The 57671-nt window shown below is 38.7% G+C and carries 43 protein-coding genes and 2 pseudogenes (2 of these 45 cut by a window edge); 16 read left to right on the top strand and 29 right to left on the bottom strand.

The features are described from left to right. Positions 1-521: the final stretch of a peptide chain release factor 1 gene (gene prfA, locus V3564_RS00475; RefSeq protein WP_455480910.1), read on the top strand. Its footprint begins 559 nt before the window's first position; only the last 521 of its 1080 coding nucleotides appear in the window; its start codon lies off the left edge, out of view; it ends in the stop codon at positions 519-521. After that, entirely contained in the window at positions 518-1384 is an 867-nt protein-coding gene (prmC, locus tag V3564_RS00470; protein ID WP_455480909.1) for a peptide chain release factor N(5)-glutamine methyltransferase, read from the top strand. The genes prfA and prmC overlap by 4 nt, the downstream gene beginning before the upstream one ends. On the opposite strand, the gene nrdF is transcribed toward prmC, so the two are convergent. From nrdF to nrdH, 4 genes are read right to left on the bottom strand one after another with little or no spacing between them, the layout of a single operon-like run. After that, the gene (gene nrdF / locus V3564_RS00465; RefSeq protein ID WP_455480908.1) at positions 1381-2355 is read right to left on the bottom strand and encodes a class 1b ribonucleoside-diphosphate reductase subunit beta; all 975 of its coding nucleotides are present in this window, start codon (positions 2353-2355) and stop codon (positions 1381-1383) included. The two genes, prmC and nrdF, sit on opposite strands and share 4 nt — an antisense overlap. Positions 2356-2366: 11 nt before the next feature. Then, a complete protein-coding gene (gene nrdE / locus V3564_RS00460; protein WP_455480907.1) occupies positions 2367-4517 on the bottom strand; it encodes a class 1b ribonucleoside-diphosphate reductase subunit alpha in 2151 nt (716 codons plus the stop codon). Next, a complete protein-coding gene (gene nrdI / locus V3564_RS00455) occupies positions 4499-4897 on the bottom strand; it encodes a class Ib ribonucleoside-diphosphate reductase assembly flavoprotein NrdI (RefSeq protein ID WP_455480906.1) in 399 nt (132 codons plus the stop codon). Before nrdI ends, nrdE begins: the two co-directional genes overlap by 19 nt. Beyond that, the gene (gene nrdH / locus V3564_RS00450; protein ID WP_455481486.1) at positions 4897-5121 is read right to left on the bottom strand and encodes a glutaredoxin-like protein NrdH; all 225 of its coding nucleotides are present in this window, start codon (positions 5119-5121) and stop codon (positions 4897-4899) included. The genes nrdI and nrdH overlap by 1 nt, the downstream gene beginning before the upstream one ends. 702 nt (positions 5122-5823) lie before the next feature. On the opposite strand from nrdH, the pseudogene V3564_RS00445 reads away from it, so the two are divergent. From V3564_RS00445 to V3564_RS00415, 7 genes and pseudogenes are all read left to right on the top strand, one after another. After that, a pseudogene (locus V3564_RS00445) lies at positions 5824-6574 on the top strand (ABC transporter ATP-binding protein); the annotation flags it as partial. Between the two features lie 5 nt (positions 6575-6579). After that, entirely contained in the window at positions 6580-7461 is an 882-nt protein-coding gene (locus tag V3564_RS00440; protein WP_455480905.1) for a metal ABC transporter permease, read from the top strand. Between the two features lies 1 nt (position 7462). Next, on the top strand, positions 7463-8392 hold the full coding sequence (locus V3564_RS00435) for a metal ABC transporter solute-binding protein, Zn/Mn family (protein ID WP_455480904.1): 930 nt from the start codon (positions 7463-7465) through the stop codon (positions 8390-8392). An 889-nt stretch (positions 8393-9281) separates the two neighbouring features. Continuing rightward, positions 9282-10607, top strand: coding sequence for a sn-glycerol-3-phosphate ABC transporter substrate-binding protein UgpB (gene ugpB, locus V3564_RS00430; RefSeq protein WP_455480903.1), 1326 nt, complete (start codon positions 9282-9284; stop codon positions 10605-10607). A gap of 107 nt (positions 10608-10714) precedes the next feature. Further along, positions 10715-11599 carry a sn-glycerol-3-phosphate ABC transporter permease UgpA gene (gene ugpA / locus V3564_RS00425; RefSeq protein ID WP_455480902.1) on the top strand — a complete coding sequence of 295 codons (885 nt, stop codon included), beginning with the start codon at positions 10715-10717 and terminating at the stop codon, positions 11597-11599. 10 nt (positions 11600-11609) lie between these two features. Then, positions 11610-12461, top strand: a complete 852-nt coding sequence (gene ugpE, locus V3564_RS00420; protein ID WP_455480901.1) for a sn-glycerol-3-phosphate ABC transporter permease UgpE — start codon at positions 11610-11612, stop codon at positions 12459-12461. Positions 12462-12463: 2 nt separating this feature from the next. Next, complete coding sequence (locus tag V3564_RS00415) at positions 12464-13510, top strand: sn-glycerol-3-phosphate import ATP-binding protein UgpC (protein ID WP_455480900.1); 1047 nt, start codon at positions 12464-12466, stop codon at positions 13508-13510. A gap of 95 nt (positions 13511-13605) precedes the next feature. Here V3564_RS00415 and V3564_RS00410 read toward each other — a convergent pair whose 3' ends face one another. The 3 genes from V3564_RS00410 to V3564_RS00400 all read right to left on the bottom strand — a co-directional run bounded on the left by V3564_RS00410 (position 13606) and on the right by V3564_RS00400 (position 17480). Then, positions 13606-14328: a glycerophosphodiester phosphodiesterase gene (locus tag V3564_RS00410; RefSeq protein ID WP_455480899.1), complete on the bottom strand. Its 723-nt coding sequence runs from the start codon at positions 14326-14328 to the stop codon at positions 13606-13608. A gap of 177 nt (positions 14329-14505) precedes the next feature. Beyond that, the gene (gene guaA / locus V3564_RS00405; protein ID WP_455480898.1) at positions 14506-16062 is read right to left on the bottom strand and encodes a glutamine-hydrolyzing GMP synthase; all 1557 of its coding nucleotides are present in this window, start codon (positions 16060-16062) and stop codon (positions 14506-14508) included. A gap of 131 nt (positions 16063-16193) precedes the next feature. Further along, positions 16194-17480, bottom strand: coding sequence for an RsmB/NOP family class I SAM-dependent RNA methyltransferase (locus tag V3564_RS00400; RefSeq protein ID WP_455480897.1), 1287 nt, complete (start codon positions 17478-17480; stop codon positions 16194-16196). A 518-nt stretch (positions 17481-17998) separates the two neighbouring features. On the opposite strand from V3564_RS00400, the gene V3564_RS00395 reads away from it, so the two are divergent. Further along, positions 17999-18148, top strand: a complete 150-nt coding sequence (locus V3564_RS00395; RefSeq protein ID WP_455480896.1) for a hypothetical protein — start codon at positions 17999-18001, stop codon at positions 18146-18148. Positions 18149-18309: 161 nt separating this feature from the next. Here V3564_RS00395 and guaB read toward each other — a convergent pair whose 3' ends face one another. From guaB to V3564_RS00380, 3 genes are all read right to left on the bottom strand, one after another. Further along, the gene (gene guaB / locus V3564_RS00390) at positions 18310-19809 is read right to left on the bottom strand and encodes an IMP dehydrogenase (RefSeq protein WP_455480895.1); all 1500 of its coding nucleotides are present in this window, start codon (positions 19807-19809) and stop codon (positions 18310-18312) included. Positions 19810-19967: 158 nt separating this feature from the next. Then, on the bottom strand, positions 19968-21539 hold the full coding sequence (locus V3564_RS00385) for a phospholipase D-like domain-containing protein (protein WP_455481485.1): 1572 nt from the start codon (positions 21537-21539) through the stop codon (positions 19968-19970). Positions 21540-21971: 432 nt separating this feature from the next. Next, positions 21972-23357 (bottom strand): sigma-54-dependent transcriptional regulator, encoded by a 1386-nt coding sequence (locus tag V3564_RS00380; RefSeq protein WP_455480894.1) that lies wholly within the window; start codon positions 23355-23357, stop codon positions 21972-21974. A gap of 253 nt (positions 23358-23610) precedes the next feature. On the opposite strand from V3564_RS00380, the gene V3564_RS00375 reads away from it, so the two are divergent. Beyond that, positions 23611-23970: a hypothetical protein gene (locus V3564_RS00375; protein WP_455480893.1), complete on the top strand. Its 360-nt coding sequence runs from the start codon at positions 23611-23613 to the stop codon at positions 23968-23970. Positions 23971-24247: 277 nt separating this feature from the next. On the opposite strand, the gene V3564_RS00370 is transcribed toward V3564_RS00375, so the two are convergent. Both V3564_RS00370 and V3564_RS00365 read right to left on the bottom strand, forming a co-directional pair. Beyond that, positions 24248-25240, bottom strand: coding sequence for a KpsF/GutQ family sugar-phosphate isomerase (locus V3564_RS00370; RefSeq protein ID WP_455480892.1), 993 nt, complete (start codon positions 25238-25240; stop codon positions 24248-24250). Continuing rightward, positions 25237-26156, bottom strand: a pseudogene (locus V3564_RS00365) (sugar phosphate nucleotidyltransferase). The gene V3564_RS00370 and the pseudogene V3564_RS00365 overlap by 4 nt, the downstream one beginning before the upstream one ends. Before the next feature lie 257 nt (positions 26157-26413). On the opposite strand from V3564_RS00365, the gene V3564_RS00360 reads away from it, so the two are divergent. Continuing rightward, the gene (locus V3564_RS00360) at positions 26414-27670 is read left to right on the top strand and encodes a lytic murein transglycosylase (protein ID WP_455480891.1); all 1257 of its coding nucleotides are present in this window, start codon (positions 26414-26416) and stop codon (positions 27668-27670) included. 15 nt (positions 27671-27685) lie between these two features. After that, positions 27686-28759: an SGNH/GDSL hydrolase family protein gene (locus V3564_RS00355; RefSeq protein ID WP_455480890.1), complete on the top strand. Its 1074-nt coding sequence runs from the start codon at positions 27686-27688 to the stop codon at positions 28757-28759. 157 nt (positions 28760-28916) lie between these two features. Here V3564_RS00355 and V3564_RS00350 read toward each other — a convergent pair whose 3' ends face one another. Next, the gene (locus tag V3564_RS00350; protein WP_455480889.1) at positions 28917-30941 is read right to left on the bottom strand and encodes a M3 family metallopeptidase; all 2025 of its coding nucleotides are present in this window, start codon (positions 30939-30941) and stop codon (positions 28917-28919) included. Between the two features lie 346 nt (positions 30942-31287). Here V3564_RS00350 and mgtE point away from each other — a divergent pair, with 346 nt between their 5' ends. The 3 genes from mgtE (at position 31288) to ppa (ending at position 35773) form a co-directional block, all read left to right on the top strand. Continuing rightward, complete coding sequence (mgtE, locus tag V3564_RS00345; protein WP_455480888.1) at positions 31288-32664, top strand: magnesium transporter; 1377 nt, start codon at positions 31288-31290, stop codon at positions 32662-32664. A gap of 688 nt (positions 32665-33352) precedes the next feature. Then, positions 33353-35179 carry a translational GTPase TypA gene (typA, locus tag V3564_RS00340; RefSeq protein ID WP_455480887.1) on the top strand — a complete coding sequence of 609 codons (1827 nt, stop codon included), beginning with the start codon at positions 33353-33355 and terminating at the stop codon, positions 35177-35179. 69 nt (positions 35180-35248) lie between these two features. Then, the gene (ppa, locus tag V3564_RS00335) at positions 35249-35773 is read left to right on the top strand and encodes an inorganic diphosphatase (protein ID WP_455480886.1); all 525 of its coding nucleotides are present in this window, start codon (positions 35249-35251) and stop codon (positions 35771-35773) included. 27 nt (positions 35774-35800) lie between these two features. Here ppa and V3564_RS00330 read toward each other — a convergent pair whose 3' ends face one another. The 16 genes from V3564_RS00330 to V3564_RS00255 all read right to left on the bottom strand — a co-directional run. Continuing rightward, positions 35801-36121 carry a DUF167 domain-containing protein gene (locus V3564_RS00330; RefSeq protein ID WP_455480885.1) on the bottom strand — a complete coding sequence of 107 codons (321 nt, stop codon included), beginning with the start codon at positions 36119-36121 and terminating at the stop codon, positions 35801-35803. Positions 36122-36145: 24 nt separating this feature from the next. Next, the gene (locus V3564_RS00325) at positions 36146-36439 is read right to left on the bottom strand and encodes a YggT family protein (protein ID WP_455480884.1); all 294 of its coding nucleotides are present in this window, start codon (positions 36437-36439) and stop codon (positions 36146-36148) included. Between the two features lie 336 nt (positions 36440-36775). Beyond that, positions 36776-37336 (bottom strand): invasion associated locus B family protein, encoded by a 561-nt coding sequence (locus V3564_RS00320; protein ID WP_455480883.1) that lies wholly within the window; start codon positions 37334-37336, stop codon positions 36776-36778. A gap of 109 nt (positions 37337-37445) precedes the next feature. Then, positions 37446-37967 (bottom strand): RNA pyrophosphohydrolase, encoded by a 522-nt coding sequence (locus V3564_RS00315; protein WP_455480882.1) that lies wholly within the window; start codon positions 37965-37967, stop codon positions 37446-37448. A 39-nt stretch (positions 37968-38006) separates the two neighbouring features. Beyond that, positions 38007-39317, bottom strand: coding sequence for a S41 family peptidase (locus V3564_RS00310; RefSeq protein WP_455480881.1), 1311 nt, complete (start codon positions 39315-39317; stop codon positions 38007-38009). Continuing rightward, positions 39307-40590 (bottom strand): murein hydrolase activator EnvC family protein, encoded by a 1284-nt coding sequence (locus tag V3564_RS00305; RefSeq protein ID WP_455480880.1) that lies wholly within the window; start codon positions 40588-40590, stop codon positions 39307-39309. Before V3564_RS00305 ends, V3564_RS00310 begins: the two co-directional genes overlap by 11 nt. Positions 40591-40686: 96 nt before the next feature. Beyond that, positions 40687-41169, bottom strand: a complete 483-nt coding sequence (gene rlmH / locus V3564_RS00300; RefSeq protein ID WP_455480879.1) for a 23S rRNA (pseudouridine(1915)-N(3))-methyltransferase RlmH — start codon at positions 41167-41169, stop codon at positions 40687-40689. Between the two features lies 1 nt (position 41170). Next, the gene (rsfS, locus tag V3564_RS00295) at positions 41171-41623 is read right to left on the bottom strand and encodes a ribosome silencing factor (RefSeq protein ID WP_455481484.1); all 453 of its coding nucleotides are present in this window, start codon (positions 41621-41623) and stop codon (positions 41171-41173) included. A gap of 35 nt (positions 41624-41658) precedes the next feature. Beyond that, a complete protein-coding gene (locus V3564_RS00290; protein WP_455480878.1) occupies positions 41659-42261 on the bottom strand; it encodes a nicotinate-nucleotide adenylyltransferase in 603 nt (200 codons plus the stop codon). A gap of 29 nt (positions 42262-42290) precedes the next feature. Next, positions 42291-43547 (bottom strand): glutamate-5-semialdehyde dehydrogenase, encoded by a 1257-nt coding sequence (locus V3564_RS00285; RefSeq protein ID WP_455480877.1) that lies wholly within the window; start codon positions 43545-43547, stop codon positions 42291-42293. Between the two features lie 48 nt (positions 43548-43595). Next, positions 43596-44735 (bottom strand): glutamate 5-kinase, encoded by a 1140-nt coding sequence (gene proB, locus V3564_RS00280; RefSeq protein ID WP_455480876.1) that lies wholly within the window; start codon positions 44733-44735, stop codon positions 43596-43598. A gap of 4 nt (positions 44736-44739) precedes the next feature. Continuing rightward, complete coding sequence (gene obgE / locus V3564_RS00275; protein WP_455480875.1) at positions 44740-45762, bottom strand: GTPase ObgE; 1023 nt, start codon at positions 45760-45762, stop codon at positions 44740-44742. Positions 45763-45935: 173 nt separating this feature from the next. Beyond that, positions 45936-46664 (bottom strand): RlmE family RNA methyltransferase, encoded by a 729-nt coding sequence (locus V3564_RS00270; RefSeq protein ID WP_455480874.1) that lies wholly within the window; start codon positions 46662-46664, stop codon positions 45936-45938. Between the two features lie 538 nt (positions 46665-47202). Then, positions 47203-47409: a hypothetical protein gene (locus V3564_RS00265; protein ID WP_455480873.1), complete on the bottom strand. Its 207-nt coding sequence runs from the start codon at positions 47407-47409 to the stop codon at positions 47203-47205. A gap of 1327 nt (positions 47410-48736) precedes the next feature. Further along, positions 48737-49327 carry an invasion associated locus B family protein gene (locus tag V3564_RS00260; RefSeq protein WP_455480872.1) on the bottom strand — a complete coding sequence of 197 codons (591 nt, stop codon included), beginning with the start codon at positions 49325-49327 and terminating at the stop codon, positions 48737-48739. A 2-nt stretch (positions 49328-49329) separates the two neighbouring features. Further along, positions 49330-57671, bottom strand: partial view of a Vomp family autotransporter gene (locus V3564_RS00255; RefSeq protein ID WP_455480871.1) — the 3' portion only. Its footprint extends 571 nt past the window's final position; only the last 8342 of its 8913 coding nucleotides appear in the window; its start codon lies off the right edge, out of view; its stop codon occupies positions 49330-49332.

The raw sequence follows: 57671 nt of genomic DNA, 5'->3' as shown, positions 1-57671 counted from the left end.
GCGTCCCTGAAACAGAAACAAGCGGGCGCATCCATACATCTGCTGCAACTGTTGCAGTGCTTCCAGAGGCTGAAGAAATTGATATAGAAATTCGTCCAGAAGATATTCGCATCGATACAATGCGTGCATCTGGAGCAGGTGGACAGCACGTCAATACAACTGATTCAGCTGTTCGCATCACACATATTCCAACAGGAATTATGGTTGTACAAGCAGAAAAATCACAACACCAAAACCGAACACGTGCGCTCCAAATTTTACGTGCGCGCTTGTTCGATATCGAACGACAAAAAGTGGCAAATGAACGTTCAGCTTCCCGTAAAAGCCAAGTCGGATCCGGTGATCGGTCAGAACGTATTCGTACCTATAATTTTCCACAAGGACGTGTCACAGATCATCGTATTAATCTCACTCTGTATAAGCTTAACTACATATTGGAAGGAGATCTGGATGAGCTTATTCATGCACTCATATCCAATCATCAGACAGAACTTCTTATGGAAATGGATAATAATGGATGAACAAGAACTCTCTCAACAATATCATCCGACAAACCCAAGAAAAATTATATACTCAAGGAATTTCTGAAGCCAATCTTGATGCCAAAATACTTGTCGAATGGATAACAGATACAAATGCATCTGATAGAATTATTCAACCAGATCTCTGCCTATCTTTTGAGCAAATGAAACAATTAGAACACGCTGTACAACGACGTATTGCTGGCGAACCTGTCTACCGCATTATCGGAAAACGAGAATTTTATGGTATATCTCTCGCATTATCTCAAGATACTTTAGAACCACGTTCCGATACAGAAACGCTTGTAGATCTTGTTTTACCACTCCTTAAAAAATATGTAGAAAACTCAGAGAAAATAACATTGCTTGATATGGGAACAGGAAGTGGTGCTATTGCCATTGCAGTTCTCAAACAAATTCCTCAATCTTATGCAGTGGCTGTCGATATTTCTGAAGATGCTCTTAAAACAGCCATAAAAAATGCAAAAAATGCAGAAGTTATAAACCGCTTTACACCTCTTCTTAGCAACTGGTTTGATTCCGTTGCAGGTCGATTTGATCTCATTATTTCCAATCCACCCTATATTCCAGAAACAGATATCAAAAACCTCGCAAAGGAAGTGCGTCTGCATGACCCATTGCGTGCACTAGTCGGAGGAAAAGATGGTCTTGATTTTTATCGAAAGATCGCTCGTAAAGCAGCAAACTACTTAAAAACAAAAGGCTATGTCGCTGTTGAAATTGGCCACTCTCAAGAAAAAGAAGTCTGCGATTTGTTTGAAAAGAGCAACTTCCAGTGTCTAGAAATGCGCAAAGACCTGAGAGGTATACCACGCGCACTTCTCTTTGTATGCAATCATTAAAATTCCCAATCATCATCCGTGGTAGACACCGCTTTGCCAATAACATAAGAAGAGCCAGCCCCTGAAAAGAAGTCATGATTTTCGTCAGAGCTCGGCGACAAAGCTGCTAAAATAGCGGGGTTAACACGGCAAACTTCAGGTGGGAAAAGGCCTTCAAAACCCAGATTCATTAAAGCCTTGTTTGCATTATAATGAAGAAAAATCTTAACATCTTCTGTCAGTCTAATAGTGTCATAAAGATCTTCAGTATATTTGCATTCAATATTATAAAGGTCGAAGAGCAAGTTAAAAGCAAAATCTTTAATTTCCTTCTTTTTGGCTTCATCAAGTTTTGCAAACCCCAATTGAAATTTGTAGCCTATATAATAACCATGTACAGCTTCATCACGGATGATAAGCCGAATTAAATCAGCTGTATTAGTCAATTTAGCGCGGCTAGCCCAATACATGGGCAAATAAAAACCAGAATAAAATAAAAAACTCTCCAGCAAAGTCGAAGCAATTTTTTTCTTCAGTGGTTCATTTGCCTCATAACGCTCAAGCACTAATCTTGCTTTTTTCTGTAAATGGATATTTTCTTCTGACCACCTAAACGCATCATCGACTTCTACTGTTGAACATAAGGTTGAAAAAATAGAGGAATAAGAACGCGCATGAACGGCTTCCATGAACGCAATATTCGTCAATACTGCCTCCTCATGCTCTGTTACTGCATCAGCCATAAGTGAAATGGCTCCTACAGTATTTTGAATCGTATCCAGAAGAGTTAATCCCGTAAAAACACGAATCGTTAGCTTGCGTTCTTCCTCCGTCAAACTTGACCATGAAGGAATATCATTAGAAAGTGGGACTTTCTCAGGCAACCAAAAATTTCCAGTTAAGCGGTTCCATACTTCAAGATCCTTCTCATCATGCAATCTATTCCAATTGACAGCGCACACAACAGGATTTTTGGTTGTAATCTTTGTCATATGATTATCTCCTATAGACTGCACGAAACGCAGCCATCCACTTCTGTTCCACTCAACGCTACTTGCCGCAACCGTACATAATAAATACTCTTTATACCCTTTTTCCAAGCATAAATTTGTGCGCGGTTAATATCACGCGTAGTGGCGGTATCAGGAAAAAACAAAGTTAATGAAAGACCTTGATCAACATGCTGTGTAGCAGCAGCATAAGTATCAATAATTTTTTCAGGGCCAATCTCATAAGCATCCTGGTAGAAATTCAAATTCGTATTATCCATGTAAGGTGCAGGATAATAAACGCGCCCAATTTTTCCCTCTTTGCGAATCTCAATCTTTGAAGCAATCGGATGAATAGAAGATGTCGCGTGATTAATATAGGAAATAGAGCCCGTGGGAGGAACAGCCTGCAGATTGCGATTATAAAGCCCGTACTCAACAACTAAATTCTTAAGTTCCTGCCAATCCTTTTGATCTGGTATAAATATATTATTACGTGCAAAAATATCTTGCACAACCTTAAATTGTGGCCTCCACTCTTTCTCAATATATTTTGCAAAAAAACGGCCATCTGCATAAGCTGACTTCTCAAAGCCCGCAAACATCTCCTTACGTTCGCGTGCAATTAAATTGGAAGCACGTATTGCATGATACGTCACAATATAAAAATAGATATTGGTGAAATCAATCGCTTCAGGAGATCCATAATAAATCTGTTCACGCGCTAAAAAACCATGTAAATTCATTTGCCCCAAACCAATCGCATGACTTTCAGCATTGCCTTTCGCAATGGAAGGTACACACGCAATATCGCTCATATCGGAAACAGCAGTAAGAGCACGAACAGCAACTTCTACTGTCAGCCCGAAATCATGACTTTCCATTGCCTTTGCAATATTCATTGAACCAAGATTACAAGATATATCACTTCCAATAGTGCGATAAGTTAAATCCGTCTCTAGTTCACTTGCCTCACTCACCTGCAAAATTTCTGAACATAAATTGCTCATACTTATACGTCCGGCTATCGGATTGGCTCGATTAGCAGTATCCTCAAACAAAATATAAGGATAACCCGATTCAAATTGAATTTCTGCTAATGTCTGAAAAAAAACACGTGCACTTATTTTCTTTTTACGAATCTTTGCATTATCAACAAAAGACCGATAATGCTCCGTCAAAGAAATATCACTAAAGGGCTTCCCTGTGACGCGCTCAATATCATAAGGTGAGAACAAATACATATCTTCATTATTACGCGCAAGCTCAAAAGTAATATCAGGAATAACTACACCAAGCGAAAGAGTTTTAATTCTGACTTTTTCATCAGCGTTCTCACGCTTTGTATCCAAAAACTTCATAATATCTAAATGATGCGCATGTAAATAAACAGCACCAGCCCCTTGCCGTGCACCAAGTTGATTGGCATAAGAAAAAGAATCTTCCAAAAGTTTCATCACAGGTAATACACCTGAAGACTGGTTTTCTATTTTCTTGATTGGCGCCCCCGCTTCCCGCAAATTGGTCAAACAAAGCGCCACACCCCCACCGCGTTTTGAAAGTTGTAAAGCTGAATTGACCGAACGACCTATCGATTCCATATTATCCTCAACACGCAACAAAAAACACGACACCAATTCGCCGCGTTGCCTTTTCCCCGCATTCAGAAATGTCGGTGTTGCAGGTTGAAACCGGCCTGTAATAATTTCATCCACAAAACTCTCAGCAAGAGCTTTATTCCCTTGTGCTAAATATAAAGCGACAAGACAGACACGATCTTCATAACGCTCAAGATAGCGTTTTCCATCAAAAGTCTTCAGCGTATAGCTCGTATAGTACTTAAATGCACCCAAAAAAGTAGGAAAACGAAACTTAAATGCGTAAGCGCGTTTAAAAAGCTTTTTGATAAAAGAAAAATCATAAAGTTCAAATAAAGTTTCTTCATAATAACCTTCCTCTATCAAGTAATTTATCTTTTCCTTAAGATTATGGAAAAAAACTGTGTTTTGATTAACATGCTGGAGAAAATATTGCCGTGCAGCAAGCTGATCCATATCAAATTGAATATGACCATTTTCATCATAAAGATTAAGCATTGCGTTCAGCGCATGATAATCCATGACCTGACCAGATTTCTGCGATTGTTCTATATCGACTGTTTCCAAAATCTTTCTAATCCCTTCTTTACACAAATAACGTCCTCATCAGTTCCACGCAGTTCAAAACGATAAAGGCAAGGTACAAAACATTTTTCAGCAATGATCTTGCTCGCTAAATTATAATAGCGACCAAAATTACGATTCCCACCACCAATGACACCACGAATTAATTTGCGGTTCTCTACTTCATTGAGAAAATGAATAACTGCTTTTGGAACAGCCATTCTTCCTTCACCATCTGCATATGTAGGAACGACTAATACATAAGGTTCATCAACAAACACAGACGGTTTTTTTTTATCAATCTTGAAGAATCGTTGACCAAGCTGAGAGACAAAATGTTCAGTATTACCCGTTACACTCGAATAATAAACAACAAGTCCCATTAAGCACAAAGACCACTAATCATATCTGGTCTAAAACCAGACCAATGATTTTCACCACAAACGACTACAGGAACCTGACGATACCCCAGAGATTGAACAAAAACATATGCTTGTTCATCACGGGAAATGTCCACAACACGATAATTAATGCCTTTGGCATCAAAAGCGCGACACGTAGCATCACATTGGACGCAAGATGGTTTACTATAAATAGTGATCGGCATTTCTTCAACTTTCATAATTTCCAAAAATCAACCCTCGAACAGTTAATTCTGATAATTTTATAGATACTCAAGAATAACAAAAAACAGCAATCGTACACAAACACATATGGCTACACTCTTGCCCAAATAACACACAGCTTCCTGAACATAATAAAAATCCTCATAAAATAAATTTAAAATTATGCTCAGAATAAATGATTATTCTACAACTTAAGTGGTAAAGCCCCCTAGTTATAAAACAATCTTTTGTTTGCATTACAATTCCCTCCAGCTGTCTAAAAAGAAACTAATGTCCCCCCAAACAGCCGTTTCCCAATACCTTAGTTTTACTCTTTTACGATAAAAATCAACTTACAAAAACGAAAGGAAATTCCCCCGAGAGAAATATTCCAGCAGGAATACTGCTCTACTCTCTAGTCAATAAACTCTCTACGATCACATTATGGAAGCAACTTAGACGCCAAACGAAACACATCATACCCTCACTTGTGCCTATTTAGAATCACCAATCATTTTGGTACTATATATAGTATACACACTCTCTCTTTCGTCAAGGAAAATTCAACCATTATTTTGAATTTTCCACGATCTTCCCACTAAATTTCTCAGCTCCCACAACATATGTAATAATATAACATTTTGTTGACAAATGTTATATTATTACATATGTTTTTGAGATAAATAATCACAGTGGTATAAATTATGGGTCTGCATTTCGATAGTGCAACATTAGGTTATGTAAACAGAATAGCAATAAAAAGCTTTTCAGCAAAGTTAAAACCCGGCTCATTGGTAGCAATAACGGGTGATAATGGTGCTGGAAAATCTACACTCCTGAAGGCCAGCGCTGGGTTGATTAAACCTATCAAAGGTAAAATTACAAAACCCAAGAAAAGCCGGATTGCTTATCTTGCTCAGCAATGTGACATAGATCAAACATTTCCAATTGATGTAGAAGCGCTGATAAAAACGGGACTGTGGCCTTTTTGTGGATTGTGGAAAAACCAGCGCCCTTATTACTCTAAAATTCAGAATGCACTTGAAATGGTTGGGCTCACGACACTCGCTACCCGTTCACTTGACACGCTATCAAGCGGTCAATTACAACGCGCTCTTTTTGCACGTATTATCGTACAAGATGCTGATATTATTTTGCTCGATGAACCTTTCAATGGTGTAGATCGTAATACCCAAAAAGATCTTCTTGCGTTAATCACACACTGGCAACAACAAGGACGGACAGTTCTTATGGCACTCCATGATTCCCTTATTGTGCAAGAATATTTTCCAAAAATGATTCAAATTAATAAACAAAACGCCTTTTATGGAGAAACAACGCATTTTTTTCATGACAACATTCATCACGTTATGCCACCTCTCACATCCAACTCTTTCCGTATCAGCGCGCAAAAGACAACATCTTCTCATCAATGATTCTCGCTCTATTAGGTTATATACGTGTACGCATTTTTTCTTGCCCCCTTCGTTGATTTCCACTTTATGCAAAACGCCCTTATCGGTTCAATTCTCCTGTCCATCAGCGCCTGCCCTGTTGGTGTATTTTTGATGTTACGTGGAATGAGCTTAACAGGAGATGCTATATCCCACGCCATTCTTCCTGGTGTTGCAGTTGCTTTTCTTTTTTGTGGCTTCTCGCTCATATCTATGACACTTGGCGGCATCTTAGCTGGCATCATTGTTGCTTTAGCAACCGCCTTGATTTCACGAAATAGCTTTCAAAAAGAAGATGCATCAATGACAGTTTTTTATCTTATTGCGCTCGCAGCAGGCGTCATTATTGTTTCACTTAAAGACTCAAAGATTGAACTGCTTCATCTTTTATTTGGCTCTGTACTTGCTATTGATACACAAGCCCTTTGGTTGATTACCACTATAATGCTGGTCACGTTGTGCAGTCTCTGTATTTTCTGGCGCGCGCTCGTATTAGAAAGCTTTGATCCTCTATTTTTTAAATCGCTCTCTCCATTGAGTAAATATGTTCATATATCATTGCTCGGACTTGTCGTATTGAATCTAGTTGGCGGTTTCCAATCACTAGGAACATTACTTTCTGTCGGCATTATGATGATTCCAGCTATTACAGCCCGTTTTTGGCTTTCGCATCTGGGCCCTATCTGCGTACTTTCCACCCTTTTTGGAATCATTGCTAGCATATGTGGCTTACTGCTTTCTTTTCATCTGTCACTTCCCTCCGGCCCCGCTATTATCATTACGGCAGGACTTATTTATCTTTTTTCCTACTTCATAAGTCCACGTGGCTTTATTGTAGCATGGTTTCCCCACCTCTTTTATACGTTCCTCCCCATCTTAAGGAAGTAATGTGCCTAAACTTATTCAACAATTTGTTTTTCTTGGAACTCTCTTATTGCTTTCCCTTTTTCCATTTTCTGTTTCTGCGCATAAGCAGAATAAGATTAGAGTTATCGCGAGCTTTTCTATTCTTGCAGATTTAGTAAAAAATGTAGGAGGCGACCATATCTCTATGACCACTTTTATCGGCCCAAATGCGAATACCCATGTTTATGAGCCCACTCCCCGTGATGCCCAAGCTCTTAAAAATGCTCATATTATTTTCATCAATGGACTTCATTTAGAAAATTTCATTGACCGCCTCATTACAGCAAGCGGTACAAAAGCGCTTCTTGTCAAAGTTAGTGCTAACATTCCTCTCCTCGAAACTAAAAATCAAGGACATGGTGCCAAACAACAACACCACAGCGGTATTGATCCACATGCTTGGCAGACTATCCCCAATGTTGAAATTTATATCAAAAATATTGCCACTGCTTTCTGTAAAATCGATCAACAATCCTGCGCAAGTTACAGCAAAAATGCTGAATCCTACATCAAAAAGCTTAAAGCAGCACAAGAAACACTTAAAAAAAAGATTGCCACCATCCCAAAAGATAAGCGTATCATTATCACATCTCATGACGCCTTTGGCTATTTTGCTCAAGAATATGGTTTTACCATACTTGCACCCCAAAGTGCTTCAACAGAAACTGAAGCAACTGCAGCCGATGTGGCCAAACTTATCAAGCAAATTAAAACCAATAAAGCAGCTGCACTGTTCGTTGAAAATATCTCTAATCCCCGCCTTATAAAACAGATTTCAAGAGAAACAGGTTTAAAAATTGGTGGAATACTGTATTCTGATGCATTATCAAATGAAAATGGCCCTGCTGCAACTTATCTTGATATGATGGAACACAATGTTACAACTATTATCGATGCTATAACAAAACACTAAGACAAATCAACAAAATCCATAATCAAGCTATAAAATGCTTTTTTCTCAATTTCAAAAAACATTATTTTAAATTTATCAATAGATCTTTCATAAGCAAAAACTACACTTATGTTTGAACTTATCTTCTTGTTTTTTAGGTTTTCTAAGAGTATTCTACTATACAAAATTTTTAAATATGCAATTAACATTTTATTTTAAAATTATTTTTTTCCCATGAAACTAACATCACCTGCATGATAATTCCTCCATTTTGCGCCAATAGAAACTCCTCACACATCACAGTTTTGGAGTCATGCAGGAAGGCTAAAACAAGCCATTTTGATTATAGATCAAGGATATCGTTAGGCGCCCAGAAATGATCTTATTACCTCTAACTAGCCAAAGCTTGTTAGACAGTTCCTAAAACACAAATCCAAAGCATAATTTTGGTGCGTGAACCAAAGAATTTGAGAGGGCAATGACTTCTCAATAAATTAAATTTTAAAAAATCTGCTTTAGCAAACGTTATTATTTAAGTGGAATCTACAATTTACCTCAAGGTCATCGTCCAAAAGTTATAAGACAAATAATACTCTCTGTTTAAAATAGTACATTCGAATACTGCACCGCTCCAGCTGAGTAATATTTACTGTTCACATCCTTGAACCTCCCTTATGCTTTATTCATTTGAGTCAATTCAATTTTTATCAGATGTTTATAGTGACCGCATCAACACACAAAAGCTATCATAAAGGAAAAACTGATAAGTCTAAACAAATTCGTTTGACCTTTTGGTGGTTCCTGTTTAAATGAACAAACATATTTCTGAAAAAACTGTCATGACATGTTCATTTGTAATGCTATAAATCTAGGGGAAATCTATATTCCATTACTTCAGAAAGGGTAAAGCATGAGTCGTTTTTATCTTTCTATAGCAGCGTTTACAGTTGCTATAAGCGTGGCAACAGCGAGTTTTGCGCAAACAAAAATCAGCTTTTGGCATTCTATGAGCGGAGAACTAGGGAAACAAACTGAAAGTCTCATTAACGACTTTAATGCCAGTCAATCCAAATACAAAGTTGTTCCTTCATTTCGTGGTGAATATGAAGAAAGTATGGTTTCACTCATTTCTGCGTTTCGTGGGAAAAAACAACCTGTTCTCGCTCAAATCTATGAAATTGGAACTGGAACCATGATGGCTGCAAAAGGTGCAGTTTATCCCATTTATCAACTTATGGCTGACACAAAACAAGAATTCGATCCTGCAGATTATTTGCCTGCTATCAGTAGCTATTACTCCGATGTTCAAGGACGAATGCTGTCTATGCCATTCAACGCTTCAACACCAATCCTTTATTATAATAAAGATATTTTTAAAAAAGCAGGGCTTGATCCAGAACAAGCACCTAGAACATGGAAAGATGTAGAAAATTTCTCCAAAAAAATTCTTGGAACTAAAGCAGCAAGCTGTGGTTTTACAATGGCTTATGCATCTCAATGGATTGGCATAGAAAATTTTTCAGCATTGCATAATGTTCCTTTTGGAACGAAAGAAAATGGTTTTAGTGGACTTGATTCAGAGCTTACCTTCAATGGCCCCTTACAAGTGCGTATGTGGACAGACCTTAAAAAATGGTCTGACCAAGGCATTTTTCGCTATGGAGGCCCAGCTGGAGCATTAGATGCAACACCAATGTTTATGACGCAAAATTGCGCAATTTTTATACAATCTTCAGGATTTCGTGCAGGAGTTCTTTCCGAAGCGCAATTCAATGTTGGCTTTGGTATGCTACCCTACTATGATGATGTAGAAGGCGCACCACAGAATTCAATTATTGGTGGTGCCTCTATTTGGGCTTTAAGAGGTCATACTCCTGAAGAATATGCAGGTGCAGCCGCTTTCCTTAAATATCTTTCGAGAGCAGATAATCAAGCTAAGTGGCATCAAATAACAGGTTATCTTCCAACGACAATGGCTGCTTACGAATTGAGCAAAAAACAACATTACTACGATAAAAGCGCCGGCGCAGATATTGCTATTAAACAAATCACTCTCAACCCACCAACAGTTAACTCAAAAGGCATAAGATTTGGTAATTTACCACAAATTCGTTCTATTCTTGATCAAGAACTAGAAGCTGTTCTTAGTGGCTCAAAAACACCAAAAGATGGGTTAGATGAAACTGTTAAACGTGGCAATAAACTCTTACGTGAATTTGAAAAAGCCAATCACTAAGGTTTCATTATTATCGTTAAATATTAAGAAGTTAACAAAATAATTGAATCCTCTTAGTTCTTTTTGTTCGCTTTTCTAAAGTCTCTGTATTTCAAAGAGCCCTACGAATGCAAGAAAAATACGCGTATTTCAGAAATAGTCTACTCCCTTACTGGCTGCTTTTTCCTCAGCTTATTGTGACTTTTTTATTTTTCTTTTGGCCTGCTGCCCAAGCAATAAAATCGTCTTTTGAGCGTCAGGATCCTTTTGGCTTTACGACAACCTTTATTGGTTTTGAAAACTATGTGACAATTCTCTCTGATCCTGCTTATCTGAAATCACTTCTCACAACCGCAGTATTTTCCATTTCGGTTACTGCTGTTTCAATGACGATATCACTTCTTTTAGCTGTCTGTGTTGATCGTGTTATCCGTGCAAAAAAGGTCTATACAACGCTTTTAATCTGGCCTTATGCCGTTGCTCCGGTATTGGCAGGTATATTATGGTTGTTTATCTTTCATCCAACCATTGGGATTATCCCTTTTCTTCTTGAAAAAATGGGTATTATATGGAATTATCGTATTAATGGTACTCAAGCAATGATCCTTATTGTGATTGCAGCCAGTTGGAAACAGATCTCTTATAATTTTCTCTTTTTTCTTGCAGGTCTACAATCTGTTCCACGTTCCCAAATAGAGGCGGCAGCAATTGATGGTGCTGGCCCTTTTAAGCGGTTTTGGAGTGTGGTTTTTCCGCAAATTTCACCGACTACCTTTTTTCTTCTTATCGTCAATATTCATTATGTTCTGTTTGATACATTTGGTATTATTGATAACATAACCTCTGGAGGTCCTGCTCGTGCAACAAGCACTCTCATTTACAAAGTATATGATGATGGTTTTAAAAATCAATTAATCGGTGTATCCGCAGCACAATCAACAGTATTGATGTTAATGGTTATTGTCTTAACGTTTATTCAGTTTCGCTGGATTGAACGCCGCGTACAATATTAGGAAGCAAATTATGGTTGAAAACCGCCCTGTTTTGAAGTTTCTAACCCATCTTACCCTCATTGTCGGCATTATCATTATTTGCTTACCAGTTTATGTTGCTATCATTGCATCAACCCATAGTTCAGCAGCATTTAACTCAGGAACACTTCCTCTTTTACCAGGAAAGTCTACTCTAGAGAACTATAAAACAATCTTTGGTGATGGCCTTGTACAACTCGGTCTTCCCAAGCTATGGCCACTCTTAATGAATTCGCTCATTATGGCACTTGGTATTAGTATTGGAAAAATTATTATTTCACTCTTTTCTGCTTACGCAATCGTCTATATGCGCTTCCCTTTCCGAAAAACTGTCTTTGCTCTCATCTTTATCACATTGATGCTCCCCGTTGAAGTTCGTATTATTCCAACATATGCAGTAGTTGCACAGTTAGGCATGATAAATACCTATGGCGGAATGATTATCCCACTCATTGCATCCGCAACTGCCACATTTTTATTTCGTCAGTTTTTTTTGACTGTTCCCGATGAACTCTTAGAAGCAGCACGTGTTGATGGTGCAGGGCCATTTAAATTTTTTAAAGATATTCTTCTCCCCCTTAGTAAAAGCAATATCGCCGCTTTATTCATAATCATGTTCATTTATGGATGGGTGCAATATCTCTGGCCTCTTATAATTGCAACTGATCAAAACCATCAAACTATTCTTATTATTCTAAAACAGCTTATCGTAGAATCACTTCAGCATGATCCTCAATGGAATATACTCATGGCAGTATCGGTCGTTGCCATGGTGCCGCCTGTTCTTGTCATTATATGCATGCAGCGGCTTTTTATCAAAGGCCTTATTGAAACGGAGAAATAACTGTGGCTATAATCCAGTTATCAAATGTAAAAAAACAGTATGACAACGGTATTCTAGTCATTGATGACTTAAATTTAACTGTTGCTGATAAAGAACTTCTTGTCCTTGTCGGTCCTTCAGGATGTGGAAAATCAACATTATTACGCATTATTGCAGGACTTGAACAAGTCACCTCGGGTGAACTCTATATTGATAATGAGCGTATCGATAAGCGTGAACCAGCTGATCGCGACATTGCCATGGTTTTTCAAAATTACGCACTCTATCCCCATATGACAGTTCGTGGAAACTTAGAATATGGTCTTAAAAATCGTAAAACACCTAAAGACGAAATAAATAAACGTATCACACACGCTGCAAAACTTTTGCAAATAGAGCCATTTCTGGACCGTAAACCACGACAATTATCAGGAGGACAACGACAGCGTGTTGCAATGGGGCGTGTGATTGTACGTCAGCCACGTGTTTTTCTCTTTGATGAGCCACTTTCAAACCTTGATGCAAAATTGCGTGCTCAAATGTGTATTGAGATTAAAACACTCCAGCGCTCATTGGGAACAACTAGCCTCTATGTTACCCATGATCAACTAGAAGCCATGACATTAGCTGATAGAATAGTTGTTATGAATAAAGGAGCTATCGAGCAAATTGGAACGCCAATGGAAATTTACGATTATCCAGCAACAACATTCGTAGCTGATTTTATTGGTTCTCCCCCTATGAATTTTCTTGATCGCCAAATTCTAGAACAACACTTAGGTCATTCATTATCTTATAGTGAAGAAACTAATCTTTTAGCATTTAGACCAGAAGTAATTTTGTTGGGCGAACATCCAGATAAAGGACCTGTCTTTCACACGCAAATTGAACTTATCAAGCCTATCGGGACAGGATGCCACATTTTAACGCGTTGGAATGATACTGTTTTTACCATTGAAATAAAAGAACGCCTTACAAACGACTATGGTCAAAAACTAAACTTTACTGTCGCTCATCAGAGTTTTCATACTTTTAATAAAACCACTGGAAAACGCACAAATAATAAGTAAATAAATTAGGAGTTCAGTAAATACTTTTTACGTTTTTCTATTGACCCTATTTTTGTTAGAAAATACAGCTTTTTCTATTATAGATGTATGGCTTTTTAACTTTGTGTACGCAACTGTAAAGCTAAATCAGGTTGATCTGTTGTGATATAATCTACAGGCGTATTAAGCCAATGCAATAACCGGGCTTTCCCGTTAATTGTCCATACTCCTACAGTAAAGCCAGCTTCAAGTGCAGATTCAATAAAATCCTGTGAGACAATGGATCCATCTAAACTCAGATCAGAAAACCCCAATTGTTTCCACTCAGAAAAATGACGAGACATATCATCTTTAAAGCTATCAATACATGGACCAGATGATATTCCTGCTTCAATAAAGGGACGAAGGCTCGCAGGATCAAAGCTGATTGCAGAAACTCTTTCTGCTAAATTTCGGCTTTTTATTAACGCAAGCGCTTTTTGGGATAAAATCGTTTCACGCTCAACTTCACCACATGTTTTAATTTCAAGATGCAGTGCAACATTGTTTGATCCCAAAAGATCAAGTACTTCTTCTAGTAAAGGAGGAGCTTCAATACTTCCTTTTACGCAGAGTTGTTTGCGTGTTTCATTATCAATATCATGAATATATCCTGTTTTTCCAACCAATTGTTCGAGACGAAAATCGTGAAATACAACCACTTCACCGCTTTTAAGCAGATGAACATCGCATTCAATCTCATCAACTCCTAACGCAATTGCATGGCGAAATGCCGAAAGCGTATTTTCAGGATAAAGATTAGCTCCACCACGGTGTGCAACAATTTTTTTTTCAGACATACAAAATTTTATACTTCTCAATTTTAAACGATATTGGTTCATACAGATCAGATAATGGTCTTTTTTTAAAATCAAAAGTGCAAAACAATTTCTTTAACATTGTTTTCTCTTTCCACTTTCCCGAATATCAAAGTTTAAATAATACTCTATTTTTAAAAGGCTTGTACTTAATTTCAATCATTCCCACTCAATAGTACCAGGTGGTTTTGACGTCACATCATAAACAACACGATTAACACCCCTTACTTCATTAATAATACGCGCTGCTGTCTTGCTTAAAAACTCCATATCATAGGGATAAAAATCAGCAGTCATTCCGTCTACAGATGTTACAGCGCGAAGAGCACAAACAAATTCATAAGTGCGTCCATCACCCATAACACCAACAGTCTGAACAGGAAGAAGAACAGCAAAAGCCTGCCAAATTTCGTTATAAAGACCAGCTTTACGGATTTCATCAAGGTAAATAGCATCCGCTTCACGTAAAATTTCTAATTTTTCACGTGTAACTGCACCTGGACACCGAATTGCAAGGCCAGGACCTGGAAAAGGATGACGACCAATAAACTGCTCAGGCAATCCTAACTCTCGCCCTAAAGAACGAACCTCATCCTTAAATAGCTCACGCAATGGTTCTACAAGTTTCATATTCATCCGTTCTGGCAATCCCCCTACATTATGATGGCTTTTAATTGTTACTGTTTTACCAATAGCAGACACACTTTCAATGACATCTGGATAAAGCGTACCTTGTGCTAAAAATTCTGCACCTCCGATCTTTTTGGTTTCTTCTTCAAAAACTTCAATAAAAAGACGACCAATCGTTTTGCGCTTTTTCTCTGGATCTGTCTCACCTTCAAGAGCATTGAGAAACATGTTGGCAGCATTAACATGAATAAGCTCTATATTATAATGATCTTGGAATAATGTAAGAACTTCTTCAGCCTCATTCTTACGCATCAACCCATGGTCTACAAAAACACATGTCAGTTGATCTCCTATTGCCTTATGAAGAAGTACAGCCACAACTGATGAATCCACACCACCTGAAAGACCACAGATCACGCGACTTTTTCCAACTTTTTGTCGTATCGTAGCAATTGCCTGCTCACGATAAGAAGCCATTGACCAATTGCCTTTAAGGCCAGAGATTTTACAAACGAAATTTTGTAAAAGTTTTGCACCATCTAGTGTATGGACAACTTCAGGATGAAACTGCACTGCATAAAGGCGCCTTTTTTCGTCAGCAATAGCAGCATAGGGAGCACCTTTTGATGTGCCTATTACACGAAAACCTTCTGGTAAAACCGCCACACGATCACCGTGACTCATCCATACTTGATAACAGGAGCCTTTTTCCCACACACTATCAAAAAGTGTACTCTCTTCTTGCACCTCCAAAAAGGCGCGCCCAAATTCACGCTCATGTCCAACTTCAACCTTTCCACCAAGCTGAACACACATGACTTGTTCACCATAACAAATACCAAGAACTGGAACACCAATTTCAAAAACTTCCATCGGAACACGCGGCGAATCATCATCAATAACTGAATAAGGACTACCTGATAAAATAACAGCTTTAGGTCTTGTTCGCTTGATGCCTTCTAAAGCTAATTGAAAAGGAACAATTTCGGAATAGACACCCATTGCTCGCACCCGCCGCGCGATAAGTTGTGTAACTTGTGAACCAAAATCAATAATAAGAACAGTGTCGGGATATGATATGCTCATAGAAAACCAATCAATAATTGTAAAAGAAAACCAATTAGATTTATTATTCAATCTTTCTTTTTTACAAGCCCATTTGCCTGAGAAAAAGGTTCTCCTTGTAAAATTTACGATAAAAAATGCAAAAATATGTATCAATGTCTTTTTTGCAACACAGACAAAAAGAAACCATCTGTTTTTGTTGTTGCTGGCGATAAAGTAAGTCCATAATTTGAAAAAAGCGGTTGTACAGGAGAAAAACTAAAATGTTGCTGCCAAAGTGCACACATATTTATTGGATAAAAATTAGAATGGTGTTGAAGAAACTGGAAAATCTGTTCCTCATTTTCATCAGAAAAAAGAGAGCACGTAATATAAACTAAACGCCCATCCGGTTTAAGATAATCTATAGCCTCATTCAAAATAGCCTTCTGTTCTGTTTGGCGTTGTCTTACCCGTTCTAATGTCAAACGCCACTTCGTATCTGGATGCCGCCGCCATGTTCCTGTACCACTACATGGTGCGTCTAGCAAAACTATATCCATCTGACCTACTAACGACTTTAATTCTTCTACATGCGCACGTGACTGCACATTACGAACACCAGCTCGCCGAAGACGGTCAAAAATAGGAGCCAAGCGAACTTCATCTGAATCATAAGCATAAATTTGTCCCCGATTATTCATACTGGCAGCTAAAGCCAATGTTTTTCCACCAGCGCCAGCACAATAATCCAATACCTGCATATTTGCTTTAGCTTCTACGAGGTGAGCAACAATCTGAGACCCTAAATCCTGTATCTCAAAGTGCCCCTTTTGAAAAGCAGGTTCAACTTGAACATTGGGGTGGCGGCCAAACTTTTCTATAGGTGCAACCCTTAAAGCTTGCCGAAACCATGAAAGAGATTGAGCTTTAGTTTTTACTAATTCTTTAAGAACCTTCTCTGGCGTTGCCTTCAAGCTATTCACGCGTAAATCTAAAGAAGGACGTGTTGCTAACGCAGCAGCTTCAGTGACCCAATTATCTGCAAATAAAGGATATAGATGCGCTTGACACCATTGAGGAATATCACCACGAATATAGTCTGGTGCATCAACTAATTGCTGTTTTTGCCATGATTGACGTTGCCTAGCCCCTAATAACTTCGGAGCAAATCGATCCCCTTCTAATTCACCATCAATTTGTTCAATTGTCATTTTTCCAGTATCTAATAAAGTGCCGAAAACAATATCCCTAATATCATCACTCTCCATACGCCATTGTAAAGAATAACGCCGTCTTAAGACATCATAAACGATTGTACTAATTGCTGCACGATCGCTTGCTCCAGCAAAGCGATGAGAAAGCCCCCAAGCTCTTAAAGCTTCACCTGCACGGTAATGCCGAATTTCTATCTCTTTTAGAATATCTATTGCCGCGTGCAAACGCCCACCTAAGCGCATTCATTTCTCCCATTTGAATTTTTACAAGACTCTAAACATTTAAGCAAAAACAAAATTATCTTTCTCACTATCAATGGGATTTTATAAAAACCATGCAAAATTTATATTAGAAGCTGAATGATTTTGATCCGCTTTTTCACAGCATTTCAAACTCCTCATCTCATGTGCTATTCGTTCGCATTCTTATCACTCTAAAATACACATCCCCCACCTTAAATACTGCAAAACAAGCTGTACTCTTAAAATTCCTCTTCCAATATGCGTATGCAAAAGCCATCAAACTTTTATTGCTGTGTGAATTAAGTTTTCGTATCTCTCCATAAACAATACATAGCATTAAATATCTTACATCTTGAAAACGCTATCTTTCAGACAATGTGGAAAACACTTCTACTAAGACTAGCACACTCATCATTCTCGACAAAAGGTTAACTTTTTAGAAAATGCTTGGAACCACTATTTGGCATGACCGTTTTTACTGTACTGGCCTACGCCAGATAATTTAAAAGGAGAAAATAATGAATACTTACAATAATGAGAAAACAACTTCATCTAAAAGCCGTCACAATACAATGCCCTCAAACAATGGAAAGAAATCCACCCAAAGCGATCAGGCTAACACTCGCCAACGCGCGTCAAAAATGGAGCGGAAAACTACAAAAAGTTAACTCCCTTAATTTTATATAACTTACAGAAGGAATTGGAATATCAGCCTCCAATTCTTTCTCCTTTAGGATTATTGCACTAAACCATAAAGAGAAAAGGTAATCTCCCTATATTTTCTCAAAGGATTTTTATATCGTGTAACACAGCCCTAAGCTCTTATACATTAAACAGGGCGCCGGTAATTTGGACTCTCTCGTGTGATAGCAACATCATGTGTATGGCTTTCATGGAGTCCGGCATTGGTGATACGAACAAAGGTTGCTTTTTCACGAAACTCTGCTAAATTTCTTGCTCCAACATATCCCATCGAAGCACGCAACCCACCAGCAAGCTGGTGTAAAACCGATGCTATAGAGCCTTTGTAGGCTACTTGACCTTCCACACCTTCAGGCACCAATTTAAGCTCATCACGCACTTCATCCTGAAAATAGCGATCTGCCGATCCCCGTGCCATAGCACCAACTGACCCCATACCGCGATAAGCTTTAAAAGACCGACCTTGATAAAGATAAACCTCACCAGGGCTTTCATCTGTACCTGCTAAAAGAGAACCAATCATAGCAGCACAAGCTCCACCTGCTAAAGCTTTAGCAAAATCACCCGAAGCTTTGATCCCGCCGTCAGCAATGACAGGAATACCCGCTTTTTCAGCCACCTCTGCAGCGTTCATAATAGCTGCAAGTTGAGGAACACCGACACCTGCAACAATTCGTGTTGTGCAAATAGAACCGGGACCAATACCAACCTTTACCGCATCTGCACCACTATCAATTAACGCCTGCGTTGCTTGAGCAGTCGCTACATTACCAGCAATAACAGCTGGAGAAAACGCCATTTTTTTAATCCGCTCAACGGTTTCTAGTACACGCTGAGAATGCCCATGAGCTGTATCAATCACCAGCACATCAACACCTGCGTCAATTAGCCGTTCAGCCCGCTCAATCCCATCATTCCCCACATTACTGGCAGCTGCAACACGCAAACGACCTTGAGAATCTTTAGCGGAATTTGGATTTAATTGCGCTTTTTCAATATCCTTAACTGTTATCAAGCCGACACAGCGATTTTGCTCATCCACAACCAACAATTTTTCAATACGGTGATTATGTAAAAGATACTTCGCTTCATTGAGTTGAACATTTTCACGCACTGTGATCAAATTTTCATGCGTCATTAATTCATAAATCTTTTGTTTTGGATCCGACGCAAAACGCACATCTCTATTCGTTAAAATGCCAATAAGCCGTCCAGCAGTCTCACCTTTGGCACCACTTTCAACAACCGGAATACCCGAAATACGATGAGAGCGCATCAAAGTTTTTGCTTCTTCAAGTGTTGCACTTGGCCCAATTGTGACTGGATTAACAACCATACCGGATTCAAATTTTTTCACTTGACGGACTTCTTCCGCCTGCTCTGCAGGAGACATATTACGATGGATCACACCAAGACCACCTGCTTGAGCCATAGCAATGGCCAAACGCGATTCTGTCACAGTATCCATTGCAGCAGAAAGCAATGGTAAATTTAGCTTAATATCAGCTGCAATCCGCGTTCTAAGATCGACTTGGCTAGGCATAACAAGAGAATGACCAGGCTGTAAAAGCACATCATCAAAAGTCAATGCCAATGCACCTGTCCCCGTTTCAACAATTTTTGCCATAGCCAAATTCCCTTTATAATAAATATAACAAAACACCGCGAGTAACTTTAAAATACACTGCGGTTCTCATACGTTGTGGATTGGCACAAAATTATGCCACGCTACAAACAAAATGAAAAGAAAAATAAAAAAATCTTTTGATATGCACTCTATAAGATCTACAATTGTGATTCAATAGGTAACCAACTTATTACTTTAGCAAATGCACGACGCCAAAAATTGCTTTCTGGCTCATAATCAACGCTATACTGTTTTTTGTTTTCAATAAAATCCCAATAAATACGGTTATTATCGCCAAGACGAAGATGATAACTCATCTCACCCGTTGTTTCTTCAGAAAAAAGTAAATCTAACCTAGCTGTAATCGGTGCACATTCAAAAAGAATACCCATTTCTGTATTCAGTGCAGCTGACCTCGGATCAAAGTTTAAAGATCCAATAAAAGCAGTTTTACGATCAACTAAAAAAGCTTTAGCATGTAAACTTGCTTTACTTGATCGAAATAATCGCAACCCGTGGGTGTTTCCATCCGGTTTTAACTCATAAAGTTTAACACCACTTTTCAATAACGCTTTACGATAAGGTACATAACCACCATGTACAAGTGCCACATCAGTAGCTGCTAAGGAATTCGTAAGAATTTTAACATCAACACCTTTTGAAACCAAATTGCTAAAATTCTGCGTACCTACCTTACCAGGAACAAAATAAGGTGATGTAATCTGAACCGTTTTTTGAGCATCTCCAATAACCTGTGAGAGCGCCTTCATGAGCCAATTTCCGGCTTTTTTGCGCAATGCTTTTTCCGGAGGATCAGAAAGAACAACAACTTTATCTGCTAGAAATAATCGCTTTCCTGTCTGGATAAAACAGTCAAAATTAATATGTTCCTTTACATAATCTAAATAAACTTTTGCAACCTTGGAATCACGGAATTTTCGTAATTTATCCTTCCAATAACTAAGGTCACTTGCGCTTTTAGGAACAACCAAAGTATGAATCGGTAAAACTACAGCGCTATTCCAAAAGTCATCAAAGATGGTTTCTACCTTTTTAACCGAGGGACCGATTAACATCAAATCTAAATCTCGAAAATGCGATTCTTCACCAGCGTCAAAATAAGAATCTGCAAGATTCCGTCCTCCTACAAATGCCACCCGGCCATCCACAATAAAAGCTTTATTATGCATTCTGCGCGTTACAGTAATTGCACGCAATATAATCTCTAAACCACGGCGTAACCCCCCCTTACGTGACAGTCCCGGATTAAACATCCTCACCTCAATATGAGGATGTTTATCCAGCGCAATATAAGCTGGATCACGTGCTTGAGCGTTAATATCATCTAAAAGAAGACGCACCCGAACGCCACGATCAGCTGCCTCCACTATTTCACTTAATAATAAACGCCCCGTTAAATCATCATCCCAAATATAATACATGAGATCAAGACTACGTCCAGCTTGTGCTGCTCCTATCGCACGGACACAAAACGCATCCAAATTGCTAATGATGAGTGAAAGAGCATCTTTATCAACCCCCAACCCATCTGTTTCTTCTGCCAATTGACTTACTATACGATCAAACTTGGTTTCGTCTTTCTTAACAGCCAACGCATAGGAACATTCCCCCCTAGAACTTTTCACAAAACGTCCATACGTATAAATCGTCAACATAGACGCAACAAAAAAAAATATAATAAAACCGATAACAATCTGTAACAAAGTCAAAGAAAATAAACTTTCCATTTTTAAGCCACCGTACCACCTTCGATACGAAGTACAACACTATAAAATCAATAACCCTACCTTAATTGTGCAACAGATAAAATGCCACCTCTTGCTTAAGAGAATATAAATCCAATATCAATTGATTCTAAAACTTTACTTTAATGAATACTAAAAAGCGTAAAAGTTATCTCTCATTTTAAATGAAAGTAAGCTTAACTAAAGTCGTGAAAACTGAAATAAGAAAAAAGAGCTAAAAATGATCCCATTCAACAAAATCAATACTTATTGAGTTTGCAAAATCATCATCAATACCTAAACTTTACAATAAACAACACCCTCTTTAAAAGCAAAAACCTTCCCACTGCCTTTACCAAAACCATTACTTCTTTTCTGAAAATCATGCTTCCCATGAATGGAAGTTTATCATGAACTTTACTTCCTTTCTTGGTTTTTGATTGCTTTCAATTCCTCTATTTTTCGATAAAGCGTAGAGCGACCAATATGAAGACGGCGAGCAATCTCACTCATATGTCCCTTATAATGTTTAACTGCTCTCTCAATAACATCATGTTCTATTTCTGCAAAAGTACGCACATGCCCATCAGTATCCAAAAACTGTATCGATTCTTGTTCATGGTTTTCTTGTATATTACTTTCAATGATATTGGGAACACTCATTAATGAATTTCCCATTAATTGGGGAAAGTCCCGAACAGTTAACAATGGCCCCTCGCTGAGTAAAATCGCACGAAATAAAAAATTTTCAAGTTGGTTACGATTACCAGGCCAATCATACTGCATAAGCAATGAAAGAGCTGATCCTGCTAAACCATGTACATGCGATCGCCCTGTTTCCGTAATAATGCGGTCAATCAAACGTTGTGTAAGCTCTGGAAAATCATCCCTCAATTCTCGCAAAGCAGGAACGCTAATAGACAGTTGAGAAAACTGTTCAAACAAACTATGCAAAAAAAAGTCCTCTTTGACCAGATCCTTTAACCGTGACGTTGAAATAGCGATGATTCGAAAAGGAAAAAATTTTCCCTCTGTATTTTTTTCTCTTTCTGTAAGGTAATGGGCAAAACGTTTTTGCTGTATGGGTTCAAGTCGATCAACATCACAAAGGCAAAGTGTCCCCTTTTCAAAAGAAGAGACCAGTGGTATAAACTCTTTAAACCATTTGCGACTTTCTTCCTCTGGATCAACGACAGCTGAACACTGGAAGCGAATAAAAGCCCCATCCGATAATAAACCCTCATGATGAATAATGCGAGCTAGTGTTTCACGACCAGTTCCAACTTCACCTTCTATCAAAAGATTCTGTAAAGAAGTCGCTGCTCTCCTCGATTGTTCCAGAACTATCTGCATTGCCCTACTTTTTATGCAGAGATCGGAAAATCGTAAATGATTCTCATTTTTTCGCCGAATATAACGAACCTCACGTTCCAATGCAGAAATAAGAGCAAGAGTATCCAAAGTGACTCTCAATCGTAATGATGTAACTGGATGAATCCAATAATCAATAGCTCCAGCTTTTAAAGCTTTCTGGAGTAAATCTTGATTTTCTTGTTGTGCTATCACAACAATAGGGACAGAAACACCAGCAACTCTAATCATTTTAATCAAGTCACCCACACTCAAATCACTCATAACGACATCAAGGAGTGCAAGCACAATGTTCTTACGTCTGTGTAAAAGATCAATCGTACGGAGACCATTTTCTGCTTCAATGACACGGTAACCAAAACCTCGGAGCATAGCAGAAAGCTCTATACGCCTTCCATAATCTTCACTCGCAATAAGAATGGGACCAACCATAATCTTAATAATCTCCTTTGAGACTACCCAGCGGCTTAATGTAAAAATTGTTGTAAACCATAAGAAATATTTTGCCTCTTGTATTTCATCTACGAACTTCATTAAGCTGTTAATTAAATACAACATTAAGGCATTTTTTTCCATTTTTTTGCTTTTTCATTGATTTTCATCAAAATTTTCATATTGACTCATGGAATAATTTAACAATGTTATACAAACTAGAAAGAAAAATAACATAACTCAGAGTGAACAAATGAAACACACCTGCCGCATTTTATGTCTTACAATCGTCGCTTTAATATTAGAATCCTGCGGTTTTTCACAATATTATAGCCAAAATATGCCTACAAGAATTGATGGTAAATGGGTTGATGAAAGCGGTATCATTTCTTCTTTCCGTGATGGTGTTTTTGAAACGCGCGCAGCAGATACAGAAGAAAAACTATCAGAAGGCACCTATAATTATGTCAATGCCCAACATATAGAAATTGAAATACGCTCCTTTCTCCGTGGAACAATATCCAGAGTAAGTTGTATGATATCAGATAACGCAACAAAACTTCTCTGCGTATCACATACAGGATCACAATTTTCTCTTAAGAGAAAATCTTAAATAAAATAAAAACGCAGCTTTTATTAAAAATATGGTAAGCATACACATAATAGGAGACGGTATTCTCTGCCTTCTAATGAAAGTTCTCTATAAAAGACACAAAGAAACCAATACACACTCTTCTGCCAGCGGAATTTATAAACACTACAGAGTGCATAAAACAATCACCTTTTCTCAGAAACATCAATAAAGTTGTTACACAACACAATTTTGTCTTCGTTATTATTGAATCTATTTTACTCTAAAATAAAACTTCATCTGATATGGGCACTCCAATTTACACAGCACCAATGCGCAAAAGATCATGAAAATGAACAATTCCTACCGGCTTCTTATCCTCAACCACGAAAAAGGCTCCAATATGGTGATTATTAATAAAGGTTGTTGCAGCACCAACCAGTGTATTTGGCTCAACAACTTTAGGTTTTTTTGTCATAACCTCATCAACATTAAATTTTGATAAATTAAAGTGAATGTTGCGTGCAAGATCACCATCGGTCACAATCCCGATTAATTCACCTTTTTGATTCACAACTCCAACACAACCAAAGTGTTTTTCAACCAAAACATTCATAGCTTCAGTCATGGGTGTCCCCTGCATAACCAGCGGAATACTATCACCCCGATGCATAATATCACAAACGTATTTAAGGCTAGCACCAAGAGAACCACCAGGATGATAAATTTTGAAATCCGTCGCAGTAAAGCCACGCATTTCTAAAAGAGCAACAGCTAATGCATCTCCCATCGCCAATTGCATAACTGTTGAAGTTGTAGGAGCGAGCCCGTGAGGACAAGCCTCTTCTATCTTTGGCAACAATAGTACAATATCAGCTTGTCGCCCCAATACAGAATTCTCACCCGACGTCATGGCAATAAGCGGAGTGCGAAAACGCGCAGCATGATTGATAATGCCACTTAACTCCAAGGTTTCACCTGACCATGACAAGGCAAGAATAACATTATCAGACCCAATCATACCAAGATCACCATGATTGGCTTCTGCAGCGTGAACAAAAAAGGCCGGTGTCCCAGTCGAAGCTAAGGTTGCAGCAATTTTTGTGCCTATATGGCCACTCTTCCCAAGACCTGTAATCACTACGTGACTATTGGCATTTTTAATGGTTTGAACAGCAGCTTCAAAAGAAGAAGAAAGACTTCCAAGAAGAGCTGCTTCAAGGGCTTGAAGCCCTTGTTTTTCACTTGCAAATGTTTTAAGCGCCGATGCAACCGCACCCTGCAAAGCCATATGAGAGGACTGTATCGTCATAATCGAACTTGATAAATGAAATTAAACAAGAGATCTATCTTATTTTTAACTTTAATAGCTTCTAGTAAATTTTTCAATGAGGTAGAAATTAGCTATGCATATTAACGCGTGCTAAAAAAATGCAACGTTGGTTTCCAATAAAACCAGCTTTAGAACCACAATCAAAAGCGAAGCCCTCTAACTGGAAACTAAAATCCTGCTCATTTAAAAGCCGCACCATCGCATCTGTTAACTGAATTTTCTTTCCTGTTCCTCGTTCTTTATTGGAAAGAATATTAAAATTTCTAGTTGCAAAATATAGCGTTGATGCATAAATCCAACGGAGCCATTCCCTTTTTATCGGTTTTTCTACCATTTTTGTGATCTTAAAACCATTTGCGATTTGTTTGCCTTTTCCAACAATACCATATATGTGCTTCTCTAGGATCGCACTCCTGAATTGCGACAATAGTTTCTCCACCGGTTCTCTCATAAAGATTGATTATCTCAGAAAAGCATCCCTTTTTAGCTTGTATCAGCATATCGGTTAATAACAAAACTAAAGGTTCCTCCCCAATTAATTCATGCGCAAACCAAAGAACATGTTCTAACCATAAAAGTGTTTGTTACCACGTAAAAGAAGTTAAACCTAGTGGAGGCTGTAAACCCTACAAATACTTAAATTCTTCTTTTCTGTTACGCTCTCGGCAAGGGTTGTGTATAACTCAGCTTGTGCATAAAAATAATCCTCAGCTACCGCTATCCATTAACAAAAATAAAATGCTCAATACCAGCTTCACATACCTCATCTACAACATATTAGATAAGGAACTTATCAACAACAGTCAGCATTTCTTTAGAAATTGTTTTTTGTTGTAGGAAGAAAACATGTACCAAAATCAGCAATGAGAAATACTTCTTTCCGGATTTCACGCACGCTCACCCTCCTGATTAATCATATAACTTTTTGATTTCATTTAATATATGTTTTTACTAAATGGTAAAAAAGATATCTTATTGTTCTGATTGCTATTATAATGGACAGGAAAGATGCGCAAGACTATGATAGTTCATTGAGAATATCCCCTCAAAACAAATCATATGTTTCAACCTTTCTTATTTGCTCGACAACACCAAATACAACAATAAAGCCATTGCACATCAAAATACTTGAAATATTAATGGAAATTTAAAATGCAAATAAAAGAATCTAAAATTTTCTCTTATTCAGAAAAATCGATAAATCGGAAAACTCTTATCATAGGTTTAGCAGTTCTTCTTTCTGCTTTTTTAATGTTTTTTGCATCATTTTCATACGCTGATAGTGGTTTTAAACACTGGATTAAAGAGTTTAAAAAAACAGCTCTTGCCAATAATATTTCACCCTCTACGTTTGATATGGCTTTTAAAACCGTCAACACCATTGATCTAGAAGTTTTAAAGAGAGCCGCATACCAACCAGAGTTTGTTAATCCTTCATGGAATTATTTCGACAATCGTGTCCATGATATTGCAATTGTGGAAGGACAGCGCCAAGCCCAAAAATGGGAAAAGTGGCTTCCTCAAATTGAGAAACGTTTTAGCGTTGACCGCAATATCTTGCTCGCTATTTGGTCAATGGAGAGTAACTATGGAAAAATTTTAGCAAATAAAGGTGTGATGCGTGATACTATTCGGTCACTTGCAACCTTAGCCTATGCTGATAAAAAACGCGCAAAATATGCGCGCACGCAACTGATTGCTGCCATGAAAATTCTTCAAAGCGGTGAAATTAAGCGCTCTCAACTTACTGGATCTTGGGCTGGTGCATTAGGACATACGCAATTTATTCCAAGCAGTTATCTCGCCTATGCTGTTGACATGGATGGAGATGAACGGCGTGATATCTGGACTTCTGTTCCAGATGCTCTCGCAACTGCTGCTAATCTTCTCCACATGAATGGTTGGCAATCCAACCTCCCTTGGGGAGTAGAAGTCAAATTACCGCAAGGGAAAAATCTTCCCGAGGATTGGTATTCCTTTAAGCAATGGAAAAAATTAGGTGTAAAACACGCGAATGGATATCCTCTTCCTGAATCATCTGAACAAGCAATATTAAAATATCCAGATGGATCGAAAGGACCTATATTCTTAGTAACAAAAAATTTTTTTGTTCTTAAACGTTATAATAATGCAGATCGTTATGCTTTCGCTGTTGGCCTTCTCGCTAACCGCATTGCTGGATATCCTGGATTGGTTCAAGATTGGCAACGACCATTTCAGCCTCTTACTTTCCAAGAATACAAAGAACTACAATCTCGTTTAATTGCGCTTGGCTATTATAAAGGAGAAGTTGATGGCAAAATCGGCACAGCCTCTCGAAAAGCTATTAAAGCTTTTCAGTTGCACCATGGCTTAAAGGTAAATGGATATCCAACTCCTGCAGTTCTTTCTGTTTTGCGAAAACAATAATCTGGAGTAGAGTGCTTGTCCTATTTCCGCCCGATATACTTGATTTTTCTGCTTTTCTCTATCTTTGCTGTAAGTGTCATACAACCATCTCCAAGTAAAGCAGCAAACTTCTTCAAATGGTTGTTCCAACATACAAAACACGAGCAACCATCACCACAACAACAACCGCAAATTATAGAACAAAAAATATATCAATCTCCCAAAAAGATCGTAATACAAAAAACCGTACAAAAATTAAAAGCAGAAAATGCAAAACGCATTCTCGTCCTAGGAGACTTTGTAGCTTCTACTGTTGCCGATGCTCTCAAAAAACTTTTTATAGATAACAGCGAAGTCATCATCATAAATAATACAATGCCGGATTCTGGCTTGGTTCGAACTGATTATTACTCTTGGGAAAATAATATTTCTGAACTCATTGATAAAAATAAACCCAACGCTATCGTCATGATGATAGGTGCAAACGATAATCAACCAATCACAAACTCTAATAACATAGTTAACACAAATCAGCCAGAATGGATGCACATCTACAAGCAAAGAATTATCAACATTGCTGAAAACCTTCATGCTTCTGGAAAATCATGGATATGGGTAGGTCAACCTATCTTTAAAAACAGCGAGTTAACACAAAAAGTGAAAATCTTTAACAAGCTTTATAAAGATATAACAGAAACAGAAGGAGGATATTTTATCGATATTTGGGATGGCTTTATTGATGAACAAGGTCAATTTTCTTTTTCAGGTTATGACACAGATGGAAAAGTCGTTAGATTACGCACTCGTGATGGTATCAATTTTACCGCTGAAGGAAAGAGAAAACTCGCCTCTTATTTAGAAAAAAAACTGGAAAATATTTTAAATTTTCACACATCCTCCCATAAAAATGTACTTTTAACCAATATCAACACTCCAAACCTTACGCAAGAAACACAGAATATTGAGCGCTACCCCCCAATGAGCCTCGATGACATGACAAAACAAAATACTGGCTTACTCAACAAAATAGATCAAAGCTCCATAAAACGATCATGGTTTCCGCCAAATGGCCATCAAAAAGATCGTGCTGATAATTTTTCTTTCCCATAATGTCTTTTTAAAGCATAAAATTTAATTTTCTCTACAAACAAGCAGCCAATAAAATAAAACAAACCTGTTCACATAACCATTATGGGGTAATTGTCCGCATAAACCTCAACCGCAAAAAGAAATATAACGGTATGGGTGATCCCATACCGTTTCACTCTTATAGCCCGCGTTTTTTAATCATCGCTTCTGGTGAAGGCAATCGCCCTCGAAAAGCTTTATAAAGCTCTTCTGGATCACGGCTCCCTCCAGCAGAATAGATAAAACGCTTTAATCGATCAGCAACCTCTGAATTAAAAACATCATCTGTTTCTTCAAAAGTCTGAAAAGCATCAGCGTCAAGTACTTCTGCCCACATATAAGAATAATAACCAGCAGCATAACCATCTCCTGAAAACACATGCATAAAATGTGGAGGACGATGACGCATAATAATTGCGTCAGGCATTTGCAACTTTTCCAATTCCTGAACCTCAAACACTGTTGGATCAGTTACCGTTTTTCCTTGGTGAAAAGCCATATCCACTAAAGCTGATGAGATAAACTCAACCGCAGCAAAACCAGCATTAAATCTCTGTGCTGATAAAACTTTATCTATCAATTCTTGTGACATAGGAAGTCCCGTCTTTGTATGCGTAGCATAAGATTTTAATACCTCTGGTACAGTTAACCAGTGCTCATAAAGTTGAGAAGGAAGCTCAACAAAATCACGCGAAACTGATGTTCCTGCTACAGATGGCCATGTTACATCAGAAAGTAAACCATGCAATGCATGCCCAAATTCGTGAAAAAGTGTACGAGCATCTTCAAGTGATAAAAGAGCAACCTCCCCTTTTGGTGGTTTAGCAAAATTACAAATATTATAGATAATAGGCTTTTGCCCACCATCCAATTTATGCTGCGATTGCAGTTTGCTCATCCATGCACCAGACCGTTTTGAAGAGCGTGCAAAATAATCACCAATGAAATGTCCAAGCAAGCTTCCATCAGATTTCTTTACTTCCCACAAACGTGCATCAGGATGCCAAAGCGCAACAGCGTTTTTTTCTTCAAATGAAATTCCAAAGAGTTTTTCTGCCACCCCAAAAGCAGCCTCAATCATGCGATCAAGCTGAAAATAATACTTAACTTCGGACCCGTCGAAAGAAAATTTTTCGGCGCGAAGTTTTTCAGTATAATAACGCCAATCCCAAGCCGCTAAGAATTCATTGCTTCCGTAATTGTTTGCAAAATTTTGCAATTCAATTTGTTCGCTAGCAGCCTTAGCTCTTGCCTGTTCCCACACAGGCATAAGCAAATTCATAACCGCATCAACACTCTTCGCCATGGTGTTATCCAGTTTCAAGTCTGCAAAGGATTTATAGCCTAGTAATTTAGCCTTCTCATCTCGAAGTGCAACAATCTCTACAATAACCGCTCGATTATCATTCGAGTTGTTATTTTCACCACGTTTCGACCAAGCTTGGAATGCTATCTCACGCAAATCGCGACGATGAGAAAATTTCAAAAAAGGTTCAATAATTGATCGTGCCAATGTTAATGCATAAGCTCTCTCATTGCCCCTTTCGCGCGCAATTTCCTTCATTGAAGCAATAAGATCATCCGGCAAACCAGACAAATCTTTTTGTTGTAAAAATAAAACCCACTCAGCTTCATCTTTTAAGATGTGCTGACCAAAAGTAGTACTTAAAAAGGCAAGCTTTTCATCAATCTCAACGAGCCGTTTCTTACCTTTTTCATCGAGTTTTGCGCCATTACAAACGAACTTTTTCCACCATAATTCAAGCACACGTGTCGTTTCACTATCATACACACCCTGCTGTGATTGTTTATAGAGAACATCCATTTTTGCAAATATCCGTGAGTCCATCATAATTTTCGAAGAATAACGAGAAAGTCTTACAACAAATTCTTTTTCTAACTTCTGAATCAACGTGTTACTGTGAGCACTTGAACGCAAGAAAAATATTGAACATACACGATCAAGCGCTTTGCCAGAAAGCTCAAAAGGTTGCAAAAAATTCTTAAGCGTTGGTGGTTCTTGCATAGTTGCAATCGTCTCTGCTTCTTCTTCTGCTTTTTTAAGAGCCCATTCAAAAGCGGGTTCAAAATCTTCATCACTTATTGAAGAAAAATCAGGAAGCTCTGAAAATCCCTTCCAGTCCAACACTGCTGTTTTTGTCATAGTACTCTCTATCTCCATTAATACATTTAAGGTGTAATAATTACCCTTATGATACAAATTGATAATACCGTAAAATTTATTTAATGTGCCTAATAGCTTTTCAGATTTTTATTTTAGTAAAAAAATAAAGGATATTTTATCATGAAGAAATAAATGAAAATAACCCCCCCCACGTGCTTGTTTTATGAAGTTGTTTATAACCTGCGATCTATTCTTGACTTTATTCCAAATATTAACAATTGAGAATATCAGGGAGGGGTTTTTCTTAAATCTTCCATAGCTTTTGTTTTATCCTATCCATAGATCTGGATTCACAATTCTTCAATCCTTCGGAAGGTACTTTATCATGACTGAAATCAAAATGACCTTCGACTTCAAAAATTCTTCTCATGAAGCTCTCGCCGAAGAATTAAAAAATTATCACTTTGCTGACTCGATTGATATCATCAATGATCTCGATATCATGGAGCGCGTAGCTATTCTTAGCCTCTTACCTCTTGATTATGTCATTGAACTCTTTGACAAACCAGAACTTGAACAACCAGCAGCCATTCTTGAACTTCTCCCTGTGAATCGCTCTGTCGAAATTCTTGATGGTATGTCCGCAGACGCCGCGGCAGACGTCTTTCAAGAAATGGATAAAGAAACCCGCACTCGGCTTTATGCCTTACTCAAACCCTTAACGCGAGCTGAACTAAAAAAACTTACCAGTTACCCCGATCATACAGCTGGTGCACTAATGACAACAGAATTTATAGCGGTCCCTGCAAACTGGACTGTTAAAAAAACTCTGGATTACATTCGCGATGTCGAACGAACACGAGAAACAGTTTATACAAGCTACGTTATTGATCCCAAAACAGGCATCCTTCTCAAAGCTGTTTCACTCCGTAATCTTATTCTCGCTTCACCTGATGATCAAATTTTAAACGTCTCTACACATGACACACCCATTACAATATCCCCCTCCACACATCATGAAGATATTGCTCGCCTTTTTCAACGCCATGATCTTCTCTCTGTACCTGTTATTGATGGCAGTAATCATGTCATTGGTATTGTGACAGTCGACGACGTACTTGATGCTATGGTTGATGAAATGAGTGAAGATGCTTATAAATTTGGAGGTTTGGAAGCTCTCGATAAACCTTATATGCAGATAAATTTCTTTGGGATGATGAAAAAACGTGGCGGCTGGCTTGCATTACTATTTGTTGGTGAAATGTTGACGGCTAGCGCCATGCAATATTTTGAAACAGAACTTGAAAAAGCCATCACTCTCACACTGTTTATTCCTCTTATCATGAGTTCAGGAGGAAACTCCGGTTCGCAAGCAACCTCACTTATTATTCGCGCATTAGCTTTACGTGAGCTCACACTCAAAGACTGGTGGAAAATCATTATCCGCGAGATCCCAACAGGGATATCCCTAGGGTTGTTACTCGGAACTATTGGAATTATGCGTATTGCTATTTGGCAACAGATCGGTATCTACAACTACGGTGAACATTGGGTTTTTATTGCCATAACAGTGGGTACAGCTTTGGTTGGAATTGTTACGTTTGGTTCCTTATCTGGCTCCATGCTTCCTTTTATTCTTAAACGTTTGGGATTTGATCCAGCAAGTGCTTCAGCCCCCCTTGTCGCAACTTTAGTAGATGTTATGGGGATTGTAATCTATTTTTCTGTTGCCTCCTTCATTTTATCTGGAACTCTACTCTAACATGGTAAGCAAAAACCATTCAATGATAAGTCAAGAGAGAGATTAGCATATCTATAAAAGAAAAACAGTTTTTAAAAAAATCTAATATACGTTAAGGCGCTATTTAAATGCGAGAGCAAGTGCAACGTGAAGAAAGACAAATACAAGTTAGCGCCATCATTCTATTTGCCAGCCCTTAATGTTGCAACTTCTCTTGCATTAAGACAGTCTCTTAGAGAAACATCTAATATTTTCTCAATCGAATTTTATCCACACTTCAATCTCTCTTGTAACGTGCCAATAAGTCATTTTTTTTGATTCATAATAAAGTGATATAAATGAGAAAGTATTCTCGTATCTAGCACCCTAACTCAATATAGAAAACGATAGCTAAATAATTATAAGTCAACACCTTGCCAATACACAACTGCATCAGATTTGGATATTTATTTACAGGTAACAGCTACTAAATCTACTAATGTACAATACTTTGATTATAGGAGAGCAAATTGCATTACTGTTTTTTCTTAGCCTATACCTCATAAAAATGCTCACACAAGAAAAAACCATTGCAAACACTTTTCCATAAAAATATTTACTCCTCTTCCAAAATTATAAAAAAACATGTAAAAGGTTTTGTAATAATAAGATCAGAAGCGTAACAGCGCTTCCTCAAATGAAATTTCACTAAACGAAAAGAAGAAAGTTTATGCAATTGCGTAATATCGCTATCATTGCCCACGTTGACCATGGCAAAACAACACTCGTAGATGAGCTTCTCAAACAATCAGGAAACTTTCGCGATAATCAGCGTACCAGTGAGCGTATGATGGATTCAAACGACATTGAAAAAGAACGCGGAATTACAATTCTAGCAAAAGTGACGTCCGTTGTTTGGAAAGATACCCGAATTAACATCGTTGATACACCGGGGCATGCTGATTTTGGTGGAGAAGTTGAACGTATTTTGAATATGGTAGACGGAGCAATCGTGCTTGTTGACGCCGCTGAAGGTCCGATGCCACAAACAAAATTTGTTGTTGGAAAAGCATTGAAAGTGGGTTTACGCCCGATTGTTGCTATCAATAAAATTGACCGAGCTGATGCACGTGCTGATGAAGTTATCAACGAAGTTTTTGATCTTTTCGCCGCTCTTGACGCAACCGATGAACAACTTGATTTTCCCGTTCTTTATGGATCAGGCCGCGATGGATGGATGGCCGAATCACCGGAAGGACCGAAAGATCAAGGACTAAGTCCTTTGTTTGATCTTGTAACTCGCCATGTCCCTTCTCCTAGCGTAGCTGAAGGACCATTCCGTATGATAGGGACTATTCTGGAAGCAGATCCATTTCTAGGACGCATTATTACAGGGCGCATTCATTCAGGCTCTATAAAACCCAATCAAAATGTCAAGGTTCTTGGACAAGATGGAAAGCTTTTAGAAACTGGACGTATTTCGAAAATTTTGGCATTTCGTGGGCTGGAACGGCAACCTATTGAAGAAAGTGTTGCAGGTGATATTGTCGCAATTGCAGGTCTACAAAAAGGTACCGTTGCCGATACTTTCTGTGATCCTGCAGTCAATGAACCTCTCACCGCTCAACCAATTGATCCTCCCACTGTTACTATGAGCTTTCTAGTCAATGACAGCCCTCTCGCTGGAACAGAAGGAGATAAAGTAACAAGCCGTGTCATTCGTGACCGTTTGTTGAAAGAAGCAGAAGGTAATGTGGCCCTTAAAATTGAAGAATCAGCTGATAAAGACTCTTTCTATGTTTCAGGACGAGGAGAGCTCCAACTTGCAGTTCTCATCGAAAATATGCGTCGTGAAGGATTTGAGCTTAGTGTTTCACGTCCACGTGTCGTGATGCAAAAGGATGAAAACGGAGAAACTCTTGAACCAATCGAAGAAGTTGTTATCGATGTTGATGAGGAATACTCCGGAACTGTTGTTCAAAAAATGTCTGAGCGTAAAGGTGAAATGGTTGAATTGCGTCCCTCTGGAGGAAATCGTGTCCGTCTTGTCTTTTACGCACCAACTCGAGGGCTCATAGGTTACCAATCTGAACTTTTAACTGACACACGTGGTACAGCTATTATGAATCGTCTTTTCCATGCCTATGAACCTTATAAAGGAGACATTAGTGGCCGTGTCAATGGTGTTATGATTTCAAATGATAGCGGTGAATCTGTCGCTTATGCTCTTTTTAACCTTGAAGACCGTGGACCTATGGTGATCGATGCCGGTGTTAAAGTCTATCAAGGCATGATTATTGGCATTCACTCACGTGACAACGACTTAGAAGTAAACGTTTTAAAAGGAAAAAAGCTAACCAACATGCGCGCTTCTGGAAAAGATGAAGCCATAAAATTAACTCCTCCTATCAAAATGACACTCGAACGTGCTCTATCGTGGATACAAGATGATGAACTTGTAGAAGTAACCCCTAAAAATATTCGTCTACGCAAACTCTATCTTGACCCCAATGAACGTAAACGTTTTGAAAAAACACGCTCATCAAATTCAACCTAATTTCATGACTTTCTCGATCAAAATATTTTATTGTATCTAGCTTCATCACACTCTAGAAAGGATATTTACATGAATATTAAGGAAATACCCGTTGGTAAAAATCCACCAGAAGATATCAATGTCATTGTAGAAGTTTCTCTTGGTGGTCAGCCAATAAAATATGAGATGGACAAAAAATCGGAAGCCTTATTTGTTGATCGTTTTCTTCATACATCAATGGCTTATCCCGGAAATTATGGTTTTGTCCCACATACTCTTTCAGAAGACGGTGATCCCATTGATGTTCTTATTTGTAATACCCGTCCACTTATTCCTGGTTGTGTTATTAATGTTTGCCCCATCGGTGCTCTAATTATGGAAGATGACGGTGGCAAAGATGAAAAAATTATTGCCATCCCTACTCCAAAATTAACAAAACGCTATATCAATGTTCATAACTATACAGATCTTCCTGAAATTACACTAAAGCAAATCGAGCATTTCTTCGAACATTACAAAGATCTTGAACCTGGGAAATGGGCTAAAATTAAAGGTTGGCGTGATAAAAATTTTGCACATGAATTAATTAAACAAGCTATTGAACGCAATCAATAAAGAAACATAACTAAAAAAAATAAAAGCTTATTTTTTTGAAATGCAATCTCTTAAAGATTGCCATATCTGCTTTAGCTCTTCCAAGTGTGTTGAAAAGTGGAGCTGTTTGTAGCGAGATGTTGCGCCACTCTTAAGAGAAATACAAGAAGATGGAACTTTCCATTGCTTCGCTAAAAATTTAATGAGAGCTCTATTTGCCTTTCCATCTTCAGGAACAGCACGAAGACGTACAATCAAATATTGTTTTCCGTTATCTCTACATTCAACCCCCATTATTCTGTCAACGGAAGCTTTGGGGATGAGGTATACAAACAAAATTAAACCATTCGTATCAAATTGATGGAACATCTTCATTCATCTCATGCAGTATTTCTATAGATACATATTTGCATAAGCGCGCCACATAAAGATACGAATAAAATAAATAATTATGAACACTACAACAGGCGAAATATCAATTGTTCCAAAATTTGGTAAAACCTGCCGGATACGACTTAAAACTGGCTCAGTAAAGCGATACAGAAAGCTTCCTATCAAAACAACAAAACGATTGCGTGCATTTATGATATTAAATACATGAAGCCAAGACAAAATGACACTTGCGATTAAAATATCAATATAAATACTGAAAATAAGATCAATAGCTTGAAGCAATGTATACACCATGCTTTATTCCTCTTTCAATCAAAGAAACAAAAGATCGTATTAGAACTTTCATTAAAATCAGTCTGTTTATCAAACAATGGTTTTACACTCCAACATCCCTTTTTCCATGAAAAGGAAATCAAACATCCAAATTCTTCATCTCTATATTATAATGACGATAAAACCCAGCAAACAAATATCGAAATAAAAAATAGCTGATTAAAACGGAAGTAACGGCGAATAATCTAAAAAGAACACCCCTTATACAATAATCTCACCATTTTAACTGTAAGTATACTATAATAACGCTTAAACTAAAAACGGCCTTAAAAGGCCGTTTTCGTTGTATTTTTAAGATTATTTCTGCAAAGCAGTCAAACGATCAAGAGCCTTGCTAAAACCATTCAGCTGAACAAACAAATTATCCAAAGATGGCTCACCTGGAGCAGCAATTGTCATAGCCAACTTCAAATGCTTTCCAGCACGTAAAGTTGTCACATGATTTTTGTCAAAAACTACTGGAACAACGCAACCTGCTGGTACACAAGTCCGAATACCGGTCTTGATAACAGCCTTCCCTTCATCGACTTGTAAATGAACAGGCTTAGAGACCACAATACCAAAAGGAACCGTTAAATTACCAGATACAACACCATCAGCATTGAGAGTAACGTTCATAGCCACAACGACTCGACCCTGATCATTCACTTCCTGACGGTGCATAAAACAAACTTTTTTTCCCTCTTCTATACCACACCTAATGGTCCACAAACCGTAGGTTTCAGCCAAAGAAGAAGCACCATTTGGCAATGTTGCTGCTGCATCTTTCGTTGCAGTAGACTTCACACCTGATGCAAATGCTACAGAAGAAATACTCAAGAGAGTAAAGATTATAGGTAAATTAAATAACTTTTTCATATTATATTCCAATTCTTCATATAAAAGAGAAGTATGCTTATTATCTTTTAATAATTTTACATAATATAAAGCATCTTAATAAAAAATAGCTTTTTATATTGTATAGCTTTTATAATCGCTTAAAGCTACCTCGAAATTCATTGACCACTTTTATATAAACATGCTTTTTGAAAGAGATAACAATCGAAGGAAGGGTTTCTAGATCAACCCATTTCCACTGGTCAAATTCTGCTTTATTACCATCTGGTGGGGGATTAATCGTGATTTCAGAAAGGTCTCCCGTAAATTGAAAAGCAAACCATTTTTGTATTTGTCCACGATATTTATTACTTAATGTGCACCCAATAATTTCTTGTGGGAAATCATAATGAAACCAACCCTGTGCTTCCTTAATCAACTTTACAGACCGGATACCCGTTTCTTCATAAAGTTCACGGCATGCTGCATCTAATGGCTCTTCATTCTCATCGATCCCCCCTTGAGGGAGCTGCCAACGATTAGACATTTCGGCACTGACATGAGCGCACGTCACTAAACGGCGCCCAACCCAAACTTTACCTGCATGATTAAATACAACAATCCCAACACACTTCCGATAAGGAAGAGCTTTCAAATTAATCACTGTATCCATTCAATTATCCTCAAAAATCATAGCTGTAGACACTCTTTCTCACTTTAAAATATCCTTATTGGGATCTGATGGAAATGCTGCATTTGCCATTTCACCCCGTAACAGCTTATAAGCCTCATTCAATTGAACATCATCTTTAGGGTCTTGCGGAACAAAAGCAGCTGAACCAGACCCTTTATTGCTTTCTCTTTTCCCTTTGATATGCCCTTTTAATGCAGATTCACCAACTTTTACATCATAGCCTTTATATTTTTCAGGTAGTGGTTGCTCTACAGTAATATCAGGAGTGATCCCAGTTCCCTGAATTGAAGTGCCAGACGGTGTATAATAAAGTGCTGTTGTTAAGCGTAAAGCACCATTTTCACCCAACGGGATAATCGTTTGAACAGATCCCTTCCCGAAAGATTGTGTACCTAAAATTGTAGCACGACGATGATCTTGTAATGCACCTGCGACAATTTCAGAAGCACTTGCCGAACCACCATTAATGAGTACAATGAGAGGTTTTCCATTGATGATATCCCCCGGTTTAGCATCAAACCTTGTCACATCACTCTTTTTACGCCCGCGGGTTGATACAATCTCACCTTTATTGAGAAAGGCACCAGAAACACTAATAGCTTGGTCTAAAAGCCCACCAGGATTAAGCCGCAAATCAAGAACATATCCTTTCAATTTATCTTGAGGCACTTTAGATTGAATATCTTTAATTGCCGCCTGAAGGTTACCAAAAGTCTGCTCAGAAAACTGAATGATTCTTAAATACCCAACATCATTCTCAACGCGATATTTTACCGCCTTCACTTTGATGATATCACGAACGACTTTAATTTCAAGTGGCTTATCAACACCGGAACGAATAATTGTCAACGTAATTGGTGTTCCAGGAGCTCCCCGCATCTTATTAACAGCTTCATTTAATGTTTGACCATTCGTCTGCACCCCATCAATTTTTGAAATGAGATCCCCTGCCAAAATACCTGCTTTTGAAGCAGGTGTATCATCCATTGGAGAAACAACTTTAATTAAGTTTTTCTCCATGGTGACTTCAATGCCAAGGCCTCCGAATTCTCCCTTCGTAGAATCCCTCATTTCCTTGGCTTCTTCAGCATTCATATAAGATGAATGAGGATCAAGTGATGTAAGCATCCCATTGATAGCATTTTCAATAAGCTTTTTATCATCTGGAACCGTCACGTATTGCATACGTACTCGTTCAAAGATATCGCCAAATATGGCCAGCTGCTTATACGCATCACCTTCATTGTTAGCAGCAACAGACTGCACCATAATCATTGAACTCGCGCCGAGCAATACCCCAGCGACCAAAAGAATAACTTTACGAATCATTTTGGTTCCTTCTCGTTTTTTCAGTTCGCCACCAAGGAGTTGGATTTACAACCCTCCCCCGCTTTCTAAACTCAATGTAAAGCATTGGAGCAGTTTTTCCTATATCCAATGCAACACTGTTCGCAATAAATTTCATCCCCATCATTCCAAGAGGTTCACCTGCAAGAACAAACTGCCCCTGAGTTACGTTAATTCTCGACATCCCAATAAGAATGATATGATAACCATTTCCAACATTGAGAATGATTAACTGCCCGTAAGAACGAAATGGTCCAGCAAAAGCAACAAGAGCATCAGCAGGTGATATAACAACAGCCGCTGATTCTGTTTCAATCATTTCACCAAAGCGTGTAATATGCGAACTGTTATGAGCATGCTGAACTCTTTTTCCAAAAACAGGAAACAGTAAAGAACCTTTTCTACTTTCAAAATTGGACTTCTCTAACAATTGTAAATTTTTCCTTACCTGTATTGATACATCAGAACTAAGTTTTGATTGACGATCAAGCTCTGAAATCAACTCTTCCAAAGACCGCGCTTTTTTAGCAAGAACAATATTTTTTTGTTGCTGCTCTGTAAGCTCTTCTTCTGATTTTTTTCGCAGTTTGGCTTTTTTGTCTAATAAAAGCTCTAGACGCTTTCTCTGTTCTGCTTGATTTTGCATTTTAATCTTTAAAGCCGCATATTCCGTAGCAATTGAATTGCTCAAATTGGTCAACTCCTTGAGATTCTCTGTTAAAGCCTTTGTTTTCTCTTGCATCTTAAGAATAATAGCCCCTAATAAAACAGAACTACGTACAGAAGCTAACACATCCTCAGGCCGCACCATAAGAGCAGGAGGTGGATTCAGCCCCATACGTTCTAAAATAGCAAGAACTTCTGCAAATTCAGCGCGACGGCTTTTTAAACTTTGATGAACGTGTACTCGCTTTTCTATCATTTTTTTTAGCTTTTTTTCCCTTTCAGCAATATCATTTGCTACTACACGTTCTACTTTAGCAGCTTTTATTAATGCATCGCTCAAAGCACGCTGATCTTTCTTTAAACCCTCCACTTGGCGTGCAAGAAAAGTAACACGCTCACGGGAGATAGAAATATTTTGATGAATTTCTCTCAACGCTTTATGCGCTGCTTCTATACTATTCACACTATCTTCAGCATGCGATACAGAAAAGCAAAACGCCATACTTAAGAATAGCACGACAAATATTACGCATTCCTCATATAAACATTGTATCTTTCTATGAAGAAGCTTCTTCATTTGTCCAACCATTAAGTGTCATCTCATAAATTAGAAATGCTTTAAATGGTGTCACCTAAAACAATATTAATAAATGCACTAATAGATGCCCAAAATTGCATAAAAATGTTAAACACGATGATAAGGATGATTACTAACAATTGTTACAGCCCGATAAAGCTGTTCTATAAGTAATATACGCACAATTTGATGTGGCCACGTCATACAACCAAAAGATAAAAGAAAATCAGCGCGACTTCTTATCTGTTCATTATGCCCATCAGGCCCCCCCAAAGCAATTATTACATCACGAACACCTTCATCGCGATAAAACTCCAATTTTTCAGCAAAAGCAGACGATGAAATCGACTTTCCACGCTCATCCAACACGATTAATCGACACTTTTCAGGCAAAAACTCGATAAGCTTTCTTCCCTCTTCTTCCATGCGTTGACACGCTGTCTGAGCACGACTTTCTGATATCTCCTGTAGTTTTTTTAAATGGAACCCCACAGCTTCAGAACTTCTAGAAAAACGATCCAAATAATGATGAACCAATTCACGCCCTGCCCCCTTCTTCATGCGACCAACAGCAAAAATAGAAATTTGCATGTTAATGATCTCCAAAGTGAACCGACTTTGTATCGTTTAAATCCGGAGCAAGCCACATCTTTTCTAAATTGTAAAAGAGACGAATTTCTGGACGAAAAAGATGAACGATAATATCACCGGTATCAATCAATACCCAATCACCTCCCGCGAGCCCTTCCACACTTGCACGACCATATCCACTATCTTTCCAGGCACATAACAAATGGCCAGCAACAGCAGATACATGACGCTGTGAATGTGCTGAAGCTATAACCATGTAATCAGCTAAAGATGACTTACCATGAATATCAATGGAAACTATATCTTCTGCTTTTGTATCCTCCAAACTATTGAGAATAATTTTAAGACCATCAGCTACAGAAAAAAAAATTTTTTCTGTAGCTGATGCAATACTGTAAGAGTGTTTTTGTGAAACGTTTTCCAGATCAATATCCTTTCTTATCGTTTGGAGTATAAACAAAGAAGAACCTCTCTCAAAAAAGCAGAATCTTAAAAATATTCAAGAAAATCATTCTTCTTTAAACGAAGATTCGTTGAGGACTGAAAAGACAAAGGTCCATGTAAATAAGTCCAAGCCGGTGGTTTCATAAAAGGTAATCGTATACTTTCTCTCTCATCTAAACGAAAAGAACGATAAATGTGCGCCATAAAAGAAGAAAGTGCTGGCATATGCACAAAAGGACGATCAATAACTGCAATAGGAAGCATAGATACGATATCATGCCATCGGTGCCAATGATGAAACATTGCAAAACTATCTGCCCCCATAACCCACACAAAACGTACCCCGCGGCAATGCGTAAGAATATGAGAAATTGTATCTACTGATACTTTACTGCCTATGGCCTGCTCAAAACCCGTTACACGAATCTTTGGATGATCAATGAGCTTAGCACTTAGCCGCATTCTCTCATCTAAAGATGGTAAGTGCATACAATCTTTTAAAGGGTTTCTAGGAGTTACCATCCACCATAATTGATCAAGACATAAACGCCGAATTGCAATTTTTGCAACAAGAAGATGCCCAACATGTGGTGGATTAAAAGACCCACCAAAGAGACCTACAACATTAGATCTTTCAACATGTGGCATGCGATCTTTCCAAGGAAAAAATATATTTTTCAAGGCCTAATCTGTCCATTTCCTTTAATATGATACTGAAATGATGTCAGTTGTTCAACACCTATAGGACCACGCGCATGCATTTTTCCTGTTGCGATACCAATTTCTGCTCCAAAACCAAATTCACCTCCATCAGCAAATTGTGTAGATGCATTATGAAGCAAAATAGCCGAATCTAAACGATTAAAAAATATTTTTACCACCCTTATATCCTCAGCAATAATCGATTCCGTATGCCCCGATGAATAACGTTGAATATGCGCAATAGCTCCCTCAATACCTTCAACTGTTTTGACAGAAAGAATTGTATCAAGATACTCGCGCGACCAATCTTCTTCAGAGGCTAATTTGACGCCTTGCATAAGAAAAACAATATCTTCTGTTGCACGAATTTCACACCCCTTCTCCTGTAAAATAGTCAGAACAGGAAGAAACTTTTTTAATGCTTGACGATCAATGAGAACTGTCTCAACAGCGCCACATATACCTGTTCGCCGCAACTTTGCATTTAAAACAATATTACGCGCCATATCTAAATCTGCCGATTGATCAATATAAATATGACAGAGCCCCTCTAAATGCGCAAAAATCGGAACACGTGCATCAGACTGAACGCGTGCAACAAGGTTTTTTCCACCACGGGGTATAATAACATCAATCATACCGTCCAAGCCCCTAAGCATTTCTCCAACAGCACCACGGTCTGTCGTTCCAACCATTTGAACGGCATCTTTAGGAAAACCAGCTTCTTCCAATCCTCTCACCAACGCCGAATGAAGTGCATGAGAAGAATGAAAACTATCCGAACCTCCACGTAAAATTGCAGCATTTCCAGCCTTCAAACACAAAGCGCTTGCATCAATGGTAACATTTGGTCGACTTTCGTAAATGATACCAATCACACCAAGAGGTGTACGGACACGGCTAATATGAAGCCCATTTGGACGTATCCATTCACTCATCACTTGTCCAATAGGATCAGGCAAATAAGCAACTTGGCGAACACTGTCTATGATTGCACGCAAACGTAATTCATCTAACTTGAGCCGATCAACCATCGCTGCCTTCAAATTATTATGAGCAGCGTTCGCTAAATCCTGACGATTAGCTCGTAAGATTTCAGCTGATTGAGCCTCTAGGCTCAAAGCTATCATTTCTAATGCTTTGTTCTTTTGTTCAGAAGACATAACAGCTAGTACCGCTGCGGCATTGCAAGCTTTCCGCCCCATGTCTTTCATCTGTTCTTTTAAAGCCATATATTCACTCACTCTACCGAGATAATATACAAGGTAAAAGATAACTTTTTAAGCAGAAGTGGTCAAGCAGCGTAAAACCATATCATTACGATGCACCATAGCAGAGCGTGCTTCATATCCAAGGATAGATTCAATTTCTTCGCTTTTACACCCCATAATGCGTATAACTTCATCTTTACCATAACTCACAAGTCCACGGGCAATCTCAATTCCATTTGCATCAACAATCGCAACAGTATCTCCACGATTGAACCTGCCCTCAACCGCAACAACTCCTGCAGCTAATAATGATTTTCCAGTTTCAAGAGCCTTCACCGCTCCCTGATCAACCGTCAAAATACCAGATGGATCTAAATGACCAGAAATCCACGTTTTCCAAGCGTTTACAGGCTTTTCACTAGCAGCAAAAAAACTTCTGCGTTCCCCTCTGTCAATCGCCGCAAGAGGATTCATACGCTTGCCTGAAGTAATTATCATCGCCGTTCCAGCAGAGTTTGCTATTTTTCCAGCATCAAGCTTGGTCTTCATTCCTCCACGAGAAAACTCTGAAGCAGCAACATCTGCCATTTTTTCAATATCACTCGTGATTGATTCAATAAAAGGAATAAATTCAGCCGTTGGATCACGATGAGGAGACTTCGTATAAAGGCCATCTATATCTGATAAAAGTATTAAAAGATCCGAACCCATCATCGTTGCCACACGTGCCGCTAAACGATCATTATCACCATAGCGAATTTCACTTGTTGCTACAGTATCATTTTCATTAATAACGGGAACCGCTCCAAAACGCAAAAGTACATTAATAGTAGCACGTGCATTAAGATAACGTCGTCGTTCTTCTGTATCAAATAGAGTGAGTAAAACTTGACCCGTTTTTAATCCATATTGAGCAAGCGCATCACTATATGTTTTAGCTAATTCAATTTGTCCTAAAGCAGCACACGCCTGACTCTCTTCTAATTTTAAAGCCCCCTTAGAAAGTTGTAACAATGTCCTTCCTAAAGCGATAGCGCCTGAAGACACCAATAAAATCTCAACACCTTTTTGACGCAACTTGACAACATCACTTATCAAACTGTTAAGCCATTCAGTGCGTAAACCTAACTGAGGATCGACCAAAAGTGCAGATCCAACTTTGATCACAATGCGTTTATAGTGTGCAAGTTTTTGCAATCTAACTTCCATTTAATCAATCCTGCTGTTCCCTACTATCATCCTCTTTGCGTGCCATTTCAATAATATGTGCAACAGCACGTAGCACATTTTCTAAACCTTCACGACTGACTGCAGAACACATCATCACAGTTTTACCCGTGACTCTTTGCAAAATTTCTTGTTTGGCTTTACGCTCTTCAATAGGGAGAATATCTATCTGACTTAAAGCTATAATTTCAGTCTTATCACCCAGATTATTTCCATATGCCTTTAGTTCATTACGCACAATCTGGTATGCTTTTGCCACATCTTCTTCTTGGGCAGAAATCAAATGAAGCAAAACACGACAGCGTTCTACATGCCCTAAAAAACGGTCCCCAATCCCCACACCTTCATGTGCCCCTTCAATCAAACCAGGAATATCAGCCAAAACAAATTCACGGGTATCAACACGTGCAACACCAAGATGAGGATAGAGAGTGGTAAAAGGATAATCTGCAACTTTTGGTTTTGCAGCCGTTACTGATGCTAAAAAGGTTGACTTTCCAGCATTAGGCAAACCAATAAGCCCGCCATCAGCAATTAACTTCAAACGCAGCCACAGCGTGCGCTCTTCCCCAGCTAAACCTGGATTTGCGCGGCGAGGTGCCCGGTTAGTGGATGTCGCAAAATGGAGATTCCCAAAACCGCCATTTCCTCCTTTTGCAAGGCGGTAACGTTGTCCAACTTCCGTTAAATCGCAGATTAATGTCTCATTATCTTCTTCAAAAATTTGCGTCCCAACCGGCACTTTAAGGACGATATCATCACCCTTTTCACCCGACATGTTACGCCCCTTACCATGACCTCCTGTTTTTGCTCTAAAATGTTGCTGATAGCGATAATCTATCAGCGTGTTGAGCCCGTCAACGACAAGAGCCCAAACATCACCACCACGTCCTCCGTTCCCCCCATCAGGCCCCCCAAATTCAATGAATTTTTCACGACGAAACGATATCGCCCCTGTCCCTCCATTACCAGAACGAATATAGACTTTAGCTTGATCAAGAAATTTCATTGGAAACGCTCACTGAGGAATCAATCCCTCTACCTTTATAGGCAATGCATCAGTTTTACCAGTTTTTCATCATTTACGAAAGAAAAACTATTAACAGCATTACCGACAACTCTTTGAAAACATCCTTACATTATAAATATGTAAGTAAACTTAAGCCTTTTGAAAAGAAGAAGCTATTGTGATACTTCTGTTTTTCCCTTAAGTTCGAGTGCTAAAAGATAAAGCTCCACTGACTCTGATCGGCTTGCAGGTGGTTTAACGTGGTGAACTGTTTTAAAATTCTGTTTCAATGTAGTGAGAAGAGTGTTTTCTGCTCCGCCTTGAAAAGCCTTTGCTAAAAAATGCCCTCCAGGCTTGAGCACTGAAAGAGCAAAATTAGCAGCAACTTCACATAAATGAACCGTCCTTAAATGATCCGTCTGACGATGACCTGTTGTTGGTGCGGCCATATCAGAAAGAACCACATCTGGCTTCGTCCCTAAAGCATCAATTAACTTCTGCGGTGCATCTGCATGTAAAAAATCCATTTTCAACATCACAACTCCAGGCAACGGATCAACATGCAAATAATCAATACCAACCACACTAGGTTTTTGATCACTTTTCCCTACTGCACGTACAACGACCTGACACCACCCTCCCGGTGCCGCTCCTAAATCAATAACTTTTTGACCCTTTTTGAGAAATTTATAGCGCTCATTAATTTCGATTAACTTATAGGCCGCACGTGAACGATAACCATCCACTTTTGACTGATGAACATAAGGGTCATTCAAATGCCTCTCTAACCATCGCCGTGACGATGCTTTAATGGTTCCTGCCTTCTTCTTTACACGCTGATATAATTCATGGGATCCTGAACCACCATATCCGCCAGTCGGTGTTTTTATCGTTTTTTTCATCGTTATTCACTGTCTCCGTATTCTGCTAACTGCTAGCGCTTAAAGCTTTTCCCTGGCTAGAAGATACCATACACCATCGTGTAGCATCGATTCTATCAGAATTCCTTCTCTCAACCCATAATCAAAAAGCCTTAATCATTGGCTGGGTTAAACTTCTTGAATAACATCTAAAACTACCAGCTAAAATTAAACCCTCCCTCTCGTCCAATGCAAAAATTCGTTACTCGTTTTTATGTTCCATGACAGTAAAGGTTTCATTATAAGTGTAATGTCTGTATTATTCATCCAATACCATCAACTTGCCTCCAATCATAACATTCTAGCTTAAGTGTATTCCCATTAAAGTCGTAATAGTTCCAGAAATTTCCTAAAGATGAAATTTTGAGCCTTGAGCTAGAGTCCCCAACTTATAACGGCCTGAAAAACTCTGAACATAACTTTTCATTTTTTAAAAGTCATTTAAACTAACATCACTTTCCCCAAAGCGCCCAGAAAGCATAACAACACCAAAGTAAAGCCCACGTTATAATCTGTTCAGTTAAACGCAAAAACGCTCTTGAGAAACATCAAGAAGCACACTTGCATCAGTCTTCGGCTCCACAAGCATACCACACCCCGAAACAGCAAAACGCACTTTTTTTTCTCGAGCAACAGTTTCCAATTCAAAGCTTGTCTCATCCAAAGCGCGTTGATAAAATGTCTGCCATTTTTCGCCGAACAGTAAGTTTCTGTTGCAACCAAGCAATAACGCTTAATGCATCTTTGTTTTAGCTTTAAATAACAAAGCTTTAATCCTTCAAACGCACCACCTACCGCTTGTGTATTAAGAAAGCCGCTGTTTATTAAGCCTTCTCCAAATCGTACAATGCGTGAAAAAACATCAACAATGCGAAAATACCTTAGGTTACGATAAGAAGACGATTATTGATTTCCAAATAAAGTGCCGCATCAAGAAGCAGAAATTTTAATTACGAAAACCCTAGAAGAAAAGATTTTTAGAAACTTTTTTTAACACTCACAATTGCTCCTACTGTGAAATTAAAAAACTGTACCCAATTGAATAAATACCCGTTTCTGTTCATAATGTTCTTTTTACTGTTGTTTCTTTATATCAACAGAAATAGGAAACATCCTTGTCTCTAACAATAAAGAATGATTATTTTATTGCCATTACTGTGAATACACAATTGCTCTTCTCTGATCTCATACGCTCTTCCTCCCCTTGATTCTTTTGAACCATAATCTAATAGAGCTATTTTTCTTTATCCCTTGAGAGTTTTTCCAAAAATAAACAAATACGAAAATTCTTCTGCTTACTACTAAAGCTAAAGTAACCATGCAGCATTAAATTACAAATATCAAGAAAACATTACCTATTTTTTTATCATCAAGACTTTCTACGTTGGCATCATTAAAGTCTTTGAATAATCTTTTTGTTATTCCCTCAAAGTCGTACTTCTCTTTATGAATTTGAAATTGTAAGTTAATTATTCACGTTTACATCCAGTTTTGCAGTTTGCTAGCCTCTTTTTACATAGTTCACATGGAGTGCATCTCTATTGTAAAAAGATAATTTTATACTCCTAGAATTTTTTTGAACTATAACTCTCCCTCGTATTCACGAAATAACAATGTTGTAATTACACCCTGCAAAGTAACTGAATTCTTATGTCACATCATCATCAAAACTACTACAGTACTCCAATTGAGAATTATTGGTATCAAATAGGATCAATCTCAAATTCTTTAACAAACTTTTACAGAAATAAACCAACCCTTCTTACCCGCAAGATGGATATTTCTACTATTTTAAACTGCGTACTCTCAGTCATTTTTACTGTGAACCACTAACGTGATCACTCTATAAGCTATGTAGAAAAAACTATTCTGATTGATCTATTACATATAAATAATTTATTATAATTTTAACTTCGTAAAATACGCTCCAGTTTGAATAAAATATCTCTGGATCACATTGTATAAAACTTTTCACTAAATTACATTATTTAAAACTGAAAATAAAATGCAACGATTTATGAAAAATAATACCTGCTAAAAACACTCTATACAGTTTATCGTTGTAAAGAATAAAGTGCTGCACTTAGCCCTTTAAATGGCACAGTGAAAGAAAATATCTTTCCTTCTTTAACCTTATAGGAAATACGTACCTCTTTGTTCTGCTCTATTTGTTTAGTAAAAATTGGTCCTACCGCCGACTGCGCCAAGCAGAGCGCTTTACTACACTGCGTATAATGAATAAGGACAGGCTTTTTAACACCTTCTACATACATTTGAATAGGAATATTTGTATCAGCATTTGGCAACGTTCGCAAGAGCATTGCTGCTTTACCATTTTTCGTAGAAACAAGAGACCAACTAAAAATAGTATCACCCTCCTGATCATGAACAGTCTGTGTCACATTACATATGCCCTGCTTAAGCTTTTGTTTTTCATCGCAAATCAAAGTCCAATGATCAAACTGCATAATAATTCGACGTATTTCACCAGGCTCTCCCTTAGGAACAGATAAGTGCGGTGGATGAACCGTATAAACACTCTTGTTCTCGTTGGCGAGGCTCTCGCCCTTTCCTAATAAGGAAAGGACGAACAGAATATTTACTAAAACAATTCGCTTTTTTATAATGATACCAGTTCTGTTCATTATCATCTCAGCCTCAGAGTAATCCCAGCGCCTATTCCCCAGTGACCTCCAGCACTCGTTATAGATAGATTAGAACGAACATTTCCATTTTCAGATGTATAACCTGCTCCTATAGCAAAGGCCGATTGACTGCGCCATATACCTGCAGCCAATGAAAGACTTAAAGATCCAGGTGTATCATAGTAACGTAAATTAGATACTGCCAAACCAATAGCTGCTGCTTGTCTCGCCTCCTTCTGAACATCCTCAATACCATCATTTAACAGTTCAAACTGCATATCAGTATAGGTTTTAGCATCATCAAGAACACCATCCATGGGGACATTTGTTAAGAGGAGATTTGTTAAACGTTCATCCGTGTATTTCTTTGCATCATCAAGAATAAGATCTATCTGCTGTTTTGTACTTTCCTCGAAATCATGTAACTGACCCCCATTTACTGCTTCCTTAGATCCTTCCTCAATTTTACCATCTTTAACATTGTCTATCAAAACAGGGGCACTTTCATCTCCACCCGCTAAGGTAATACTATTCTTTTTCTTTCCATCCTCATTTCTATCATACGCAACAACAGCATCTGCTACTTCTACGATATCTTGTACTTGTTTATCAATAGTATCTACCTTGTTTTCAACCGCCGTAACCCTCTCATTCGTCTCCCAAAGCTGACCTCCATTTACAGCTTCTTTCGAATTTTGTTTTACTTCACCATCCGCTACATGCGTAACCTTGCTGTCCGCTCCCCCATGACTAACGTCATAAGCTCCCTCAGCCTCATTCCAAGTTACAACATTCGTTTCTAAAGCATGCGAGGCAACATCCTTTTCAACATCACTAATCCGGTCGTTGATACTCGATAGACTTCCACTGACAGCTTCAAAAGCACCTGAAACACTATCATAGTCTTTCATTTCAAACGCTTTACCATCAGAACCAAGCTGCACAACCTTGAAGATTGGTGCAACCCATTCTCCATTCTTATATCCAGCACCTCCACCAAAATACGATGCAAGCTGGTTACTCATAGAATAAAGCTGTGAACCATTAACAGCTTCCACTGACGATTCTGAAAGCACTCCTGCTTTTACGCCGGAAAGAGTCCGCGCCGCACCATCAATATTTGCAAAAGCAACTTCAGTACCGCTCTTATCTCCACCAATCGAGATAACACGTGTATCAGCATCTTGCTTCACAATGTTGCCATCTACTACTTTGTTAATCTCATTGGTAAGCTCTTTATTAAGATACGTGAAGGCAGCATTAACACCATCAAAAGCACTGACAAGATTCGTGTAGCTTTCCTCAGCTTCTGTGCCATCAGCATTGAAAACCTTTACCCTAAAGGTAGGAGCTTTCCAAACTCCATTCTCACCTTCTTCAACTTCACCACCCAAATACGTCGCAAGCTGCTCGTTCAGCGAATAGAGCTGACCACCCGTAATCGCATCCGTAGAGCCAGAAGCAATCTCCCCATCTAAAAGATGGCTAATCTTGCTCTTTTTCTTTGAGCTATCCTCACCATGATCGGCAACAAAGGCATTATCAGTCGCACTCCATAATAAGCTATCACCTTTAACTTTTGTAGAGATACTTTCTATGCTCTGAGCAAGCTTTTCGGACTCTTCCTTCAGATTATCACTTACACTCTTAACACTTGCATCAAGTTGACCTTTATTGACAACTTCATCAGCCTTCACTGCTGCTTTCACACCGGAAAGGGTTCGTGGATTACTTTCACTGTTGGCAATATTGATTGCAGTGCCTTCTACCTCTTTACCAATACTAATGAGATTCGTTGCTTTGTCTTTCTTAACAAGACTCTCACCTCTTACATTGCCAACCTCATCATTAATCTTCTGTGTAATCTCATCGTTAATGCTATTCTGCATATTTGTGAAAGAACTGCCAACTCCAGCCAAGGCTTCTGCAACATTATCATAAGTCTTATCTTCGGAGCTACCATCCTCTTTAACTGTATGAACTGTCAAACTAGGAGCTTTCCAAACTCCATTCTCACCACCGTCAACTTCACCACCAAAATATGTCGTAAGCTGCTCGTTCAGCGAATAGAGCTGACCACCCGTAATCGCATCCGTAGAGCCAGAAGCAATCTCCCCATCTAAAAGATGGCTAATCTTGCTCTTTTTCTTTGAGCTATCCTCACCATGATCGGCAACAAAGGCATTATCAGTCGCACTCCATAATAAGCTATCACCTTTAACTTTTGTAGAGATACTTTCTATGCTCTGAGCAAGCTTTTCGGACTCTTCCTTCAGATTATCACTTACACTCTTAACACTTGCATCAAGTTGACCTTTATTGACAACTTCATCAGCCTTCACTGCTGCTTTCACACCGGAAAGGGTTCGTGGATTACTTTCACTGTTGGCAATATTGATTGCAGTGCCTTCTACCTCTTTACCAATACTAATGAGATTCGTTGCTTTGTCTTTCTTAACAAGACTCTCACCTCTTACATTGCCAACCTCATCATTAATCTTCTGTGTAATCTCATCGTTAATGCTATTCTGCATATTTGTGAAAGAACTGCCAACTCCAGCCAAGGCTTCTGCAACATTATCATAAGTCTTATCTTCGGAGCTACCATCCTCTTTAACTGTATGAACTGTCAAACTAGGAGCTTTCCAAACTCCATTCTCACCTTCTTCAACTTCACCACCCAAATACGTCGCAAGCTGCTCGTTCAGCGAATAGAGCTGACCACCCGTAATCGCATCCGTAGAGCCAGAAGCAATCTCCCCATCTAAAAGATGGCTAATCTTGCTCTTTTTCTTTGAGCTATCCTCACCATGATCGGCAACAAAGGCATTATCAGTCGCACTCCATAATAAGCTATCACCTTTAACTTTTGTAGAGATACTTTCTATGCTCTGAGCAAGCTTTTCGGACTCTTCCTTCAGATTATCACTTACACTCTTAACACTTGCATCAAGTTGACCTTTATTGACAACTTCATCAGCCTTCACTGCTGCTTTCACACCGGAAAGGGTTCGTGGATTACTTTCACTGTTGGCAATATTGATTGCAGTGCCTTCTACCTCTTTACCAATACTAATGAGATTCGTTGCTTTGTCTTTCTTAACAAGACTCTCACCTCTTACATTGCCAACCTCATCATTAATCTTCTGTGTAATCTCATCGTTAATGCTATTCTGCATATTTGTGAAAGAACTGCCAACTCCAGCCAAGGCTTCTGCAACATTATCATAAGTCTTATCTTCGGAGCTACCATCCTCTTTAACTGTATGAACTGTCAAACTAGGAGCTTTCCAAACTCCATTCTCACCACCGTCAACTTCACCACCAAAATATGTCGTAAGCTGCTCGTTCAGCGAATAGAGCTGACCACCCGTAATCGCATCCGTAGAGCCAGAAGCAATCTCCCCATCTAAAAGATGGCTAATCTTGCTCTTTTTCTTTGAGCTATCCTCACCATGATCGGCAACAAAGGCATTATCAGTCGCACTCCATAATAAGCTATCACCTTTAACTTTTGTAGAGATACTTTCTATGCTCTGAGCAAGCTTTTCGGACTCTTCCTTCAGATTATCACTTACACTCTTAACACTTGCATCAAGTTGACCTTTATTGACAACTTCATCAGCCTTCACTGCTGCTTTCACACCGGAAAGGGTTCGTGGATTACTTTCACTGTTGGCAATATTGATTGCAGTGCCTTCTACCTCTTTACCAATACTAATGAGATTCGTTGCTTTGTCTTTCTTAACAAGACTCTCACCTCTTACATTGCCAACCTCATCATTAATCTTCTGTGTAATCTCATCGTTAATGCTATTCTGCATATTTGTGAAAGAACTGCCAACTCCAGCCAAGGCTTCTGCAACATTATCATAAGTCTTATCTTCGGAGCTACCATCCTCTTTAACTGTATGAACTGTCAAACTAGGAGCTTTCCAAACTCCATTCTCACCACCGTCAACTTCACCACCAAAATATGTCGTAAGCTGCTCGTTCAGCGAATAGAGCTGACCACCCGTAATCGCATCCGTAGAGCCAGAAGCAATCTCCCCATCTAAAAGATGGCTAATCTTGCTCTTTTTCTTTGAGCTATCCTCACCATGATCGGCAACAAAGGCATTATCAGTCGCACTCCATAATAAGCTATCACCTTTAACTTTTGTAGAGATACTTTCTATGCTCTGAGCAAGCTTTTCGGACTCTTCCTTCAGATTATCACTTACACTCTTAACACTTGCATCAAGTTGACCTTTATTGACAACTTCATCAGCCTTCACTGCTGCTTTCACACCGGAAAGGGTTCGTGGATTACTTTCACTGTTGGCAATATTGATTGCAGTGCCTTCTACCTCTTTACCAATACTAATGAGATTCGTTGCTTTGTCTTTCTTAACAAGACTCTCACCTCTTACATTGCCAACCTCATCATTAATCTTCTGTGTAATCTCATCGTTAATGCTATTCTGCATATTTGTGAAAGAACTGCCAACTCCAGCCAAGGCTTCTGCAACATTATCATAAGTCTTATCTTCGGAGCTACCATCCTCTTTAACTGTATGAACTGTCAAACTAGGAGCTTTCCAAACTCCATTCTCACCTTCTTCAACTTCACCACCAAAATATGTCGTAAGCTGCTCGTTCAGCGAATAGAGCTGACCACCCGTAATCGCATCCGTAGAGCCAGAAGCAATCTCCCCATCTAAAAGATGGCTAATCTTGCTCTTTTTCTTTGAGCTATCCTCACCATGATCGGCAACAAAGGCATTATCAGTCGCACTCCATAATAAGCTATCACCTTTAACTTTTGTAGAGATACTTTCTATGCTCTGAGCAAGCTTTTCGGACTCTTCCTTCAGATTATCACTTACACTCTTAACACTTGCATCAAGTTGACCTTTATTGACAACTTCATCAGCCTTCACTGCTGCTTTCACACCGGAAAGGGTTCGTGGATTACTTTCACTGTTGGCAATATTGATTGCAGTGCCTTCTACCTCTTTACCAATACTAATGAGATTCGTTGCTTTGTCTTTCTTAACAAGACTCTCACCTCTTACATTGCCAACCTCATCATTAATCTTCTGTGTAATCTCATCGTTAATGCTATTCTGCATATTTGTGAAAGAACTGCCAACTCCAGCCAAGGCTTCTGCAACATTATCATAAGTCTTATCTTCGGAGCTACCATCCTCTTTAACTGTATGAACTGTCAAACTAGGAGCTTTCCAAACTCCATTCTCACCTTCTTCAACTTCACCACCCAAATACGTCGCAAGCTGCTCGTTCAGCGAATAGAGCTGACCACCCGTAATCGCATCCGTAGAGCCAGAAGCAATCTCCCCATCTAAAAGATGGCTAATCTTGCTCTTTTTCTTTGAGCTATCCTCACCATGATCGGCAACAAAGGCATTATCAGTCGCACTCCATAATAAGCTATCACCTTTAACTTTTGTAGAGATACTTTCTATGCTCTGAGCAAGCTTTTCGGACTCTTCCTTCAGATTATCACTTACACTCTTAACACTTGCATCAAGTTGACCTTTATTGACAACTTCATCAGCCTTCACTGCTGCTTTCACACCGGAAAGGGTTCGTGGATTACTTTCACTGTTGGCAATATTGATTGCAGTGCCTTCTACCTCTTTACCAATACTAATGAGATTCGTTGCTTTGTCTTTCTTAACAAGACTCTCACCTCTTACATTGCCAACCTCATCATTAATCTTCTGTGTAATCTCATCGTTAATGCTATTCTGCATATTTGTGAAAGAACTGCCAACTCCAGCCAAGGCTTCTGCAACATTATCATAAGTCTTATCTTCGGAGCTACCATCCTCTTTAACTGTATGAACTGTCAAACTAGGAGCTTTCCAAACTCCATTCTCACCACCGTCAACTTCACCACCAAAATATGTCGTAAGCTGCTCGTTCAGCGAATAGAGCTGACCACCCGTAATCGCATCCGTAGAGCCAGAAGCAATCTCCCCATCTAAAAGATGGCTAATCTTGCTCTTTTTCTTTGAGCTATCCTCACCATGATCGGCAACAAAGGCATTATCAGTCGCACTCCATAATAAGCTATCACCTTTAACTTTTGTAGAGATACTTTCTATGCTCTGAGCAAGCTTTTCGGACTCTTCCTTCAGATTATCACTTACACTCTTAACACTTGCATCAAGTTGACCTTTATTGACAACTTCATCAGCCTTCACTGCTGCTTTCACACCGGAAAGGGTTCGTGGATTACTTTCACTGTTGGCAATATTGATTGCAGTGCCTTCTACCTCTTTACCAATACTAATGAGATTCGTTGCTTTGTCTTTCTTAACAAGACTCTCACCTCTTACATTGCCAACCTCATCATTAATCTTCTGTGTAATCTCATCGTTAATGCTATTCTGCATATTTGTGAAAGAACTGCCAACTCCAGCCAAGGCTTCTGCAACATTATCATAAGTCTTATCTTCGGAGCTACCATCCTCTTTAACTGTATGAACTGTCAAACTAGGAGCTTTCCAAACTCCATTCTCACCTTCTTCAACTTCACCACCAAAATATGTCGCAAGCTGCTCGTTCAGCGAATAGAGCTGACCACCCGTAATCGCATCCGTAGAGCCAGAAGCAATCTCCCCATCTAAAAGATGGCTAATCTTGCTCTTTTTCTTTGAGCTATCCTCACCATGATCGGCAACAAAGGCACTATCAGTCGCACTCCATAATAAGGCATCACCTTTAACTTTTGTAGAGATACTTTCTATGCTCTGAGTAAGCTTTTCGGACTCTTCCTTCAGATTATCACTTACACTCTTAACACTTGCATCAAGTTGACCTTTATTGACAACTTCATCAGCCTTCACTGCTGCTTTCACACCGGAAAGGGTTCGTGGGTTACTTTCACTGTTGGCAATATTGATTTCAGTGCCTTCTACCTCTTTACCAATGTTAATGAGATTCGTTTCTTTGTCTTTCTTAACAAGACTCTCACCTCTTACATTGCCAACCTCATCATTAATCTTCTGTGTAATCTCATCGTTAATGCTATTCTGCATATTTGTGAAAGAACTACCAACTCCAGCCAAGGCTTCTGCAAGATTATCATAAGTCTTATCTTCGGAACTGCCATCATCTTTAACAGTTTTAAGCTTAAATGTTGGAGCAGTCCATGTGCCATCCTCATATTTAGCATCTCCTCCAAAGAATTCTGCTATACTCGTGGCTGTTGTTTGTAAATCACCAGATATAGTATTTAGCTCCTGTTTCACAGCAAAAAGCTGTGAGCCAGTTACTGCTTCACTTGAAGTTTCCGAGAGTAAACCATCCTTTATACCAGAAATAGCACGCTTCTCTTTATTCTTGTTAGAAACATCAACTGTATCACCACCTGTTTCCGCACCAATCATGAGATGCTCAGTTTCGGCATCTTGTTTAATGAAGTAAGAATCCTTTAGCTGTTGTTCCGTTTTCTTTAGCTGCGCAAAATTCACTGCATCGGTATCTTCAGTACTCGTTGCCACATTCGTAATTTTTTTCTCTCCGGCATCAATACCAACAGTCGTTATTTTAGGACCACCAGTAATTACTAAGCCTGTCTCATCTAAGGAAACATTTTCCCCTAGATTTATACGATCCAGCGTAACTTCTTTCGCTAAATTAAATGTCAGTCCGTTGCTGTCTTCGCTTTCTATAATTTTTAAATTTTCACTTCCAACCAAAAAATCTACTGTATTACCTTCTTCAATGTCTGTTAATTCTTCTCCATTAACAGAAAGCCTCCACTTTTTTGTTGCAAACTCTCTTACAGCTTTTAACTGCGCAACATTTACTGCATCCGTATCTTGAGCACCAGCAGCCACTCCTGTAATTTGCCGTGTTGTTCCACTTTTAGAAGTACCAAAATCACCAACAGCAAAAGCTCCTGCAGAGCTTTTCCATGCCGCAGTACCATTTTCTGACGAATTATCCCCTATAGGGTCATAACCAGAAACACCAGCTTCAGCCCGAGACACAGATCCAGAACCCACAGCGACACCCCCCGTGACAAGAACTGTCGCATTTGCACCTAAAGCAACTGAAGAATCCTCTTTACTGGAAGAGTGATAACCTATAGCAATCGACTTTTCACCAGCCGCTATTACTGAAGACTCATCTTCACCACCACCTATCGCAATAGAATTAGCCCCTTGAGCTTGAGCCCGCGTGCCTATAGCAACACCATGCTCACCCTTTGCAACCGTAAGTCCACCCAAAGCAATCGCGGAATTTCCAGATGCTTCTGACCCTACACCGACAGCGGTAGCTACCCTCCCACTTGCAAGCGAAGCAACACCAAAAGCTTGAGATCCCC

Source organism: Bartonella sp. B12(2025) (genome assembly GCF_053795135.1).
The sequence above is the reverse complement of the archived record's forward strand: the minus strand, read 5'-3'. Positions and strand labels throughout refer to the sequence as shown.

Bases quoted from the DNA above. Each gene is read 5' to 3' on its own strand.
- V3564_RS00395 (WP_455480896.1), top strand. From the start codon at position 17,999: ATGAATACTTACAATAATGAGAAAACAACTTCATCTAAAAGCCGTCAC.
- V3564_RS00325 (WP_455480884.1), bottom strand. From the start codon at position 36,439: ATGGTGTATACATTGCTTCAAGCTATTGATCTTATTTTCAGTATTTAT.
- V3564_RS00410 (WP_455480899.1), bottom strand. From the start codon at position 14,328: ATGTCTGAAAAAAAAATTGTTGCACACCGTGGTGGAGCTAATCTTTAT.
- guaA (WP_455480898.1), bottom strand. From the start codon at position 16,062: ATGAGCATATCATATCCCGACACTGTTCTTATTATTGATTTTGGTTCA.
- guaB (WP_455480895.1), bottom strand. From the start codon at position 19,809: ATGGCAAAAATTGTTGAAACGGGGACAGGTGCATTGGCATTGACTTTT.
- ugpE (WP_455480901.1), top strand. From the start codon at position 11,610: ATGGTTGAAAACCGCCCTGTTTTGAAGTTTCTAACCCATCTTACCCTC.
- nrdI (WP_455480906.1), bottom strand. From the start codon at position 4,897: ATGGGACTTGTTGTTTATTATTCGAGTGTAACGGGTAATACTGAACAT.
- V3564_RS00400 (WP_455480897.1), bottom strand. From the start codon at position 17,480: ATGCGCTTAGGTGGGCGTTTGCACGCGGCAATAGATATTCTAAAAGAG.
- ppa (WP_455480886.1), top strand. From the start codon at position 35,249: ATGAATATTAAGGAAATACCCGTTGGTAAAAATCCACCAGAAGATATC.
- V3564_RS00270 (WP_455480874.1), bottom strand. From the start codon at position 46,664: ATGAAAAAAACGATAAAAACACCGACTGGCGGATATGGTGGTTCAGGA.
- rlmH (WP_455480879.1), bottom strand. From the start codon at position 41,169: ATGCAAATTTCTATTTTTGCTGTTGGTCGCATGAAGAAGGGGGCAGGG.
- nrdF (WP_455480908.1), bottom strand. From the start codon at position 2,355: ATGACAAAGATTACAACCAAAAATCCTGTTGTGTGCGCTGTCAATTGG.
- V3564_RS00260 (WP_455480872.1), bottom strand. From the start codon at position 49,327: ATGAACAGAACTGGTATCATTATAAAAAAGCGAATTGTTTTAGTAAAT.
- ugpB (WP_455480903.1), top strand. From the start codon at position 9,282: ATGAGTCGTTTTTATCTTTCTATAGCAGCGTTTACAGTTGCTATAAGC.
- V3564_RS00350 (WP_455480889.1), bottom strand. From the start codon at position 30,941: ATGACAAAAACAGCAGTGTTGGACTGGAAGGGATTTTCAGAGCTTCCT.
- obgE (WP_455480875.1), bottom strand. From the start codon at position 45,762: ATGAAATTTCTTGATCAAGCTAAAGTCTATATTCGTTCTGGTAATGGA.
- V3564_RS00285 (WP_455480877.1), bottom strand. From the start codon at position 43,547: ATGGCTTTAAAAGAACAGATGAAAGACATGGGGCGGAAAGCTTGCAAT.
- prmC (WP_455480909.1), top strand. From the start codon at position 518: ATGAACAAGAACTCTCTCAACAATATCATCCGACAAACCCAAGAAAAA.
- V3564_RS00290 (WP_455480878.1), bottom strand. From the start codon at position 42,261: ATGCCACATGTTGAAAGATCTAATGTTGTAGGTCTCTTTGGTGGGTCT.
- V3564_RS00360 (WP_455480891.1), top strand. From the start codon at position 26,414: ATGCAAATAAAAGAATCTAAAATTTTCTCTTATTCAGAAAAATCGATA.
- ugpA (WP_455480902.1), top strand. From the start codon at position 10,715: ATGCAAGAAAAATACGCGTATTTCAGAAATAGTCTACTCCCTTACTGG.
- V3564_RS00375 (WP_455480893.1), top strand. From the start codon at position 23,611: ATGAAACACACCTGCCGCATTTTATGTCTTACAATCGTCGCTTTAATA.
- V3564_RS00320 (WP_455480883.1), bottom strand. From the start codon at position 37,336: ATGAAAAAGTTATTTAATTTACCTATAATCTTTACTCTCTTGAGTATT.
- typA (WP_455480887.1), top strand. From the start codon at position 33,353: ATGCAATTGCGTAATATCGCTATCATTGCCCACGTTGACCATGGCAAA.
- mgtE (WP_455480888.1), top strand. From the start codon at position 31,288: ATGACTGAAATCAAAATGACCTTCGACTTCAAAAATTCTTCTCATGAA.
- V3564_RS00370 (WP_455480892.1), bottom strand. From the start codon at position 25,240: ATGACGATACAGTCCTCTCATATGGCTTTGCAGGGTGCGGTTGCATCG.
- proB (WP_455480876.1), bottom strand. From the start codon at position 44,735: ATGGAAGTTAGATTGCAAAAACTTGCACACTATAAACGCATTGTGATC.
- V3564_RS00330 (WP_455480885.1), bottom strand. From the start codon at position 36,121: ATGTTCCATCAATTTGATACGAATGGTTTAATTTTGTTTGTATACCTC.
- V3564_RS00310 (WP_455480881.1), bottom strand. From the start codon at position 39,317: ATGATTCGTAAAGTTATTCTTTTGGTCGCTGGGGTATTGCTCGGCGCG.
- V3564_RS00380 (WP_455480894.1), bottom strand. From the start codon at position 23,357: ATGGTTGGTCCCATTCTTATTGCGAGTGAAGATTATGGAAGGCGTATA.
- nrdH (WP_455481486.1), bottom strand. From the start codon at position 5,121: ATGCCGATCACTATTTATAGTAAACCATCTTGCGTCCAATGTGATGCT.
- V3564_RS00305 (WP_455480880.1), bottom strand. From the start codon at position 40,590: ATGGTTGGACAAATGAAGAAGCTTCTTCATAGAAAGATACAATGTTTA.
- V3564_RS00315 (WP_455480882.1), bottom strand. From the start codon at position 37,967: ATGGATACAGTGATTAATTTGAAAGCTCTTCCTTATCGGAAGTGTGTT.